Annotated in this window: 49 protein-coding genes, 1 tRNA gene, 2 pseudogenes and 1 CRISPR repeat array (1 of these 53 running past the window's edge); of the genes and pseudogenes, 22 read left to right on the top strand and 30 right to left on the bottom strand. The window is 41.2% G+C overall.

The genetic code is table 11. The features are described from left to right. The 4 genes from G3T18_RS08715 to ggt form a co-directional block, all read right to left on the bottom strand. On the bottom strand, positions 1-150 hold the start of the coding sequence (locus tag G3T18_RS08715) for a molybdopterin-dependent oxidoreductase (protein ID WP_224410158.1). The gene continues 846 nt to the left of window position 1, outside the view; the window shows 150 of its 996 coding nt (coding positions 1-150); the start codon lies at positions 148-150; its stop codon lies off the left edge, out of view. Positions 151-181: 31 nt separating this feature from the next. Beyond that, positions 182-760, bottom strand: coding sequence for a thioredoxin family protein (locus G3T18_RS08710; protein ID WP_224410157.1), 579 nt, complete (start codon positions 758-760; stop codon positions 182-184). Between the two features lie 50 nt (positions 761-810). Beyond that, positions 811-1866 carry a tRNA 2-selenouridine(34) synthase MnmH gene (gene mnmH, locus G3T18_RS08705; protein ID WP_224410156.1) on the bottom strand — a complete coding sequence of 352 codons (1056 nt, stop codon included), beginning with the start codon at positions 1864-1866 and terminating at the stop codon, positions 811-813. Between the two features lie 231 nt (positions 1867-2097). Beyond that, positions 2098-3894, bottom strand: a complete 1797-nt coding sequence (ggt, locus tag G3T18_RS08700) for a gamma-glutamyltransferase (RefSeq protein ID WP_224410155.1) — start codon at positions 3892-3894, stop codon at positions 2098-2100. Between the two features lie 519 nt (positions 3895-4413). On the opposite strand from ggt, the gene G3T18_RS08695 reads away from it, so the two are divergent. From G3T18_RS08695 to G3T18_RS08665, 7 genes are all read left to right on the top strand, one after another. Then, on the top strand, positions 4414-4962 hold the full coding sequence (locus G3T18_RS08695; RefSeq protein ID WP_224410154.1) for a pentapeptide repeat-containing protein: 549 nt from the start codon (positions 4414-4416) through the stop codon (positions 4960-4962). A 777-nt stretch (positions 4963-5739) separates the two neighbouring features. Then, positions 5740-7542, top strand: coding sequence for an N-acetylmuramoyl-L-alanine amidase (locus G3T18_RS08690; protein ID WP_224410153.1), 1803 nt, complete (start codon positions 5740-5742; stop codon positions 7540-7542). Between the two features lie 121 nt (positions 7543-7663). Continuing rightward, positions 7664-8038: a DUF1823 family protein gene (locus tag G3T18_RS08685; protein ID WP_224410152.1), complete on the top strand. Its 375-nt coding sequence runs from the start codon at positions 7664-7666 to the stop codon at positions 8036-8038. A 16-nt stretch (positions 8039-8054) separates the two neighbouring features. Continuing rightward, positions 8055-9209 carry an 8-amino-7-oxononanoate synthase gene (gene bioF / locus G3T18_RS08680; protein WP_224410151.1) on the top strand — a complete coding sequence of 385 codons (1155 nt, stop codon included), beginning with the start codon at positions 8055-8057 and terminating at the stop codon, positions 9207-9209. A gap of 518 nt (positions 9210-9727) precedes the next feature. Further along, positions 9728-9967 (top strand): hypothetical protein, encoded by a 240-nt coding sequence (locus tag G3T18_RS08675; protein ID WP_224410150.1) that lies wholly within the window; start codon positions 9728-9730, stop codon positions 9965-9967. A 331-nt stretch (positions 9968-10298) separates the two neighbouring features. After that, positions 10299-10511, top strand: coding sequence for a hypothetical protein (locus G3T18_RS08670; RefSeq protein ID WP_224410149.1), 213 nt, complete (start codon positions 10299-10301; stop codon positions 10509-10511). Positions 10512-10582: 71 nt separating this feature from the next. After that, entirely contained in the window at positions 10583-12559 is a 1977-nt protein-coding gene (locus G3T18_RS08665; protein WP_224410148.1) for a serine/threonine-protein kinase, read from the top strand. A 250-nt stretch (positions 12560-12809) separates the two neighbouring features. Here the strand turns inward: G3T18_RS08665 and G3T18_RS08660 are convergent. Continuing rightward, positions 12810-12881 (bottom strand) — tRNA-Asn (locus G3T18_RS08660). A gap of 165 nt (positions 12882-13046) precedes the next feature. On the opposite strand from G3T18_RS08660, the gene G3T18_RS08655 reads away from it, so the two are divergent. After that, positions 13047-13514, top strand: a complete 468-nt coding sequence (locus G3T18_RS08655; protein ID WP_224410147.1) for a hypothetical protein — start codon at positions 13047-13049, stop codon at positions 13512-13514. A gap of 236 nt (positions 13515-13750) precedes the next feature. Then, the gene (gene map, locus G3T18_RS08650; protein WP_224410146.1) at positions 13751-14515 is read left to right on the top strand and encodes a type I methionyl aminopeptidase; all 765 of its coding nucleotides are present in this window, start codon (positions 13751-13753) and stop codon (positions 14513-14515) included. A gap of 53 nt (positions 14516-14568) precedes the next feature. Here map and G3T18_RS08645 read toward each other — a convergent pair whose 3' ends face one another. Continuing rightward, positions 14569-15651: a class I fructose-bisphosphate aldolase gene (locus G3T18_RS08645; protein WP_224410145.1), complete on the bottom strand. Its 1083-nt coding sequence runs from the start codon at positions 15649-15651 to the stop codon at positions 14569-14571. A gap of 91 nt (positions 15652-15742) precedes the next feature. Between G3T18_RS08645 and G3T18_RS08640 the strand changes: the two genes are divergently transcribed. Further along, a complete protein-coding gene (locus tag G3T18_RS08640; RefSeq protein ID WP_224410144.1) occupies positions 15743-16114 on the top strand; it encodes a VOC family protein in 372 nt (123 codons plus the stop codon). 363 nt (positions 16115-16477) lie between these two features. Next, positions 16478-18229 carry a PAS domain-containing sensor histidine kinase gene (locus tag G3T18_RS08635; RefSeq protein ID WP_224410143.1) on the top strand — a complete coding sequence of 584 codons (1752 nt, stop codon included), beginning with the start codon at positions 16478-16480 and terminating at the stop codon, positions 18227-18229. 78 nt (positions 18230-18307) lie between these two features. On the opposite strand, the gene G3T18_RS08630 is transcribed toward G3T18_RS08635, so the two are convergent. Both G3T18_RS08630 and G3T18_RS08625 read right to left on the bottom strand, forming a co-directional pair. Next, a complete protein-coding gene (locus G3T18_RS08630) occupies positions 18308-18616 on the bottom strand; it encodes a hypothetical protein (protein ID WP_224410142.1) in 309 nt (102 codons plus the stop codon). A gap of 58 nt (positions 18617-18674) precedes the next feature. Continuing rightward, a complete protein-coding gene (locus tag G3T18_RS08625; protein ID WP_224410141.1) occupies positions 18675-19370 on the bottom strand; it encodes a phosphoribosyltransferase in 696 nt (231 codons plus the stop codon). A 276-nt stretch (positions 19371-19646) separates the two neighbouring features. Here G3T18_RS08625 and G3T18_RS25740 point away from each other — a divergent pair. Together G3T18_RS25740 and G3T18_RS08615 are read left to right on the top strand one after the other, a co-directional pair. Further along, positions 19647-20234, top strand: a pseudogene (locus G3T18_RS25740) (uracil-DNA glycosylase family protein); the annotation flags it as partial. A gap of 69 nt (positions 20235-20303) precedes the next feature. Continuing rightward, on the top strand, positions 20304-20858 hold the full coding sequence (locus G3T18_RS08615) for a uracil-DNA glycosylase (RefSeq protein WP_318013946.1): 555 nt from the start codon (positions 20304-20306) through the stop codon (positions 20856-20858). Positions 20859-21098: 240 nt separating this feature from the next. Here G3T18_RS08615 and arr read toward each other — a convergent pair whose 3' ends face one another. Together arr and G3T18_RS08605 are read right to left on the bottom strand one after the other, a co-directional pair. Continuing rightward, positions 21099-21527 (bottom strand): NAD(+)--rifampin ADP-ribosyltransferase, encoded by a 429-nt coding sequence (arr, locus tag G3T18_RS08610; RefSeq protein ID WP_224410140.1) that lies wholly within the window; start codon positions 21525-21527, stop codon positions 21099-21101. A 78-nt stretch (positions 21528-21605) separates the two neighbouring features. After that, entirely contained in the window at positions 21606-22946 is a 1341-nt protein-coding gene (locus tag G3T18_RS08605; protein WP_224410139.1) for a TldD/PmbA family protein, read from the bottom strand. 250 nt (positions 22947-23196) lie between these two features. Here G3T18_RS08605 and G3T18_RS08600 point away from each other — a divergent pair, with 250 nt between their 5' ends. Beyond that, entirely contained in the window at positions 23197-23823 is a 627-nt protein-coding gene (locus G3T18_RS08600; RefSeq protein ID WP_224410138.1) for a L,D-transpeptidase, read from the top strand. Between the two features lie 29 nt (positions 23824-23852). Here the strand turns inward: G3T18_RS08600 and G3T18_RS08595 are convergent, their stop codons facing one another. The 10 genes and pseudogenes from G3T18_RS08595 to G3T18_RS08555 form a co-directional block, all read right to left on the bottom strand. Beyond that, on the bottom strand, positions 23853-25175 hold the full coding sequence (locus G3T18_RS08595; RefSeq protein ID WP_224410137.1) for a serpin family protein: 1323 nt from the start codon (positions 25173-25175) through the stop codon (positions 23853-23855). A gap of 115 nt (positions 25176-25290) precedes the next feature. Further along, the gene (locus G3T18_RS08590; protein WP_224410136.1) at positions 25291-25734 is read right to left on the bottom strand and encodes a hypothetical protein; all 444 of its coding nucleotides are present in this window, start codon (positions 25732-25734) and stop codon (positions 25291-25293) included. A 254-nt stretch (positions 25735-25988) separates the two neighbouring features. After that, positions 25989-26156 (bottom strand): annotated as a pseudogene (locus G3T18_RS25870) (DUF6887 family protein); the annotation flags it as partial. A gap of 52 nt (positions 26157-26208) precedes the next feature. Next, complete coding sequence (locus tag G3T18_RS08585) at positions 26209-26883, bottom strand: hypothetical protein (protein ID WP_224410135.1); 675 nt, start codon at positions 26881-26883, stop codon at positions 26209-26211. A 51-nt stretch (positions 26884-26934) separates the two neighbouring features. Next, positions 26935-28422, bottom strand: a complete 1488-nt coding sequence (locus G3T18_RS08580; protein ID WP_224410134.1) for a TldD/PmbA family protein — start codon at positions 28420-28422, stop codon at positions 26935-26937. 81 nt (positions 28423-28503) lie between these two features. Then, complete coding sequence (locus G3T18_RS08575; RefSeq protein ID WP_224410133.1) at positions 28504-28716, bottom strand: type II toxin-antitoxin system Phd/YefM family antitoxin; 213 nt, start codon at positions 28714-28716, stop codon at positions 28504-28506. A 37-nt stretch (positions 28717-28753) separates the two neighbouring features. Continuing rightward, on the bottom strand, positions 28754-28978 hold the full coding sequence (locus G3T18_RS08570; RefSeq protein ID WP_224410132.1) for a type II toxin-antitoxin system Phd/YefM family antitoxin: 225 nt from the start codon (positions 28976-28978) through the stop codon (positions 28754-28756). A 63-nt stretch (positions 28979-29041) separates the two neighbouring features. After that, positions 29042-29992 (bottom strand): alpha/beta fold hydrolase, encoded by a 951-nt coding sequence (locus G3T18_RS08565; protein ID WP_224410131.1) that lies wholly within the window; start codon positions 29990-29992, stop codon positions 29042-29044. Between the two features lie 225 nt (positions 29993-30217). After that, a complete protein-coding gene (locus G3T18_RS08560) occupies positions 30218-30721 on the bottom strand; it encodes a DUF4112 domain-containing protein (RefSeq protein WP_224410130.1) in 504 nt (167 codons plus the stop codon). 171 nt (positions 30722-30892) lie between these two features. Further along, the gene (locus G3T18_RS08555; protein WP_224410129.1) at positions 30893-32704 is read right to left on the bottom strand and encodes an aspartate kinase; all 1812 of its coding nucleotides are present in this window, start codon (positions 32702-32704) and stop codon (positions 30893-30895) included. 229 nt (positions 32705-32933) lie between these two features. On the opposite strand from G3T18_RS08555, the gene G3T18_RS08550 reads away from it, so the two are divergent. Together G3T18_RS08550 and G3T18_RS08545 are read left to right on the top strand one after the other, a co-directional pair. Further along, the gene (locus tag G3T18_RS08550) at positions 32934-33239 is read left to right on the top strand and encodes a YkvA family protein (RefSeq protein ID WP_224410128.1); all 306 of its coding nucleotides are present in this window, start codon (positions 32934-32936) and stop codon (positions 33237-33239) included. A 606-nt stretch (positions 33240-33845) separates the two neighbouring features. Beyond that, positions 33846-34553: direct repeats of the CRISPR family, unit length 36 nt; unit sequence GTTTCCATCCCCTTGCGGGGAAGAGGTTAGGGAAAG. Positions 34554-35222: 669 nt separating this feature from the next. Beyond that, positions 35223-35774, top strand: coding sequence for a Uma2 family endonuclease (locus tag G3T18_RS08545; RefSeq protein ID WP_224410127.1), 552 nt, complete (start codon positions 35223-35225; stop codon positions 35772-35774). Positions 35775-35784: 10 nt separating this feature from the next. On the opposite strand, the gene holB is transcribed toward G3T18_RS08545, so the two are convergent. Both holB and tmk read right to left on the bottom strand, forming a co-directional pair. Then, entirely contained in the window at positions 35785-36729 is a 945-nt protein-coding gene (gene holB, locus G3T18_RS08540) for a DNA polymerase III subunit delta' (RefSeq protein WP_224410126.1), read from the bottom strand. A gap of 188 nt (positions 36730-36917) precedes the next feature. Next, positions 36918-37580 carry a dTMP kinase gene (gene tmk / locus G3T18_RS08535; protein ID WP_224410212.1) on the bottom strand — a complete coding sequence of 221 codons (663 nt, stop codon included), beginning with the start codon at positions 37578-37580 and terminating at the stop codon, positions 36918-36920. A 264-nt stretch (positions 37581-37844) separates the two neighbouring features. On the opposite strand from tmk, the gene G3T18_RS08530 reads away from it, so the two are divergent. Beyond that, positions 37845-38192 carry a hypothetical protein gene (locus G3T18_RS08530; RefSeq protein WP_224410125.1) on the top strand — a complete coding sequence of 116 codons (348 nt, stop codon included), beginning with the start codon at positions 37845-37847 and terminating at the stop codon, positions 38190-38192. Positions 38193-38213: 21 nt separating this feature from the next. Here G3T18_RS08530 and G3T18_RS08525 read toward each other — a convergent pair whose 3' ends face one another. The 4 genes from G3T18_RS08525 to G3T18_RS08510 form a co-directional block, all read right to left on the bottom strand. Further along, positions 38214-38651 carry an FHA domain-containing protein gene (locus tag G3T18_RS08525; RefSeq protein WP_224410124.1) on the bottom strand — a complete coding sequence of 146 codons (438 nt, stop codon included), beginning with the start codon at positions 38649-38651 and terminating at the stop codon, positions 38214-38216. Positions 38652-39044: 393 nt separating this feature from the next. Continuing rightward, the gene (locus tag G3T18_RS08520) at positions 39045-41489 is read right to left on the bottom strand and encodes a heavy metal translocating P-type ATPase (RefSeq protein WP_224410123.1); all 2445 of its coding nucleotides are present in this window, start codon (positions 41487-41489) and stop codon (positions 39045-39047) included. Between the two features lie 315 nt (positions 41490-41804). Continuing rightward, a complete protein-coding gene (locus tag G3T18_RS08515; protein ID WP_224410122.1) occupies positions 41805-43385 on the bottom strand; it encodes a type II CAAX endopeptidase family protein in 1581 nt (526 codons plus the stop codon). Between the two features lie 129 nt (positions 43386-43514). Then, positions 43515-44867, bottom strand: coding sequence for a serine/threonine protein kinase (locus G3T18_RS08510; RefSeq protein ID WP_224410121.1), 1353 nt, complete (start codon positions 44865-44867; stop codon positions 43515-43517). Positions 44868-44958: 91 nt separating this feature from the next. Here G3T18_RS08510 and G3T18_RS08505 point away from each other — a divergent pair, with 91 nt between their 5' ends. The 4 genes from G3T18_RS08505 (at position 44959) to G3T18_RS08490 (ending at position 51682) form a co-directional block, all read left to right on the top strand. Next, positions 44959-46311: a histidine phosphatase family protein gene (locus G3T18_RS08505; RefSeq protein ID WP_224410120.1), complete on the top strand. Its 1353-nt coding sequence runs from the start codon at positions 44959-44961 to the stop codon at positions 46309-46311. Positions 46312-46625: 314 nt separating this feature from the next. Next, on the top strand, positions 46626-47897 hold the full coding sequence (locus G3T18_RS08500) for a dihydroorotase (RefSeq protein ID WP_224410119.1): 1272 nt from the start codon (positions 46626-46628) through the stop codon (positions 47895-47897). 49 nt (positions 47898-47946) lie between these two features. Continuing rightward, positions 47947-49371 carry an ABC transporter substrate-binding protein gene (locus tag G3T18_RS08495; RefSeq protein ID WP_224410118.1) on the top strand — a complete coding sequence of 475 codons (1425 nt, stop codon included), beginning with the start codon at positions 47947-47949 and terminating at the stop codon, positions 49369-49371. After that, positions 49283-51682 (top strand): ABC transporter substrate-binding protein, encoded by a 2400-nt coding sequence (locus G3T18_RS08490; RefSeq protein ID WP_224410117.1) that lies wholly within the window; start codon positions 49283-49285, stop codon positions 51680-51682. The genes G3T18_RS08495 and G3T18_RS08490 overlap by 89 nt, the downstream gene beginning before the upstream one ends. A gap of 7 nt (positions 51683-51689) precedes the next feature. On the opposite strand, the gene G3T18_RS08485 is transcribed toward G3T18_RS08490, so the two are convergent. The 4 genes from G3T18_RS08485 to G3T18_RS08470 form a co-directional block, all read right to left on the bottom strand. After that, positions 51690-52475, bottom strand: coding sequence for a DUF4058 family protein (locus tag G3T18_RS08485; RefSeq protein WP_224410116.1), 786 nt, complete (start codon positions 52473-52475; stop codon positions 51690-51692). A gap of 37 nt (positions 52476-52512) precedes the next feature. Beyond that, positions 52513-53298 (bottom strand): DUF4058 family protein, encoded by a 786-nt coding sequence (locus G3T18_RS08480; RefSeq protein ID WP_224410115.1) that lies wholly within the window; start codon positions 53296-53298, stop codon positions 52513-52515. An 85-nt stretch (positions 53299-53383) separates the two neighbouring features. Then, entirely contained in the window at positions 53384-54514 is a 1131-nt protein-coding gene (locus tag G3T18_RS08475) for an ankyrin repeat domain-containing protein (RefSeq protein ID WP_224410114.1), read from the bottom strand. A gap of 78 nt (positions 54515-54592) precedes the next feature. Further along, entirely contained in the window at positions 54593-55843 is a 1251-nt protein-coding gene (locus G3T18_RS08470) for a bifunctional sterol desaturase/short chain dehydrogenase (RefSeq protein ID WP_224410113.1), read from the bottom strand. Positions 55844-56127: 284 nt separating this feature from the next. Here G3T18_RS08470 and G3T18_RS08465 point away from each other — a divergent pair, with 284 nt between their 5' ends. Further along, complete coding sequence (locus G3T18_RS08465; RefSeq protein WP_224410112.1) at positions 56128-57558, top strand: glycosyltransferase; 1431 nt, start codon at positions 56128-56130, stop codon at positions 57556-57558. Positions 57559-57671 lie beyond the last annotated feature (113 nt).

Raw genomic sequence — 57671 nt, 5'->3', positions numbered from 1 at the left:
AAACTGCTGATTTTGGTTAAGATTTTTCATCAAGATAGCGTTAGCCGCGATCGCCTCTTCGTGTAATTGCGTTAATTCAGCCTCGCTATAACCAGAACTACAACTGGTTAACAAAGCTAAAACCGCAAAAACACCAAGATTGTTCTTCATCGTTGATAAATAGGAAAACTCCTAGCTAAATTTAGAAATAAGCTGGTTCATTACCAGATTTCCACTTAATATTACAACCCACACTCGGCTTTTGGTCAGTATCCACCACTTCACCAGCCAACAAAGCATCTAAAGCAGCACGAATATACTTACCATCAACAGGTTGCGACTCATCTAAAATACTATCATCCAACTGACCGCGATAAACCAACTGCAAAGAGCGATCGAAAACAAAAAAATCCGGCGTACAAGCAGCAGTATAAGCCTTAGCCACCTCCTGAGATTCATCGTAACAGAAAGGAAAATTGAAATCCAACTCTTGCGCCATCTCCTGCAATTTTTCCGGAGAATCATCAGGATAATTTTCCACATCATTAGCGCTAATAGCAACAATCCCCACATTTTTGTCAGCGTAATCTTTCCCCAAACGCGCTAACTCTGCTTTCACCCGACGGACAAAAGGACAATGCTGACAAATAAACATTACCAGCAAAGCTTGCTTATCTTGAAACTGCTCAAGAGTAATAGTTTCCCCAGATACCGTATCTAGTAACGCAAAATCCGGTGCTTTCGTTCCCAAAGGTAACATCGTCGATGCGGTTTTTACCATACTTTTTGCTCCTAATTGCTTTTACTGCTTACAAGTTAGCAAAAATTTGCTCAAACTTCCGCTAAAAACTTCAATAAAGCTAGATCTAAACTTTTTGCGGATAGATCGACAACTTGCACAGTTTTTGCCAATCGCGGATAATAAGCTCGACTCAAGGAACGACGATAAGCCGGATCGTAATGAGTAACTAACAAATCTCCGATCAAACTATGCCACTCATTTTGGTCAATTAACTTTTTCCATTGTTTAACTTTGTGACAACCATAACGAGAGTTTAGTTTATCCAACTTATTTTTCAGGAAATCAGCATTCTCGACCAAATGTGGATATTCCTGCAACAACCAATCAATTCTAGCTGCTAGCGGTACTTTTATTTCCAGACAACTCGCTTTTTTCATCATCTCCCAAAGGGCAGAAGGTAAATAAATTTGTCCAATTTTATTACTTTCCGACTCCACCCAAACAGGTTGATTAGCGTCGAACTTTTGCAACCTTTGTAATAATCTCGATTCAAAATCTTTTTGTGACGGTTGTGGTTCAGGTTTGACTTCCCATTCTTGTCCTAACAAAGAACCACGATGATTTGCCAAAGCTTCTAAATCTAATACTTGGATATCTCGTTTCGCGAGTCGCCGCAAAATTTCTGTTTTACCTGTACCAGTCAAGCCAGACAAAATTTTATAAGTGAATTTTAAAGGTAATTGATTCAGTTGTTCGCGGACATAATTACGATAAGTTTTATATCCTCCAGTAACAACAGTCACATACCAACCAATTTGACTTAATATTAACGCCAAACTATGAGATCTGTTACCGCCACGCCAGCAGTAAACGAGTGGAGAATAATCTTTATTTTTAGAGAGAAAATGAGTTTGTAAATAGTGAGAAATATTCGCCGCGACTAAAGATGCGCCAAGTTTCCTTGCTTCAAAAGGAGAAACTTGCTTATAAATTGTGCCAATTTTAGCACGTTCTTGATTATCCAGTACGGGTAGATTAATCGCACCAGGAATGCGATCCTCAGCATATTCGGCTGGCGATCGCACGTCAATAATTTCACTATAAGTTTCCCGCCAAGGGGTGGATGTGTAAGTCGGTTCTCGCATTTCGGGGACTGGGGACTGGGGATTAGGGATTAGGGATTGGGGGACTTGGGAGAGGGGGACTTGGGAGAGGGGGAAGAGGGGGGAGACAAGGAGGAGGGGGGAGACAAGGAGGAGGAGGATAAACTGATAACTGCTAACTGATAACTGGTCACTGATAACTGTTCACTGATAACTGGTCACTGTTAACTGTTCACTGATAACTGTTAACTGATAACTGCTAACTGTTCACTGTTAATAGCCTAACGTTAAAGCATTAGGGCGGCGGGGATCGGAGGCACCAAACAATCTTTTTTCACGATACATTACACTTTGGGTACTTCCCATCGCATTAGTTACTTCTACGGTATGTCCGAATTCCTGCAACAAAGCAATCGTATCTCCATTCAAACCTTTTTCTACTTGTAATACATCCGGCAACCATTGATGATGAAAGCGAAAACTATTCGTTGCCGCCGCGATATTCATTTCGTGGTCAATTACATTCATAATTAGTTGTAATGTCGCCGTAATAATCTGACTTCCCCCAGGACTACCTGTAACTAAAAAAGGTTGCCCATTTTCGATAACAATTGTCGGAGTCATCGAACTCAACATTCGTTTTTCAGGTTCAATGGCATTCAACTCACCACCAACTAAACCATAAGCATTTTGTACACCTGGTTTTGCCGTAAAATCATCCATTTCGTTATTTAAAAGAATGCCCGTCCCCGGAACAGTAATACCACTACCGTAAGAAAAGTTTAAGGTATAGGTATTTGCTACCGCATTTCCATAGCGATCGATTACGGAAAAGTGAGTAGTATCGATACTTTCAATTTTCTCATTAATTGCGGCTGGTAAAATCTTACTACTGGGGGTTGCTTGTTGTAAATTAATCCGCGATCGCAAACGATCGGCATAACTTTTCGAGATTAACTCCCTGACGGGTACGTCCACAAAATCTGGATCTCCTAAATATTGGAAGCGATCGGCATAAGCTAACTTCATTGTTTCTGTCATAATATGAATAGTCTTAGCTTGATTATGTCCGAACAACTTAATCGGAAACCCTTCGAGGATATTTAACATTTGAATTAAATGAACTCCACCGGAACTCGGCGGTGGCATAGAATAAATATCATATCCTCGATAATTACCTCGAACTGGCTGACGAATTACAGGCTGATAACTAGCTAAATCTGCTTTCGTAATTATCCCTCCATTCGCTGACATCTCAGCCACAATTTTATCGGCAATTTCGCCCTGATAAAACGCCTCTACTCCTTCAGATGCAATCAATTTTAAACTCTTCGCTAAATCCGCTTGAATGAGAAGATCTCCCACCTGATAAACCTTTCCTTCTGCCGGAAAAAATATCTCTTGACTGGCTTCATTAGTTGCTAAATAAGGTTGGGCAAAAATCAGCGAACTGCGTAAATCTTCAGTTACAGTTATTCCCTTTTCTGCCAATTCAATCGCTGGTTGTAAAGCTTCTGCTAAAGAAATTGTCCCATATTTTTCCAAAACAAATGCTAACCCAGCCACCGTACCGGGAACGCCCACAGCTAAATGACTAAACCTTGATTTTTGCGGATCTGCTTTGCCATTTTCGTCTAAAAACATATTTCTTGTCGCGGCTAAAGGGGCTTTTTCTCGATAATCAATAGCCACTGTTTCTTGAGTATCAGCTAAGTGAATTAACATAAAGCCACCGCCGCCAATATTACCTGCCCGTGGTAAAGTAACTGCTAAAGTAAAGCCAATCGTAACGGCGGCATCAATTGCATTTCCTCCTGCTTTTAAAACTGATAAACCTGCTTGGGTTGCTAAGGCTTCTTGTGTAGCGACGATGCCATTTTTAGCAATGACGGGATGAAAAACATCTTGAGTGTTATAGATTGGTTTTTCGGCGGCTAAATTTATCGGGCTGAGGAGTTGTAATGCGAGGATAATTGTCCAAAATGATTTAATTTTTATTGTCAAAATTTTTAGCAAATAAATGTTGTTTTTAGGAAAAATTATTTTCCCAAAAATAGAAGTTAATTTCATTTCAGCCTCGAATAAATTTAGCAATTTTAATTATGGCATAAAAACTTTAATTATTTGAATTTTAATAGCTTAAATTTTCTTGTCAATAAAGAGGTTTGATTTTGTTTTGAAATAATTATTTTTTTGCCTAAAGCGAGTCAATTTTTAGTTAAAATGATTTGCTTAAGTGAATATACTTAATACACTTTTGCTTGAGAACGGCAACAAAATTTAACTAAGTTAATTTTAACAAAAAGTAAAAAAAAGTCATGTTCTTTTCAGGAAGATTTAAGTAAGATCGAAGACAACAGAACTCAAAGCCATTGTCTAGATTAACAGCAAGCGTAAATTTTTCGACTTGAAAGTGAAATCTAGCTAATTAGTGCTAATTGTAGTTGAAGAATAATTAATGTAACGCCAAACCAAGAAAGTTAAAATAATTTTTTGTTACACTCAATTGGCATCAAGGCAGTTGTAAATATTTTTTACATTGAGCGCAATTTTAACTCGTGATGAGTTAATTAAATCGGAGGGAAAAAAATGAATAGCCACGAATTATTATCGAGATATGGATCTCGCGAGTCAGATTTTACCGGAGTAAGTTTGCATGAAGCGGGATTAGGTGGCGTAAATTTGAGTAGAATTAATTTGAGTCGAGCTGACTTAAGCGGTGCCGATCTAAGTAAAGCGGATTTGAGTGGGGCTTGTTTGAGTGGCGCTAATTTAACCGATGCGGATTTAAGTAATGCTAATTTGGTTGGGGCTAACTTAGTTGATGTTAATCTGATTGGTGCAGATTTGATTGGGGCGCAACTGGGCAGCGCGGATCTCAGTCAAGGTGACTTACGTTGTGCTAATCTGCATAATGCTGACCTTACTGGTGCTAACTTAGCTTCAGCTAATTTGAGTGGTGCTGACTTAAGTGGTGCGAACCTGACGAATAGTAAACTAGATGGGGCGGATTTGAGCGGAGTCGATTTGGTTGGTGCGAAGTTGACTGGGACTAACCTGAGTGAAAAGGATTTCGATTCGGAGCGTAATTCAAGCGGATTGTCCCATAAGTGGAGAAGTTGGGCAGGTAAACGCTAATTTTTCGCAAAAATTAACCAGGTTGAGGGAGCTAGGATAGTTTTGTAGCTCCCTTTTTGGCTTGCTTGGGTAAGTGGGTTTGGTATCTTTTGTTATAATAACGATTATCATTTTATGGTGCTGACTTTGTTAATTGGGGTTGAAGTGGTAGTTTCACACCAAGTCACCAAGTCGCCAAGATTAAGTTGGTATGTAGTTAAAATTTGCTTTTATAGTGGTAAAATTAAATTTTTATTGAGGAAAAATAGTTAGGTAAAAGGATAATTTCGATGGTGGATTGGGGAAAAGATTGGTTTTAAAAGTTACTAAAGATTGGCAAAAATAGTTTCATTTTTTGCCTAAATGAAGGAGTATTTATAGCAAGAGAAATATTTCTGTTGCTGAGCGAACGATGGAGATAAAAATAAGTTGTTGAGAATGGTAGGCGAACCCAAGTCTTTGTATTGATGCACCTTTGGATGATTTTGACTGGAGAACGATCGCAGAGGTTCCCGAAGAAAGAGGAAAGATGGTAAAAAGTTTGAGTAAGGTGAAACAGAAGAGTTGCCGAAGCAGTAAAATCCGTAAATATGCCCAAATCTGGTAATAATTATTAGCTGGCGTGCTGAAATAAAATGGTGAAAAAAAATCATAAGAATTACCTGATTTCAGAGATAATAGTCTGAAGATCGAAGTGAAAGTTCAACCAGTAACGAAAAATCTCGTCTGCACGGACGATTGGTGCAGTAGCGCCAGCAACCCAAGCGGCGATCGCACAAAAGTTATAACCATTGCTCTATGAAAATTAACTGGCTAGTACCGACAATAGGTATAGGAAGTTTGGTTCTGTGTTCATCTGCTGCGGAAGCAGGAAATTTGGTTTCGTGGAGGTTCGACGCAAACCAGAACCGATTAATATTTACTACAGATGGGGGAGTTCAACCGACAGCGAAATTAATTGCCGATCCGACTCGCTTGGTGATTGATTTACCGGGGACAAGTTTAGGAAGACCAACGGTATATCAAGATTTAGGGGGTGCGGTTGCGTCGCTGCGGGTGGGACAGTTTCAAGCGAATGTGACTCGTTTGGTGGTAGAGTTAGCCCCAGGATACATTATCGATCCGCAGAAAGTAGCCGTTCGGGGGACAAATCCGATTTCTTGGGCTGTAGATTTACCGACTCCGCAAAAGGTGGCTATAGCGCCAATTATCGATCCGAAACCAGATGTAATTTTGCCTCCAGAGGATTCTGCTAGCGGGACGAAGGCTTTAGATTTTGAGGTGACGCAAAATGGGTTGTTCGTGCGTTTGGAGGGTGAAAAACCAGATAAAATCGAAGTGAGGCGGAGTGGCGATCGCCGGACGATCGATATCGACTTGGAAGGTGTGACTTTACCTAATTCCCTCGCAGCGAGAAGTTTATCTGTCAATCGCTACGGTGTCAGCCAAATTCAGTTTAATCAACGCTCATCTTCTCCCGCCGTCGCCCGCGTTACCTTAAATGTTAGTAAAGATAGCCCCAACTGGCGAGCATCTTTTAGTCGTTATGGTGGTTTAGCCCTTGTCCCGGAAGGCGGAATTACGGCGGTGGAAACAGACAATGACTCTACACCCAGTGAACCGATCGCGACTACTTCCCCAGCGACAATTGAAGCAGTAGACGTAACTTTAAATGGTAGCCAACTATTAGTTCGTAGCGATCGCCAAGTGGGTGCAACGGGAAACTGGAATCGGAGAACGGGTTTATACGAGTTGAGAATAGATAATGCTCGACTTTCTAACCGTTTTGTTTCGCCGAGAACCGATACTACCAGTCTCCTCGAAGGTGTGCAAGTAATTCAAGCGGATCGCAATACGGTTTTAATTCGCGTAAAACCTGCCCCTGGGGTCCAAATTGGCGAACTCAATCAACCTAGCGAACAACTAATTTCCTTGCGGTTACAACGCTCTACGGCGGCGTTACCCAGAGAAACTTCAATTCCCGTACCGCCACCAGAAAATCCGCTTCCCGCGACTCCTACACCCACACCGAATACCTCATTACCCAGGATACCTAACGGACGCATTTCTGTTGTCATCGATCCGGGACATGGGGGAAAAGATCCTGGGGCGATCGGAATTGGGGGACTGAGGGAAACTGATATTAATTTACCAGTTTCTCGTCGAGTAGAGCAAATTCTCGAACAACAAGGTGTACGGGTAATTATGACGCGATCGGACGATCGCTTTATCAGCTTACAAGGACGTACTAGTATGGCTAACCGTGCGGGGGCTGATTTATTCGTCAGTATTCACTCGAATGCGATCGGCGGTCGTCCTGATGTGAGCGGTTTGGAAACCTATTATTACAGTAGCGGTAGACAATTAGCCCAAACGATCCATAAAAATATTTTACAGCGACTTAACGTGCGCGATCGCGGTGTGAGAACGGCTCGATTTTACGTCTTGAGAAATTCTTCCATGCCTGCGGTTTTAGTGGAAACTGGTTTTGTGACTGGACGCGAAGACGCAGCCAGATTAGCAACTTCTGCTTATCGCGATCGCATGGCAGAAGCGATCGCTGCGGGCATTTTGGAGTATATTCAACGCAATATGCTGTAAATAGTCACTCAGCCTTCGGTATTTAGTCCTCGGAAGAGGACTTTCACTATTCGCCTTTTTTTTAAATTCCAGGCGGATAATTAAACTAATTAGTAACTTTGTTACCTGCAAACCTTACTTTATGTCTCATCTACCAACACTCAATACCGATACTATTTGGGCGATTCTCAACGAAGAAATTGACGACAAAATAGTTAATCAATTAGTTTGGCATTATCTCGGTTATCGCTATAACGAATCTAAGCAAATCTGGGATACGAGCGCTGTTGCTGAAGAATGGCGCGAAAAATATCCCGAACCACCTGATTTTATCGCCAATCGACCGCCCACAGTACAACTAACTCGTTCGATTCCCAAGGAAAATAAGCAATTATTGAAAGAATATTTAGGTTTTAAAGGTTATAAAATTGGCGAATTTGGTCCGCGACAAACTCGACGGGCGACAATGGCAAATTGGCTGTTAAGTTATTTAAAAGAAAAGCAAATGTTGGCGTAATTTTACTTACTCTGTGATGAAAACTTCTCGCGATCCTTATGCTTGGATCGAGCGATCGCTGGCTACTATCCACCAAGCTAACTGGTATCGCTCGGTAAAATCTCTTCACGGTCGTCCTGGTGCTGTGGTAAACTTAGCAGGACGCTCGGTAATTAACTTTGCTAGTAACGATTATCTCGGATTAGCTGGTGACGATCGCCTTATTCAAGCTGCAATTAACGCCACGCAAAAATACGGTACAGGTAGCACTGGTTCGCGTTTACTTAGCGGTAATCGGGATTTACACGGTGAATTAGAAATGGCGATCGCGCAACTCAAACAAACTGAGGCAGCCTTGGTTTTTAGTTCTGGTTATCTCGCAAACCTAGGTACAATCACCGCTTTAGTCGGCAAACGCGATTTAATCCTCTCCGACCAATACAACCACTCTAGCCTGAAAAACGGCGCTCGCCTCTCCCAAGCCCAAGTAGTCGATTATACCCACAACAACTTAGTAGATTTAACCAGCAAACTCCAACAACATCGCCCCCAATCTCGTCGCTGCCTCATTATCACCGATAGCGTCTTTAGCATGGATGGTGATTTATGTCAACTACCTAAATTATTAAATTTAGCAGCAAAATATAATTCAATGCTCTTAATTGACGAAGCCCACGCCACCGGAGTCTTAGGAGCAACAGGAGCAGGTTGCGTCGAACATTTTCATTGTACCGGAGAGCAACTAATTCAAATCGGAACCTTAAGCAAAGCATTAGGTAGTTTAGGCGGTTACGTCACCGGGTCTACAACCTTAATTAATTATCTCAAAAATCGCGCCCCCAGTTGGATTTATACCACCGGACTTTCCCCGGCTGATACCGCAGCCGCATTAGCCGCAATTAAGATTATCCAACAAGAACCAGAACGAAGATCGCGGCTGTGGAGAAACGTTAATCTTCTCAAACAATTGTTAGCAGAAGTTAACTTATTAGCTTCCGAATCGCCAATTTTGTGCATTGAGTTAGAAAATATCCCACAAGCTTTAAATTTAGCCAACAAACTCATCAATGCCGGGATTTTCGCCCCCGCAATTCGTCCACCCACAGTTCCCACCAGTCGCATTCGCATCTCACTCATGGCGACTCACGAACCAGAACACCTAGAAAAATTAGCAGCAGTAATTAATTCCTAATCCTTTAAGTTTACACCAAGGATAACAGTCGTAGCGATCGCTATTAATGCAGATCGTCTCAGACGAGCCAAATTATATAGCAGAGAATGAGTTAGCTCAAGACATCCTCATTTTCGGAAAACCTTGCTAGGATAGGCTTCGATCGTTGTTCGCTGTTCGCTGTTTACTGTTCGCTGCTATAGCTCAGTCTGGTTTTTACTCGAGCGGATAAGCTATTATTTAACATAATTTAAATTTCCTTCGCTCTTTAGCTTCAGCTTTGGCAATTAACAATTTTTAATCTACCCAGATTTTTCCGACGACTCATTTTGCTCTCAACTTGGCTCGATCTTAGTCTTGGTTCTCAGATGTCGCTTGGGAACTAAATAATATTTAGCATTTGATTTCCAGGAAATTTAAGCAACTGTTGTTAATTTTTGCAACAAATTTGCGAGATTGGCAAAAAAACAAGGTCTTGAGCCGAAAAAAAAGACAAAGGCTATCCTTTGTTTCATCTTAGTTTACTCAAAGTTGCCATTATGAGTTATTTAGCTATTCCCGCAGAGGTAGAAATTTTTCCCGAACCAGTTTTTGGTATTGTCGAACAGACCATAGAAGCACATAAACCAGGAAAAGTCAAGTTTTTAGGTATTTCTTGGCAAGCTTGCTTTTATCGAAACTTTGGCGAGACCAAAGTAGTCAGCGATCGCGCGATCGCGATCGTCGGTGTAGCAGATGCTACCTTGTTAGTAATGCCAATAAGTATATTTTCCGAGTAAAATAAAAAAATGAGCGCATGATATAGACAACTCGATTTTTCTTTAGTAAAGAAATACTTCCAATCAAGTCTCGATTGGCTTTTTTTGATGGGAAACAAAAGTGAAATATTGCGGGGTCACCCAAACAATTAGGAAGAAATTTTAGTTTATCCCAGATAGTAACTTGTCAGCCAACTAATTGACAAAATAGCCACTCAAGTTACCAGAGGGATTAACTTTCTAACTAACTTTTTAGTTGTCTTACCAAACTGGTAGCAAATCAATAAATTTTCACTGGATGAAGTTATCGGAAAATAAAAAAATTAAACTCTAGCGATCGGGAGTGCAAACAATGCCATTAATTCGTGAAATTGTTAACCAAGCAATAACTAAAGGTTGTTTAAGCATCGAAGCCGAAAAGCAACTGATTGAGTTACTAACCAGCAAATACGAGTTAGAAGACTTAAATGCCTTTATGAAATTACAGTTAGAAGTCATGAATGGTACAGTTCGACAAGAATCTCGCGAACTATATTACGCACAATATCATACTCAAAGTGCATAATCGTTCCGGAAACCAAACCTACCCGCCAGAAAATAGAATCAAAGACTCAGCACGGTAGGGTAGGAAGAACCTTGTTGAAGCATAAATTCAATTATCAACTTTTAGGAAAGTCCCTGCACGGGCGTTACCAAATCATTCAAGTGCTAAGTGGTGGAGCATTTGGACAGATTTATATTGCGGAAGAAATTAATCATCCCGAGCGACCCAAGTGCATTGTTAAACATTATCGACCTAGTAGTTATTACCCAAGTTTACTAAAAACCAGTAAACGTATATTTGTTAACGAAGCAGAAAACCTGAAAAAACTAGGAAGCCACCAGCAAATTCCTCGACATTTAGCTTGTTTTGAAGGCAATCAAGAGTTTTTCTTGGTACAAGAATATATTGAAGGAGACTCACTCGACATTTGCTTTCCCCTCTCTCAGCACTCCGATCGAAGTTGGAATGCGGGGCAGGTGTTAGAAATGTTAGAGGATGTACTTTCAGTATTAGAATTCATTCACACTCAAGGAATAATTCACTGCGATCTCAAGCCGAATAACATTATTAAACGAAGCTCAGATGGCAAATACGTGTTGATCGATTTTGGTGCAGCACAATCAATTCGCGAGGAAACGAACGAAGCAGAAATCATTGATAAACAACAGTTACAATCAATGGTGGCAGTCAGTCATTTAGGTTACATTGCACCAGAGCAATTAGTAGGTAAACCTTATCCCAATAGCGACATTTATGCTTTAGGAATAATCGCAATACAAGCTTTAACTGGACTAGATCCAGCGAAACTAGAGCTAAATTTGGAGACAGGCGAAATTAGTTGGGAACATATTTATCAAAAAGCTGGGGCAACTTTTCAGCTTAGTGAAGAATTTGCCCAGATTTTAACGAAAATGGTAAGTTACGATCGCCACCAACGCTATCAATCGGCTCAAGAAGCGATCGAAGCTTTAGCCACAGTGGAAGTAGCAGCAACTTCAGTGGTAGGAATGCCAGAATTAGGTGTAGTTGGAGAAACTAAATCGAAAGCGAGAAATGTAGTTGTGGATGCAGAAGCCATCTTTAAGCCTCTGCAAGAAGAATTAGCTCAAGAAGTCAAAAAAACTGCTCCAGCGAAGAAAAAGCCCAAAGTCGCTGCGGCAACTCCAACAAATTTAGGAGACTTAGCCGAAAATACGATCGGACTGTTAGAGTCGAGTTTCTCCAACTTATCCAAATTACCGCCTTTACTCACAGGTATCGGCGTAGGTATTGCCGCGACTAACGCCCTAGCAATAGGTTTCGGAGTTAATTCACTATTGAATGCTGTAGCTGCCGATCCTGGAGCAGAAAGTTTATGGGAAGCAGAACAAGCCTTCGATCGCGGTAATATTGAGGAAGCGATTCGTCTGGCAGAATCCATATCGCCAGAAAGTAGCGCCTACGAAGAATCGCAAACGGCGGTGAAAAAATGGCAACAAGAATGGAAACTCGCCGAGGCTCAATTTAAAGCCACCGAAACAGCCTTTAAAGAGCAACGCTGGCTAGACGCGATCGCCGCAGGCAGAAAAATTCCCGAAATCGCTTTTTGGCAAGATCGAGCCACACCTTTAGTCGAGCAAGCTTTAGCCCAAGCAGAAACAGAAGCAAAAAACTTACTGCAAAAAGCTTTTACTCGCGCTGCGAAAAAAGACTTTACTACAGCTTTAGCTTATCTCAAACAAATTCCGCCAGACACCTCCGTAGGAGCGAAAGTACAGCAAAAACTGGCTGAATATCAACAAAAACAAGAAGTTAGAGCCAACTATCTTCTCCAACAAGCCTTCGATCGCGCCGCCAAAAGAGACTTTCAAGGTGCAATTAACTACCTCAAACAAATTCCCCCAGACACTCCCGCAGGTGCGATCGCTAAAGGCAAAACTCTCGAATACACCCAAAAACAACGCATTAAAGCCGAAGTCGAGAATAACAGCACTAAACCAAAAACCCAAACCAACGCTTCCCTTAGCCGTAGCGAAATTAACCCCGGAAACGAATTACAAGAAATTAGTGCCGCCATCGCTACTCGTTAAGAAAGACATTTACCCAAAACTAGCCTGCTGATGCAGGCTAATTTTTTGCATAATTTACTTCCTGCGATCGATACCTGGAGAAAAATCCAGCGATTCCTTTATTCATAAAACCGAGATTTTGTCAAGTTTCAGGTTAAGGAATATCCTGATAACGCCTAGCTAAAAAAACGGTACTTATGTCAAGCGACCAAAATCTTTGCCATTCTGAACCAGAAACCAAAGTAGCCGCTCCCAATTCCAATTAATTAAACTCCCCAGGCAAGATTCGAACTTGCGACCAATCGGTTAACAGCCGACCGCTCTACCGCTGAGCTACTGAGGAAAGCTCGGTTGTGTTTTCCACAACAGTTTCTAATTATAGACAAACTAAATAAGTTTTGGCAAGGATTTAGCAAAATTTTTTTTGAGCCGACTATCCCAAAGCGTGAAAGATGCTAAAAACGCCCGTTTCAGGCTATCTTAAAAATAACGCATCATTTTTCCACCTATGCTGACTCATCACCGCAGACCTGTATGTCTCTCTTGGCTCTCGACTGACTTGCCTATTTGCTCTACGATCGAGACTGCTGCTACCCTTTATCAGAAAGATCGAGAACGGTTTCACCTGTTGTTGAAAGACCCGCAATTTTCACCTTCAGTAGCGCAACCAACAAAAACCGATAAACTAGGGTTGCTGTGGCTGGAACTTTCTCCTTATCGAGTAATTATGACCATGCAGGGAAATGCTAACTTGGGTTATCGTCACTTTTGGGAACCAGGTGTTTACGGGATTAGCCGTTATTGGTTACACGGTACGGACACGAAAGAAAATGGTTCATTCCGTTTGCGAAACTATACTCGTAGTTTGCGTTTAGAGGGTCGTCCCTTACCGGAGAGTATGCGGTTGGAATACGAGTTATGGTCGGAAAAAGTTCGCGTAGGGCATTATGTTCTATATTTAGAGATTCATCATTAAGGGGATTGGCGATTGGGGACCCTTGGATTGGGGATTGGCGATTGGGGATTGGCGATTGGGGATTAGGAGACAAGGAGGAGGGGTTTTCAGTTATCAGTTATCAGTTACTAGTAGATATTGGAGACAAGACGCAATGAGCAAATAAACTGTTCACTGTTCACTGTTCACTGATAACTGTTCACTGATAACTGTTCACTGAACCCAGTCCCCAATGACAACTAATAACTTAAATAATTATGGGAAGCGAAAGAATAACTCTTTTATCGAGTAGAGAAATTGAAAAAATGCGTCGCGCTGGACGTTTAGCAGCGCAACTTTTAGATCGCCTTGCGCCAATGATAAAACCAGGAGTAAGTACCTTGGAACTTAATGACGAGGCGGAACGTTGGACGCAAGCACATGGAGCTAAAAGCGCTCCTTTAGGTTATCATGGTTTCCCGAAGTCGATTTGTACGAGCGTGAATGAGGTGATTTGTCACGGTATCCCTCGCGCGGACCAAATTCTTAAAGATGGCGACATTATTAATATTGATGTTACTCCGATCTTAGATGGCTATCACGGCGATACGTCGAGAACTTTTTTTGTGGGTACTCCTTCACCTCAAGCGCAAAAATTAGTTGAGGTGACAGAGGAGTGTTTGCGAAGAGGTATTGCTGAGGTTGCACCAGGAAAAAAAATTGGCGATATTGGTGCGGCTATTCAAGAGTATGCTGAAGCTCATGGCTTTTCGGTGGTACAGGATTTTGTGGGACATGGAATTAGCCATGTTTTTCACACTGCACCGCAGGTTCCTCATTATGGTACGAGAGGTAAAGGTAAGCGTCTGCGTGCTGGGATGGTGTTTACTATTGAACCAATGATTAATGAGGGGACTTGGGAAGCTGAGGTTTTGGATGATGGTTGGACTGCTTTAACAAAGGATCGTAAGCTTTCGGCGCAGTTTGAGCATACGATCGCTGTTACTGATGATGGGGTGGAAATTTTGACTCTGAGTGAGTAAAAATTAATTAATTTACCACGATCAAAGCCCGCTTAGGCGGGCTAATTTGTTGGTTAGGCGATCGCTATTTCTTCGGATAAATAAACGTCTTGGATCGCCTGAAACAATTTAACACCTTCTGCAAACGGTTTTTGAAAGGTTTTCCGACCGGAAATTAAGCCACATCCACCTGCGCGTTTGTTAATGACGGCGGTGCGAACTGCTTGAGCGAAGTCGTTTTTCCCGGAGGAACCACCTGAGTTGATTAAGCCGCTACGACCGCAGTAACAGTTAAGAACTTGATAGCGAGTGAGGTCGATGGGATGGTCGCTGCTCAGTTCGGAATAAACAAGATCGTCGGTTCTACCATATTTATTACCAGTAGCTTTGGCGATCGCGTTGTACCCGTTGTTACATTCGGGCAATTTTTGTTTGATAATATCAGCTTGAATGGTAACTCCAAGGTGATTGGCTTGTCCGGTTAGGTCGGCGGCTAGATGATAATCTCGATCTTGTTTGAAGACATTATTTCGCAGATAACACCATAATATCGTCGCCATGCCTAACTCGTGAGCGCGAGCGAAGGCTTTACTAACTTCTTGGATTTGACGGGCGGATTCTTCTGAGCCAAAATAGATTGTTGCACCCACAGCTACAGCACCGAGGTTCCAGGCTTGTTCGACGGAACCAAACATGATTTGATCGTATTGGTTGGGGTAAGTTAGTAGTTCGTTGTGGTTGAGTTTGACGATAAAAGGGATGCGATGGGCGTATTGACGCGATACCATTCCTAGTACGCCTAATGTCGTCGCAACGGCGTTACAACCTCCTTCAATTGCTAATTTAACGATGTTTTCCGGGTCAAAATACATCGGGTTGGGAGCAAAGGAAGCGGCGGCGGAGTGTTCGATTCCTTGGTCTACGGGTAAAATCGAGAGATAGCCTGTATTTGCCAATCTTCCGGTAGAATATAACTGTTGCAGAGAACGTAAGACTTGAGGAGAGCGATCGCTTTTCGCATACACTCGCTCGATCAAATCAGCACCTGGTAACTGCAACATTTCTGAAGGAATTTTGGCTTTGTAGGTAAGTAAGCTTTCTGCTTCGTCACCTAAGAGGGATTCAATTTTACTGGTTGAGGTGAGAGTTGCAGTCATAATATTTTTCCGAAAATAGCTTATAATCTACTGTTTTATTTTTACAGTATCTACTTGAGATCGTTGTCTATCTGACAACAGAATTTAAAGGATGAATTTTCCCTATCAGGATGTATTTGTAACTTTGGCGGCGGTAGATTTAGAAATCATGGTTGAATTTTATCGCCAATTGCTTAATCAAGATCCGCAAGCTTATTTTCCCCAAATATATGCAGAATTCCAGCTAAAAGGGTTGCGTTTGGGAATTTTTCGCCCCAAGGTTAGCCATCAAAGTGAATTTGCTGACTCCACAGCCAGTGGGATGAGTTTGTGTTTTGAGGTGGAAAACTTAGAAGCGGCGATCGCTTATTTTCACTTCCTTGGATTTCCTCCTGCTAGAGAAATTACCACCGCTTCCCACGGTAGAGAAATTTATGCTTACGATCCCGCAGGCAACCGCTTAATTTTACATCAATCTCATTAAATCGCTAGGTTTTTTTACCTACTAAATTTTCCTAATTCTGGTAATAATTACTTTTTTAATAAAGATTTAATATTTGTCAATGTTAAGAAATGATTAAATTTTAAGTAGTTTAACAACGAAGAATCAAGGTTTGCAAAAACAAGCGGCGGTTTATTCTTTGTCGATTTATCTAGAAAGGTCACAAAATATTAACTCTGTTAAGTTTAGCAAATTCCTGAGTCCCGATACTGATACTCTAAGTTACAGAAGAATTTGTAATGTAAAAGAACTAAAATTTTTCTGTAGTTACAGAAACATTTTCAAAAAACTTTACAAAAAGATAAAAAACTAGAAAAATTAATTTTTTTTGGAGGCGAAAAAAAGATGTATCTCAGTAAACTAGCCGTGAATCCCGTAGATAACAAGCAAGTTACCGAAATTACTTCCCGGAGAGTTGCCGAGAACAAACACCTCCAACGAAGAGAAATCAAGCAAATGCTACGACTATACGATCGCGCCTTAAGTGCTACTAGCAACGGGATTGTTATTGCTGATGCTCAACAACCGGACTATCCCCTAATTTACTGTAATCCTGCCTTCGAGAAACTAACAGGTTATTCCAAAGAAGAAGTCTTAGGATTTAACTGTCGTTTTCTCCAAGGAGTAGACTCCGATCCCGAAGTAATCGAAGAAATTCGGACTTGCTTGGAACAGAAAAAAGACTGTGCTGTTGTCGTCAAGAACTATCGCAAAGACGGAACCCCATTTTGGAACGAATTAACAATTTCGCCAGTACGAGACAGTAAAGGTCGAGTCACTCACTTTATTGGGGTACAAAACGATATTACTCAGCGTAAACTTGCCGAAGAAGCCTTACAAAAAGCAAATCAGGAATTAGAACAGCGAGTAGAAGAACGAACAGCAGCACTTCAGCAAGCCAACGAAATGTTAAAAAAGGAAATTGCCGAAAGGAAACGAGTAGAAGCAGCACTTAGGGAAAGCGAAGCCAGATTTCGAGCAATTTTCGAGCGAGCAGCGATCGGAATTGCTTTAATTGATATGGACGGACGACCTGTAGTCAGTAACCCAGCATTACAAAAAATGTTAGGTTATAGCAGCGCCGAACTCGGCAGCATGACTTTCGCCGAATTCACTCATCCTAACGACGTTAGCAATGATAGTGAAGAATATCAGCAACTTGTTACCGGGAATAGAGAACACTATCAAAAATCAAAACGCTACTATCGCAAAGATCGCAAATTAGTTTGGGGAAACTTAAGCATTTCCTTAGTCCGAGATAGCAAAGGCAAACCTCAATTTGCTGTAGGGATGGTAGAAAATATTACCAAACGCAAGCAAGCCGAAGTCGCCTTGCACAAAGCCTTAGTCAAAGAAAAAGAATTAGGCGAACTCAAGTCAAAAATCATTTCCATTACTTCTCACGAGTTTCGCACTCCCCTAACAACGATTCTTTCTTCTGCGGAATTACTAGAAAATTATAGCCAGGAATGGAATGAAGCAAAAAAGCTCAAACACATTCAGCGTATTAAAATGACAGTCAGTCAAATGACGCGAGTTTTAGACGACGTACTCTTGCTTGGTAAAGCCGAAGCAGGCAAACTAAAATTCACGCCTCAACCGCTAGATTTAGTTTCTTTTTGCTACCAAGCGATCGAAGAACTGCGCTTGGGAATTGGTTCGAGACACTTGTTAAATTTTTCCTTTGACCAGAAGTGCGAACCAGCTTTAATTGATGAAAAGTTGTTACGTTATATTCTTAGTAACTTGTTCTCCAATGCAGTTAAGTATTCCCCGGAAGGTAGTACGATTAATTTTGAGCTAGCTTGCAACGATCGTTGGGTAGTTTTGCGAGTTCAAGATCGAGGTATAGGCATTCCTCAAGAAGACCTCGATCGCTTGTTTGAATCATTCCATCGCGCCCGGAACGTGGGTAATATTCAAGGTAGCGGATTGGGACTAGCGATCGCCAAAAACTGTGTGGATTTGCACGAAGGAAAGATCGCTTTAGAAAGCCAAGTTGGTGTTGGTACGACCGTTACAGTTAGCTTACCTTTAAATCCAAACAAAGTAAGTAAAGAGGATTTTCCTCCAAATGAGTCTTTAACTTCAGATTAACCCTCTTGGCAGAGAAGGGAAAAGACGTGTTGAAAGCCAAACTAGACTAGGTAAATTTCCACCACTTGGCGATCGCTGTCAAAGCGAGTAAGCTAAATCGGCTAAACCATAGAGGCTAATAATCAACAATAGTATTGCCATTAATTGAGTAATGCGCGGTTGAGACGAAGGTAAGAAAGCTTCGCGAACCAGCATCGAACTAGATGCACCAATAACATAGCTTAAACCTAAGACCAAGAAAGGCCAATGGTTGATATTTCTGGAAAATATTAACCAAATTACCACCAAAGCCATTGCTAGCATCAACATTACCAATTCCACAAAGCGAGGAGGGTTTTGTTGACTAGAGATCGCTATCGTGTGCCACCAAAATTGCCAAAGTCTCATAAACAACGATTGATGTTAAAGGATCGGATTTAGGATAATCTACAGCAATATCTGTTGGCTAGTTATTCTCAGACAAATAACCTAGTTGCTGATTGTGTTGGTATAAATAGGCAACTGCCTCTTCGGTACTGGTTTGAGGAAAGTCAACGTAAAAGCGACTGACGCTAAAGAAGGGATCGGGAGTTTCCAACACGATCGCCCGATTTCCCCATTTCTCGATGCGGGGAATTAACTCTTTGGGTGCGACTGGAGTACAAATCCAAACTTGTGCGGGTTCCTTGGCTTTTACGGCTTGGGCTGCAACTGCTACAGTCATTCCAGTGGCTATACCATCATCAACGATAATCGCGATCGCTCCTTTGGCATCTACTTGGGGAAGATACTTGGAAAATAACTTGAGTTGAGATTGGGCTTTCTTTTCCGCTTGCTGTTGGGCTATTTCCAGTTCCTTGCTACTTTTTTGGCGATATAATCCCGAATGAGACCATAATACGTTTCCCTCGCTAGAAACCGCCCCAATTGCCAATTCTGGATTACGTGGTAGAGTAATCTTTTTTGCCACAATTATATCTAGCGGACAACCCAACTGCTGCGCTACGGGAATTGCTACAGGAATTCCTCCCCTAGGAAGGGCGTAAACAATTGGTTGTGCTTCAACACTTTCTAAGCTGAGTTTGTTAATTTCCTGTAAAATAACCTCGCCTAGCTGTTTGCCAGCATTAAGTCGATTTCTAAATATGGTGATTGTAGACATAAGTTTTTTTCCTCTTGACAGTACCTTGTTTTTATGATAATTGCAAATTACTAATAGATTGACACATTTTGAGAATTTTTTAATCAGTAAGAGGTAGGAAATGGTAAAACAGAGCAGATAGTCTCAGAAAATAGGTAAGAGGCGATCGCCTTCGCAACTCTTTTCCTTCTCAAATTCATCTAAAATTGTTAAGTCTCGATAAAGGACTTCAACTACAGTTGAATTTTCCATTAATAGGAAAATTCTGCTCGCTGCTTGTAAATTTCAATTTGAGTAATGACTAACGACGAAAAACAACTAAATCTTTTTGACAACTTAGGAAAATCTGCTAATTTTCAACCAGATTTGATTCCTACTGATGTCAAAGTTCCTATTCCACCAGGTACTTACCAAACAATTGACTTATTGGCAAAACATTGTAATGAATGTTATCGTTGCGAACTGGGAGAAACTCGCACTCATGCTGTTGTTGAACGCGGCGATCGCGAAGCTGATATTATGATTATTGGCGAAGCTCCCGGTCAAAATGAAGACGAAACTGGTTTACCTTTTGTGGGTAAATCTGGACAACTTTTAGATAAAATTTTAGCTTCGGTTAAACTCGATCCTGAAGAAGATGTTTATGTTGCTAATATTGTTAAATGTTTGACTGGCGACACTTTAATTTTCACAACGGAAGGTTATTTGCGTCTGGATTGGATTGTGAAAAATCGCTGGTTGGGAAAAGTTTTAAGTGTCAATAATGGGGGCGAATTAGTCTGGCAAAAAATTACTAATTGGTATCAATCTCCTTTGGCTGGAAGAAAGCTATATCAAGTTACTTTTCCCGGTCAAGAAATTGGTTATACTGCTACTGCTGACCATCCTATTTTGACGCACAGGGGTTGGATTTCGGTTGCTGAATTACAAGCAAATGATTTAGTTGCTACGGGAATGCCTAAATCTGGTTTAGAAGCTTTAATGGCAACTGCTTTTGCTGATTTTTGTGTAATTTCAAAGAGAAAACCTAACAATTTCAAATATCACGAAGAAAGTTTTGTAACTGAATGGCAACCAGCAATAAAAAGAGAGATTTCTAATGATTTAGAATCTCCTTTTGTTTATTGTCTTGATGTGGAAGAAACGGCTAATTTCGTTACTCCTGCTGGTGTAGTTCATAATTGTCGTCCTCCGGGAAATCGAACTCCGACAGCAAAAGAAATTTCTGCTTGTAAACCTTATCTTTTGGAACAAATTCGCTTAGTAAATCCGAAGATTATTCTTTTTACTGGTGCAACATCTCTCAAAGGTTTGACTGGTGAAAAAAAAGGTATTTCTAAAGTGCGGGGTGAATGGATAGAATGGGAAGGAAGACTTTGTATGGCAATTTTCCATCCTGCTTATTTGCTGCGTAATCCTTCTAAAGAAAAAGGTAAGCCCAAGTGGTTAATGTGGCAAGATATTCAAAAGGTGCGGGCGAAATTAGATGAGTTAAATTCGGAGTTATAACTAATATAAAATCTTGATAATTAGTTATCTAGAATCTAGTTAACTATTTATCTAGAATTCGGTTAACTAGCAAGCTAGCGGGCATCCTGCCCGCACTACAAAAATGGTTAACGTTTAGTTCAGCCGCAGTTCGTAAGACGAAATTTTGTGGAAAACTTTTGCGAAGCAAAACCATAAAAAGGCGGTTTACAAACTGTCGAGCGTAAGCACGAAGCGCTGGAGCGGTGCTGCAACGCTTTGTTAGTCATTTAATGAATCAATTCCTTGTTCTTTAAGTTTAGCTAATCCGTCTTTCATTGTTTTGACTTGCTCTGATGAATGTCCTTGCCAAACTGTAACCTCACCGACAACCTTAAATGGATGTAATGAACGGTAAGATTTTGTTGGATTACCTTGGAATTTTCTGTCAGTCAAATCAGGATCGTCTTCAATGGGTCCTGTTGGTTCTACTAAATAAATTCTTTCACTCCCTTCGCCAAAGGAAAGTTCAGCACCCCAAATAGCGGCATCCAAGGTTGCTGTCAAGAAAATATATTTAGATTTTTTTCTTTGTCCAAAATTTGAATTAAAACCAACTTCGATTAAGTCCCCAATCTTTAGATCTGCCTTTGTTCCATGGAAGAACGTCTGAGAAAAAGGAGTTGCTTTAGGTTCATTTGATTTGTTCATGCTTTCTTTCCTCATTGCGCAAGTTATCTATCCCACATTCCGCACGACAAAATGTAAGATGTTGTGCGGAATGTGGGTTCAAACGCTATCGGTAACACTACTAAAATTAAAGGCTTTTACTCTTACTCCAGGGACTACACCGCTACTAATACGTTTAACTGTACTAAGTGCGTCGATATCGCGTAACATTTCTGGTAAAATTTGATTGAAACGGAGATTTTTGATTGGGTAAGCAATCTGACCATCTTCAATCAAGAATGTACCATCTCTAGTCATTCCGGTTACTTCTAAAGTTTTGGGATTGACGTAGCGGACATACCAAGCTCGATTAACTAAGATTCCTCGTTCGGTTTGGGCGATTAAATCGTTTATACTAGCGTTGGAGCCATTCATGACGATGGGAGAAAAAGCACCTGTAGGTTGTTTAGCTTTTTCTTGCGCCCAGTAGCGATTGTAGGATAAAGTTTGGGGAATTCCGTCTTTGATGATTTCGAGATAGTTGTTAGGAATACCGTCGTTGAAAAAGGTGCTAGATTGTAAAAGAGGATGAGCAGGATCGCGCTGTACTTGAATCAAAGGACTAAAGATTTGTTCGCCAACTAAGTTACCATTTTCTGTAGACATGAAACTTCGTCCTTCGTCAGCAGAGCGAGCATCTAGATTCCAGATTAGCCAAGGTAGTAAACTAGCAAAAGCGGCAGGATCGAAGATGACAGAGTAAATACCCGGTTTAACTTCACGAGGATTGCGCGAGAGCATTGCAGTTTCGATGACTTTTTCTGTAGTAGCAGTAATGGGTAAATCTTCAACAGCGATCGCCGTATTCCGACTCCAACTTGAACCATTATCTTTGCGCGCAGTATAACTAAAATCAGCTTCCGTCACCATCTCGCAGGCTCTTAAACCGAGAGAGCTACCAATCGCTTGTAAAGAAGCCGTTGTACTTAGCGTACCAGAGCCGTTAACCCCTGCCTTTTGACTTATTTTACAAATTTGGTGTATTTTTTCACCTCGTTGCAGAGGCGAAATATTAGCAGTTACAGCATCAAAACCGGGAGTACGATCTGGATAAGATTGCGGTGCGAGTAGCGGTACCCATTCAGGATCTTCCGGTGCAAAACGAGCTAATTCCTCAGAGCGACGGATTGCTGCTTTCAGAGCATCAGGAGCTAATTCCGTGGTAGCCACCGAAGCACTTTGTTTGCCAAAATAGCTAGTAATCGTAACTTGACAGCGATCGCGATTAATATTTTGACTAATTTGATTTTCCGAAAAGCGACTGAGTGCAGACTCGCTAGCAGTAAGATTAACAAAGACTCCTTCAGCAAGAGATTCTTTAATTACCGATTCGACAATAGATAAAGCTTCTGCTTCGTTGAGAAGGTTGGGTGCAACTGCTAAACGTGGTTGATTGTTCATTGATTAGAGGCTTCACACTGGTAATTGACAGTTTATCGAAAATACAGAAATCTGTGCGACAGACATTTGGGGGAAGCGAGTTAGATTTTAAGTGCGATCGCGTCAAGCTTCATTTTTCCCAGCCAGGTTAGGAACAAATGGCGGCGAGCTCGACTCTAAAATTGAGAAGAAGAATAGCGATCGCCAACGAACGAGTTAAAATATGTTTGTTTTAAGCTAAATCTGTTTTCTGCTAGGTGAGGAGTCAAGGATGAGTGCGAGGTTAAGAGAGAGAAAACTATCTCGAAGCTTGATATTATTACTCAGTGCAGGAATTTTTCTGCTTGCACCTGTAAAACAAGCTCATGCGTCGGAATTAGTTGCACAAAGGGAAGAAACTGAGGTAAATGTTGCTACCGAAATTGGTACATCCTCTCCCCAGTTACCACCAGGAGAAAACACTAGACAATCTTTACCTGATTCCCAGACAAGTCTAAATCTAACTTCCGAACCAACCAGATTACTCCTAAAATTAAGCGAACGTCGGCTATATGTATTCGTTGGGGAAGATTTGCTAGTAACCTATCCGGTAGCCATTGGTAAAAATACCACTCCCACTCCTACAGGAGAGTATGAAGTTTTCCAAATGATTAGCGATCCAATTTGGCAAAATCCTTGGACGGGAGAAGTTACTGCACCAGGACCCGATAGTGCTTTAGGATTGAGGTGGATTGGCTTCTGGACAGATGGAACAGATTATATTGGCTTTCACGGTACTCCGACAGTAAATTCAATTGGTAACGCTGCTTCTAATGGTTGCGTGCGGATGTTTAATGAAGATGTCGTGGCTTTATTTCAGCAAGTGAAAATGGGAACGACTGTCGTTGTGGAAAATTAGTAGTTATCGAGACGTAGCTTACTGCGTCTCTATTCCAAGGGGTTAACGACGCGACCGAGGAATAAAATAGTCTTAGAGACATTATCTCGAATTAAGAAAATAAACGGGCGATCGCCACGAAAACTACCTTGTAATCCACCTCGGGTTGCTCCGATCGCTCCAGTTGCTACACCTGCTTGGGTACCCATTTCGTCAATATTGACATAGGCTTTGTGAACTGCATGAGATAGATAAAGGTCTTGCTTACCATTAAAACCGGAAAAGTCTGCTTGTTCGTTAAATGCTTGCTCCATTCCCATCGCACTCAAGATTCTTTTCAGGTTTAATTCGGAGCTAATGTTTAATTTCGGCAACCAAACTGCTATTTTTGCGTCAGGTGGAAACTCAGCCAGAGCAGATAACCACTGATTCAGGTTTTCTGGAGTTAATTGCGCTTCTAGTTGAGCTAACCCATTTGCTTGTTTGGGTAACAAAACGATCGCTGATAAGCGAGAGCCAACATAAGGTAATTCTAAGATTTTTAGTTCGGGTAAATCTGCGTAAGAGACAAAAGATAACTCCGGATGGTGCATCATCGGTACAGATACCTGTTCTCCGGAAGCGATGGTAAAAGGCTCTTCTTTAGTAAGATTCTCATCGAAGGGAAATTCCCAACTACCTTGAAACGAAACCGCATTGGTAAGCACTAAGCGGGTTTCGGAATTTAACGCACCTTCAGAAATAAAGTCAGTAATTTGATTTTGGGTTTCTTGAGCGATCCAAGCGTTAATTTGTTGCCGCACATCCTCAGATTTACTGGTAAAATCCACTTCAGCGATCGGCGCTTTATAGTTATTTTTAATCAATTCTATACACTGAGCCAAAAAGCCATATCCTTCTTGTCCCCAAAGTCCATTAGCGATATTAAGCTGGGAACCGAGTTCTGTTTGGAAATTAGCTAACATCATCCCGAAAGTAGGATGCAAGCGTTCTTGCTTGAGACTAAAGTGCATCACATTAGCAATTTCGGTAGCAGTTTCGTTTCTCGCACCTGCATAAGTCATAGCTACTGCTGTAGAGATACTGTAGGGGGAGAAAAACAAGTTTCCTTCTTGGGTTCGCACTCGGTTGTAGAGATCTAACGCGAAGCTACTGTTATCTTTAACTTGAGCGATCAAGTCGTCGTTAAGGGCAAAAAATGACTCTTGGGATTGAGTCTGACTAACGACAAAGCCTTGGTTTAAACCAACTGTCACGAGGAAAAAGCCGATTATAAACCAACTCGGGAAGCGATAAGTAAATAGGAAATTTTTGACGAGAGTCAAAATTCCGCGTCGTGTTTTTTTAGTGTATTTTTTGGCAAGTAGTTGCATTGCTTTTTAATATTTTTTACTCTGAGCTACCAAATAGTCCCCCTAAATTCCGGATTTTCTCCTGGATTTTTAGCAAAGTTGAAATATGCTTCTAAAAATTAGATTAGAATAGTCTTCAAGTTTTTTGAAGGATGAATTCTTTCACAATTGGGAAAGGTTGGAAAACTATTTCGTTGTTTTGTGAGTTGAATTCTATCAAAGCTCGTCTTAGCAAAGACTGTATCCCATCACTCATGTCTGAAGCTGGGATGTGGTTTGTCGCTAACAATCGAGCCATTGACACTGATGTTGGGTAGTTTGCAAGTAACTCAAATATCTGTTTTTCTACATCTGAGCAGCGATCGCACTGCTTTACCAGTCTAATCTTCAAGTTCCAACTTAGTAACAAGGGAGATAGATTGAGATACTCGGATATTTTCCCAGCAAATAATTCTTTAATTATTGTTACTACTATTTTTAACCAAGATGGATTTTCTTGGTCAATCTTTATCAAATCTTCATATTTTTCGGTTTTCGCTAAATCTTTTTTTGCTACTGAATGAATGTTGGGCTGCGTCATCCAAACTCTGAGATTGTGGCGATCGCGTAAGTAATTTTTCGCTTAACAAAAAATAATTTGTCAATTTTTCGTAAGTCAGTAATATTACGGAAGCTCGCTCGGTAAATGTTGCTATTTCTCTAACTAAGTATAAGTTGGGAAGTAGTAATTACAGTATAAACCAGTTGAGGAATTAATTGCTGAAATTGGCTTTTATTGACAAAAAAGAATTATTTGCGGAGTTGATTAATTTGGCGATCGCCAATAATTAGTAGCTAAAAAAAATATGATTCCAGCTTATTTATTTGCTCTTGAATTAAGGCTGTCATTTTCGCAAATTCGGCTGGAGTTCTGGGTGCAGGATGCCATAATTGTTCTTGAGAATCAGCTTGATAAAGATCGACTGATTTATAACAAGTTTCCGTATCGTCACGATGAGTTAATACATAATTTTTTGATTTTTATTTGCTAATTGTATTAAAGTTTGGTTTCATCCTAAAAATCTCCTCTTTCTAATTTTCCCAAAATAATTAAACTCTCTAAATCTTCTCCCGCTTCTGGTAGATAAGTATTGATTACTTCCCTAACTTGTGCTAAAGTTTCTTCACTAGCACCACCCAACATTCTACTAACATCGGCGATGTCTTGAACTCGGCTAGCTTGTAACTTCATTAAAACTAAATAAGGTAGTGCTATAATCGGTAATTTATCTCCACCTAAATTACTATTTTGAAGAGCTTTTTTTACCCAAGCTTCGTTAGATTCAATAACATCTAAAGATGTACCATCTGGTAGTTCCCAAATGCTACCACCAATGCTTAGTGTACCTGTTTGTCTGCTACCAACTTGCTCTAACTCTTGTTTGGCTGTAGTTGCATCTGATGCTAAGATGAGAATATCTAAATCGTCGGTCATTCTTTCTGGCATATAAAGTCTGGTTGCAATTCCTCCAACGACGACAAAAGGAGTTTGCTGGAGAATATTATTGAGATTAGTCACGGGGTGTTTCCAGGTTCGTTGGTTTAAAAAATTTATACTGCTACCGCTACCAGGTTTAACTCGTTTTAGTGCGAGGAAAATTAAGAGTTTACGTTTTGTTGTTACTGTGTCTGTCATGACTTGAAAAATTATTTTCTTAGAAAAAGTGGGTTGCTGAGTTTTGTTAACCAAGCCTAATTTTTCTGAGTTTGATTACTAGCTAACCCACCCCAGAAAATTAGCTCACGATCCTCTACCAATTTGAATATTTTGCACTCGAACTGGGACGCAAGCGTGAGTCATTTGTGCGATTTGAAGCGGTTCACCTTTACCACAAAGATTTGTTCCACATTGCTCTAATTCGGAAGCGTTACCAATCGCATCGACGCTATTCCAAAAGTCGGTAGTCATGGAATGATAGGTAACATTTTTCAGCATTCCCACAATTTTACCTTGTTTTACTTGCCAGAAAGCATCGCCACCAAATTGAAAATTACGCCGTTGTTGATCGATGGAAAAACTACCGATACCATCGATTAAAATGCCATCTTCAGTATCAGCAATCATCTCTGCTAAAGTAGCAGTATGGCTGTCTCCTGGTTTACCTGGTTCTAATCCTAAATTAGGAATGCGTACCATAGGAACGTTAGACCAACTATCAGCAAAAGCACAACCGTTACTACGATTTCTTCCTAGTCTGTAGGCGGTTTCTCGGTCAGTGAGATAATCAACTAAGATACCATCCTGGACAACGTACCACTGTTGCGATCGCACTCCTTCGTCGTCGTAACCCATTGTACTGCGTCCGTGGGGTTGGGTGCGATCGCCGATAAAATTAATCCAGGGTGCGCCGTATTGTAGTTTACCTAATTTGTCGGTGGTGGCGAAAGATGTCCCCGCAAAGTTGGCTTCGTAACCGTAGACGCGATCTAATTCGGTGGGATGTCCCACAGATTCATGGATAGTTAAAAAGAGGTTGCTAGGTTTGAGAATTAAGCTAGTATGAATACCGGAAGGGCTTTCGGGAGCGTGAATTTTCTCGATCGCTTCTTCGGCAACTCGCTCCACGTTGCCTAAAAGATCGTTTTTGTCAATATGTTCGTAACCTTTATTTAAAGGTGGAAGTTCATAGGTGCGATTCTGTGCGTCACCATTCGCGATCGCGGTACACCAATAACCAGGATAGCTGCGATAAATCGTTTGCTGAATCAGCGATCCTTCGGTAGATGCGAAAGTTTTCTCTTCTCGGTTGAAGTGGAGAAAGGAAAAGGCTTTTTTCACACCACGAGCATTGTAGCTCAAAAGGCGATCGCTAATTGTTAAGAGTAATTCGGCTTTTTCCGCGATCGGAATTTCAAAGGGATCGATTTCAATTGGTGTAATGTAGGTATCTTGATATGCTTCTTGGGGTACTAAACGCACCGGTGTTTGCTGCGACAGACGACTACCTTTTGCTGTCTCCACCGCTAGTGCAACAATACGCGTAATTTCTGCGGGAGTTTGACGGTGAGAAGCTGCGAAACCCCACGCACCATTATGCAATACCCGCACCCCAAAACCCGAACTTACATCATCAGAAAGGTTGGAAAGGGAGCGATCGCGTGTCATCAAACTTTGATTACGATAGGAACAAATGCGGATATCTCCGTATTCACAACCCGATTTGCGGATTAAAGCGATCGCTAGTTGCGCTAATTCTGTGCTAGCAATCCGGACAGGAGCTTGTACCATAAATCTTAATTCTACATTGGACAACTTTCTCTATTGTGGCGCTATTTCAGTTATCAGTGAGCACGTACCCGCATTAACCAGTTACCAGTTTTCCTCTAGCGGTTCATCAAAATCATCAGCTATCCATACCAATCCTTTTGCACTACCTGCTTTTCGATTATTTTTAGCATAAATTGGAACCAATTTAGCAATAGGTTGATTATTCTTCGTAATTACAACTTCTTCGCCGTTAGTTGCTGCTTCTACTAATTTTAATAACTGCTGTTCTGCTTGAGCTAGATCGATTTGATACATGATTTTTCTCAAAATTAAAATTATCTTATGACTGCTTTCACACCTTTAATTTTTCGATAGGTTCATCAAAATTATCAGCTATCCATACCAATCCTTTTGCACTACCTGCTTTAGCTGGATAGCTTTTCTTTGTTTTTGTTATTGGAACCAATTTAGCAATAGGCTGATTATTTTTCGTAATTACAACTTCTTCACCCTTAGTTGCTGCTTCTATTAATTCGGATAACTGTTGTTCTGCTTGAGCTAGATCGATTTGATACATGATTTTTCTTTCAACTCAATATTCTCCTTGATTTTTTTGATCGTAGCATTTTTTTAAAGCAAATCACCTTCTTTTTAAATTATCTTCAAAGTCTGTTTCTGCGAGAAAAGAAACAATTGCTTGGTAAATTAATTCTGGACAACTTCCAGCAGCATCATGTCCGCAATTAGGAATTATTTCTAAGCGAGAATTTGGCAGCAAACTGTGTAATTTTTCTCCATGAGAAACAGGAAACCAGCGATCGCCGTCACCCCAAATAATTAAACTAGGAATAGTTAGATTCGGCAAATTATCTTGTACTTTAGTTAGTAGATTTGGTTGTTTGCGCTGTAAATAACTAATTTCGCGCAAACTGATTTGTAACTCCTCTACATATTTCGCGATCGCGCCTTCAAATTCAAGATAAGGATAGCTAATCCAATATATTTCTTCGTCAGTAATTTTCTCCGGATTTGCTACTACTTCCCGACGCGCAAATTTGATTATTTCTCTAGCTAAAGGTGCAACAGGTTGAATTAACCGCCAGCGATCTAAAGTTTGAATTAATTCTAAGGGAATATTTGCTAAAATTCGCATCGCGACGCTGGGTAAATCATCGGGAAAAATTGCCGGATTAATTACTACTAAACGAGCAAACAAATCGGGATTTTCTCCTGCGGATGCTAAAGCTATTAATCCACCTAAAGATTGACCAATAACTACCGCAGGTTCGCTACATAATTTGGCGATTATTTGCTGTAATTCTGTTACTTGATGTCCTGGTTTTTCTAATTTATTTGACTTATGAGAAAAGCCGTATCCTTTCGCATCAAAACAAATTACGCGGAAGTTTTTAGCTAAAGGTTCGACGAGATAACGCCAACCGTAACTCCAGCTACCAATTCCATGTACTAAAATGATTGGTTTTCCTGTACCTTTTTCGCCGTAAGCAATTTTAATTAAGTCTCCATTAGCGTCAGTTATTTCTAAAGTTTGTCGTCCTTTTGGGAAGGTTATTTGCCACCAATCTTGCATAAGTTAATTTTAATTGTAATTTAGTTATTTTTATGGTACTTTAATTATTGAGGCAGAACCTCTTTTTAGGCATTTCCCGACGGAGCCAGGAAACGAGTTTTTGTGGTAATTTAGATATCGAGGCAGAGCCTCTTTTTGGCATTTCCCGGCGGAGCCAGGAAACGAGAGATAGAAGTTGTTTTTGTGGTAATTTAGATATTGAGACAGACTCTATTTTTGGCATTTCTAGGCAGAACCGAGAAACGAGAATAATAAACTTAAAAGATATAAGCTTAATACTGTAGTTCCAATTACTACCAATAATAAGACAGCGAAAAGTAAACCGAGAAACAACCAATCTGTTTTTCTTCTCTGTTGAGTTTGCGGGGAACCGAGATATTCTTCTAATAAAGCGATATTTTTAGCGTTAGCTTTCCAAGCAGCATCAAACAAGTCACCTAGCATGGGTACAGTACCAACTAAAGTCTCAAAAATGATATTTCCTGCCATTTGAAGTAAAATATTTCTGGGTACACCTAAACGGGCTGATTCGAGGACAATATAAGCAGAAATTGCCGAACCGAGATAATCTCCCGCAGCCGGAAATAGCCCCAACAAAGGATCTAAACCAATGCGATAAGGTGTTCCAGGAATAGCAATAGCATTATCTAAAAGATAACTTAGCGATCGCACTCGCGCTAATCTTTGTTGCTGTTTCTCGTTAATTAACGGTGGTTCGTTGTTGGTCATTTTTTCCCAGGTAGTTTGGTTCCCATTTCTGTTAATGCTGAGAAAATCAAGTAAACTACGAGGAAACCAACTCCAATTAAAAAGGGAATGAGATCGTCAGGCATCTAGATTTCGTCCTTTCGTAGTAGTATTAGCTATATTTTATCGATGTTTTGTCCTCAGATTGGCGTTCTACGCAGGAACTTCGATCTTTTCTTTTCCAGCTAACTCAAAAGCTTCGTGAATAACTTGTAAGGCAGTAACGCCCTCACTTTCAGCGACGACACAACTAATCTTAATTTCCGAAGTAGTAATCATCTGAATATTAATTGCTTTTGCAGACAAAGCAGCAAACATTTTTGCAGCAACTCCAGGTTGCCCCATCATTCCGGCGCCAACTACACTAACTTTAGCAATTTCTGTATCTAAAAGTACTTCGCCGCAGTGAATTTCTTTTGCTAATTGTTGTAAGACTGTTTGGGCAATTTTAGCATCTGCTTGGGCGACGGTAAAGGCGATATCTCGACTGGCAATGTTGTTAATAATTCGACAGCGTTGGGATTGAATAATCATGTCTACGCTGATATTATTTTCAGCTAAGACAGAAAAGATTTTTGCTGCCATGCCAGGAAGATCCCGGACGTGGCGAATTGCTAAACGGGCTTGGTTAAGATCGAGGGCGACTCCTCTCACTGGTGGTAAAGGTTGAGAATTAGGTAAAGCTGAGGGTTGTTTGACAGGGGAACTATCGATTTCAAAAGCTTGACAAAGGGCAGCGATCGCCTTTTTACCATCTGCTGCATCGATGACGCAACTAACTTTCACTTCTGAGGTGGAAATCATCTCGATGTTTACACCTGCTTCTGCCAGGGTTGCGAACATTTTAGCAGCAATTCCGGGACGACCGATCATTCCCGCACCCGCGATCGCGATTTTGGCAATTTTCCTTTCGATCGCCACTTCCGCTTCTTCTGTCTTCGCTGGATGAGAGCGTAACACAGGCGCGATCGCTTCAGCCACAGCTTCAGCTTTATTTAATACTTTCTCAATCACAGTAAAGGCGATATCGTTACTATTACCTTCATGAATTGACTGAATAATCAAGTCTACATCAACATTTTGTAACGCAATTTCGCCAAACAAACGGGCAGCGATCCCGGGGCGATCGGGTACGCGCAACAAAGCTACTTTTGCTTGGTCGGTATCGAATTCTACCGCATCTACCGCGCGGACGATTTCCAAACCCGCGATCGCCCGTGGTTGCGGTAGAGGTGAAATTACCAGCGTTCCCGGTTCCTCGCTCCAACTCGATAATACCAGCAACGGGACACCGTAATTCCGCGCAATTTCCACCGCACGCGGATGCAAGACTTTTGCACCCAAAGAAGCTAACTCCAGCATCTCATCACAAGTCACTTCCGACATCAGCCGCGCTTCTGGTACAATGCGAGGGTCAGTGGTGAGAATACCCGGTACATCAGTGTAAATTTCGCAACGTGCTGCTTTTAAAGCTGCGGCTAATGCTACCGCCGAAGTATCCGAACCACCGCGTCCTAATGTGGTAATCTCGAAATCGTCAAAATTAGTAATTCCTTGGAAACCAGCCACAACCACCACCTTACCTTGACTGAGATGGCGTTCGATGCGTTCTGTCTTAATATTGAGAATACGAGCACGACTGTGATGAGCTTCAGTTACAATACCAACTTGAGCGCCTGTCAGGGAAATCGCCGCTTGTCCCGATTCTTGCAAAGCCATACTCAAAAGCGCGATCGAAACTTGTTCTCCAGTCGAGAGTAGCATATCCATCTCCCGACGACTGGGATTAGAGGAAATTTCTTGAGCTAATTTTACCAAACCATCAGTAGTTTTACCCATTGCGGAAACTACAACCACCACCTGGTTTTCACCAGCCAACGTTTTCTTGATTCGTTGAGCAACAGCTTTTATTCTTGCCGTTGAACCTACCGATGTACCGCCGTATTTTTGGACAATTAGCGCCATTTACTATCCTACCCTTTTTTTCGCAGTTTTCGCTCCACCGGGAGACATTTGCTACCAACTTATTAAGTTAACAAACTTCGGCGAGCCAAAACTGCCTAAAGTTATATTTTATTTACAATTTGCGCGCCGATGTGTATTTCCTAACAAATTTGCAGTGTAATCCCTACTACCAGCTTGGGGGAGAGTTTGTCAAGATCAAGGTAACAACTCTGGGAGGCTAATCGCAGCAATGAAATTATCTGTACAAGAAATTTATAATTGGTATCGCAACACGCTTCGTAATCCGAAGTATCGCTGGTGGATTATTTTAGGTACGATCGCATATCTGGTTAGTCCGATCGATCTTGCTCCTGATTTTATCCCGATCGCGGGACAATTGGATGATATTGCTTTGTTAACGTTACTGATTTCGGAGTTGTCTCAGATCGTTATTGAATTTGCTAAGTCTCGTCAAGTGAATTCGGGGACGACTGCTACTGCTACGGAAGAGTCTGGTAAGGAAACTGTTGATGTGAATGCGATTCCTGTTGAGTAATTTTACCAAAAAAAATGGGTTTAAAGCCTCGCTGTTCTACGGCGACTTTGATTGAAAAGAAACTAGAAAGTTAGTACAATAGTTGATAGCGAGTAAAACGAAAATCTACGTGATTCTTCGCTCTAGTAGGTCGAAAACCCGGTAAGTAAGAAACAACGGTTAGATTGGCTCTAACGGCAGTATGACTAAACCACTGCAAGCTTTCTTCAGAGCGAGGAGCGTACTAAACTAGCTGAGTGATGGATGTTTGAAAGCATAAAACTAAAAAAAGTAAGCGCAATATATGCGGCTATATCTCAACATATTGAGCGTCTAGAGGCAACTTGACTGTGCCTGCAAGAGGAAAGAGAACTACTTGTGAATCCCCTCCCTTTAGCAACGCGGAGGGAGGGGAGTAGTCAAAATTAAATTAGTTTGATAATTTAAACCCTTGGTTCGCGAAATCAAGGGTTTTTGGTTATTATATCTCGCGCATTCGGCGTTAGCCTTTCTCGTTTCGAGTAGGCGCAAAGGCGCAAAGGAAGAACGCTAAGTTATTTTTCTTACTGCTAAAGTTTGGCGCTATTTTTGTTTATTTTCTTATTTCTATTTATTAGTAAATTTATCGTTTCCATCCCCTTGCGGGGAAGAGGTTAGGGAAAGCCAATTAGGCTAGCCCTCAGTAGTGGTTTTCTCAGAAGTTTCCATCCCCTTGCGGGGAAGAGGTTAGGGAAAGGTTCAATGGTTACTAACAAGTAACATGAGCCGCTTCTTATGGTTTCCATCCCCTTGCGGGGAAGAGGTTAGGGAAAGTCTTTTTTTGACTAGTCTTTTACTAGTCATTTCCATTTCCGTTTCCATCCCCTTGCGGGGAAGAGGTTAGGGAAAGCGTAACCATAAACGGTAACGACGGGTTTGCCCTGTACGTTTCCATCCCCTTGCGGGGAAGAGGTTAGGGAAAGGTATCCTGTCGCAGGATTTTGCTACGACCTTCATCCTTTCCGTTTCCATCCCCTTGCGGGGAAGAGGTTAGGGAAAGCCTCCACTAGCTGGCTGGGTTGTCAGTAACCCAGGAAGTTTCCATCCCCTTGCGGGGAAGAGGTTAGGGAAAGCGTGGTGATGGTAGTGTTGGCTATTATGATTGGACTTTGGTTTCCATCCCCTTGCGGGGAAGAGGTTAGGGAAAGTTGACTACGACTAGTTAATCTCCAAGGCAGTTAAGTGTTTCCATCCCCTTGCGGGGAAGAGGTTAGGGAAAGAACAAGGAAACAGGAAAGCAGGAAGAAGAAACTCCGGCGCGTTTCCATCCCCTTGCGGGGAAGAGGTTAGGGAAAGAGTTCGCTGTAGAACCCTTGCTGTGAGAGGGTTTCAGAGGTCAAATCGACGCACCTCCGAATTTTCACTCCCAACTTACTGAAATTAGGAAACTTTTGTCGCCTGAAACCCTTACTGGGTAAAGCATCGACGCAGGTCAACGAAGTTATGCGGTTTTCGAGGTTCTGTGGGAGGTGCGTCGATTTCGATTTCGCACCAGATGGATTTATGCTATTAAAACAGTAGTTATTTTGTCAAGTACAAGTAATAATTGTTTACTTTTATTACTAATTTATTGAGGTTGAGAAATCTTCAGTTAAAGATTAACTAATGCTGAGTTTAACTCTTAATCTAGTTAGATGCTTCGCTTCACTATGTTCTACTCAGGATGACAAGTCTCTTCCACAAATAACTACAAAATTCTTGTTTGACTCAGATGCTTCGTTTCACTAAATTCAACTCAGCATGACAAGTCAATTTCACAACTAACTACGAAATTCTTGTTTGACTCAGAGGCTTCGCTTGACTAAATTCAACTCAGCATGACAAGTCACTTCCACAACTAACTACAAAATTCTTGTTTGACTCAGAGGCTTCGCTTGACTAAATTCAACTCAGTATGACAAAGCACTTCTGCTTCGCGAAATTCAAGTTAAAATAGCCATAGTCCGGTCTTTCACTGGTTAATTTATGACATTAACTGTTCAAGATATCAAACAAGTACAAGAAATTCTCCAAAAAAACCATCTCGACTACCAATTGGAACTGAAAGATGGCAAAATTATCCTTATGGGTCCTTCTGATATTCAATCTAGCGAAATTGGTAGCCGTTTGATTTGGTTGCTGATGAATTGGGTTGCACCCCGCAATCTCGGTCGGGTGTTAGACTCTAGTGGTGGCTTTATTTTGTCGAATAGCGAATTGAAAGCGCCTGATGTTTCTTTTATTTCCGCAGCAAGGTTGAAACAAAGTCCTCGCTATTTTGCTCAAATGATGCCAGATTTGATGGTGGAAATCAAGTCACAAAGCGATCGCGTTCCGCCCCTAGAAGAAAAAATTCAGCTATTCTTAAGTTTAGGGACTCAAGTGGGCATTCTTATCGACCCTGACGAAGAAACTGTGACGGTTTATCGTTCTACTGAGGAACCAATTGTCTTAACTAATGCCGATACTCTCACGATACCAGAACTTTTTCCGGGTTGGGAATTGGCGATCGCGCAAATTTGGCCGCCTCAATTTTAATTACTAGAAATTATTGACACATTGCTAGAAATGTGCATTCCCAAACGAGTCGCGGTTGAGCATAACAAAGTAAGGATTTTCGAGTTTGTTCGAGTTGAGCAAGATAGCGTTGTTGGCTAAACTTGTTCCAGTAATAATATTGCAGATAATTAATTAGCCAAAGTTGGGTTTCAGTGTTTAATTCGTTGTTAATTTCTTGGGCGAAAATAAAAGCATCGAGGGGCTTTTTTGGTAGTTGTTTGAGTTTAGTTAATAATTCTGGTGGAATTTGTTTTAATTGTTCCCAAGCGAGAATGGCTTCACCGGGACTACCTTGGGCGATCGCCAAAACTGCTTCATCGGCTAAAATCTCTTCATGTCCCAAATTTTGCAATACCTGAATCAAATCTGTTTGGGAAAGAGAAGTAAAGGGAATACGCTGACAACGAGAAACTAAAGTCGCCAGCAAACTTTCAGCCGAGGGCGCAATTAAAATAATTGTCGCACGTCCTGGTTCTTCTAATGTTTTTAACAAGGCATTGGCTGCACCTTCTGCCATTGTTTCGGCTGCTGACAAGACTACCACTGCGCGAGAAGTTTCCAAAGGCGGACGACTGAGAAATCTAGTAATTTCGCGAATTTGTTCGATGCGAATTTGAGGTGGGGCTTTGCGATTTAATCCTGCTTCTGCAGCTTCTTTGGCTGTTAAAAGTTTACCTTGATGCAGATAAGTCGGTTCTACCCAATATAAATCGGGATGATTGCCATCTTGTAACTTTTTCTGGATTTTTTGTTGTTTTTCTGTGGGTAAACCTTGACAAAATAACAATTGCGTGAAACATTGCGCGGCTAAACGTCGCCCTACGCCATTAGGACCCGCAAACAGATAAGCTGGTGCAATGCGGTTTTTGGCTACTGCTTGATTAAGTAAATCAACGGCTTGAGGTTGACCGATTAGTTTTGCAAATGAGTCCATAGTGAGGGGATTGGGGATTGGGGATTGGTGATTGGGGATTGGGGATTAGGGATTGGTGATTGGGGATTGGGGATTGGTGATTGGGGAATTGGGGATTGGTGATTGGGGATTGGTGATTGGGGATTGGGGATTGGTGATTGGGGAATTGGTGATTGGGAAATAATGGCTGGTGGTGGTCAATTTTTTGGTCACGAGATCGCGGAAATTTCGCTGTAGCCATGAGTAAAAAGAAATTCTTGCAAAAATAGCTGAATCTGCTGTTGTACCTGGTTTACAGGCAAATTAGCATCAACACGGACGAAACGAGATTTGCTGGTTGCGGCTAATTCAGCAAAACCTTGTTGGACCCGACGGTGAAAAGCAATCTCTGTTTGTTCAATTCGGTCACTTGCGCCGCGTTTTTTCGCCCTAGACAGCCCGATTTCCACTTCTACATCAAACCAGATGGTCAGGTCGCTTTTTAAGCCTCCCGTGGCAATTTCGTTGAGTTGACGAATTAAATTTAAGTCAATACCACGTCCATAACCTTGATAAGCGATCGTCGAATCGGTGTAGCGATCGCACAAAACCAGGGCATTTTTGTCTAACCAAGGCTGAAGAAAATCGCTAACGTGCTGGGCGCGATCGGCAGCATACAATAATAACTCAGCGCGATCGCCAATGCGTTCTTCTTCTTCCTCCAGCAACAATTGACGAATTTTCTTACCCAAACCAGTTCCCCCCGGTTCGCGAGTCACCACCACCGGGACTTTTTCCCCCAAGCGAGAACACAGCCAAGCTTTTGCTAATTCTATTTGGGTAGTCTTACCACCACCCTCAACACCCTCAAAAACAATCAATTTTCCGCCCATTAGTTCTAAATTTAGCAAATTCACCACAAGTCAATAACTGATTCTACAAACTGTCCAAGGGTTTTTTACCAGTGATAACTGATAACTGGTAACTGCTAACTGACTTCCCCCCTCGCAATTATTCCGGAGAAAAGGTAAAGTAACGAGAAACAGGGTAAAACCACATCAGGTTTGCTCTTGAAAAAAAAAGCCCTTTCATGACCCTCAACCAAGGTTCGATATTATAAGAGGGTCTAGCTATCTGACGTTTGGGGTCAGTCGAATATGGCTCGCTATACTTGTACATTTACCGTTGCAGTTCCTCTGGAGCGTCTTCAAGGGTTGCTGATTGAAGTGTTACAGTCGTGCAATTTTGATGTTATTTACAAAACTGCCGATTACTTAATGGCTCGTGAGAGTCCAGGTCAGGTCGCTTTTTCCAAGTTGGTAACTGCGGAAATCTTGATTGATAGAACAACAGCAACCGCTAGTGAAGTACGCATGAACGTAGTTGTCAAAAATGAAGAATTGCCACTTCAGTTTGACAACCACTGTCGCCAAATCTTTGATTTGATTCAACAAGCGATCGCCGATAACGATCGCTGGCAACTTTTGGAAATAGTAGCTGGATAGTGTTCTAGCGCTGATGTTGTGTTAATCTTCGGGATCGCCGATCATCATTGCCGGATCGATCAAAGTAATGTCAAAGGGATCGTCTGGAGGTGTTGTCGGGAAAGCGTCACGCTGCCGCAGTTGGTAGATCGCAAACACTTGGGGACCGAAAACAATTTCGTCCCCATGTTTGAGGTCATGTTCGGACATTTTCCGACCATTAATCATTAGTCCATTAACACTTTGTTTACCTTTGGCATCGCCATCAACTATTTGATAATAGGCGCTGCCATCTTCCCGTAACTTTCTAAATAATGTGGCATGGCGACGGGAGACAAACTGCGATCGCAGGCAAATTTCGCATTTTTGATCTCTACCTACGGAATAAGCAGGATCTTTTAAAATAACTTCATTTCTTCCCTTACCATCTTCGATAATTAATAGATGTTCTTGATGCGGTTTTGCAGGTTTGGCAGTCATTGGCGATCGTGAGTGCAGTAAATAGAAATAAAGGGGGAATTATTTTTTTCAGAACCTAGTCTTTTAACTAGGAGCAGGCTGGCTTTAATTTATGTCTGAAGCCAAGTTTCAACAGTAGTCTCAATTTAGGATTGACTATTTTGGTTTGGGCTTATTTGGCAAGTAGCGATCGCGCCTTTGACTTTATTGGTCTGTTTGCTTTCGCACTGCTTAACAACCCGAGCGAAAATCATTAACTACTATTGAGTTTTACTTTGGCATTCAATGCCTGCTATTATTGTGCCACAATCACTTAATTAATTGGCTCAGATTAACAATAATTTGGGTTGCTTTCTTGGCAATAATCCAGAAAACTACCCCTCATACAAGATTGACTTCCCCTGAATCTCAAGCTTAAAAGCGACGGCGTAAAAGTAGTGAATTTGTCACTACCATTACTGAACTAAACGCCATCATAGCACCAGCAGCAGCAGGACTGAGTACCAACCCAAATTTAGGCAGTAATGCTCCCGCAGCAATGGGAATCGCCAAAATATTGTACCCTAATGCCCAAAATAGATTTTGACGAATTTTTTTGAATGTAGCATTGCCGAGTCGGATTGATTCGACGACATCAATTAACCGCGTTTCCATTAGCACTATGGCTGCGGTTTCGATCGCGACTTCGGTTCCTCCATAGAGGGATATACCTACGTCTGCTTGGGCTAAAGCGGGTGCGTCGTTAATTCCGTCTCCTACCATTGCAATTGTTTGGGGATTGGGGATTGGGGATTTCAGTGAACAGTTATCAATTATCAGCTTATCCTCCCCCTCCTCTTTGTCTCCCTTGTCTCCCTTGTCTTCCCAATCCCTAATTCCTAATCCCCAGTCCCCAGTTTGGAGTGATTGAATAATTGTTGCTTTGCGATCGGGATGAACTTCTGCAAAGATTTGTTCTATTCCGACTTGTTTAGCGATCGCTCTAGCAACTTTTTCTGAGTCTCCGGTTAGCAAGATGACGTTTAAGCCCATTTTCTGTAAGCGATCTACGGTTTCTTTGGCATCTCTACGCAAGGTGTCTTTAAGCGCAATTATGCCAACTAATTCTCGATCGCTTGCAAGATATACTACAGTTTTGCCACTTTCGGCTAGGGTTGCTACTTGAGTTTTTACTGTGTCGCTGAAATCAATTCCTTGTTTTCTTAGCCATTCAGCATTTCCTAACCATACTCGTTCAGTTTCGACTGTTGCGGCTACACCTAATCCGGGTTCGGTATGAAAATCTTCTGCTGGTAATAAGGTTAATTCGCGTTGTTCTGCTTCTGTCACTATAGCTACGGCTAAAGGATGATTTGTTCCTTTTTCCGTGGCTGCGGCGAGTTGTAAAAGCCGATCTGAGCTAATTTCGTTTAAGGGTATACAGTCGGTAACTGTGGGACGACCTTCAGTTAGCGTACCAGTTTTGTCAAAAACTACTGTATCCAAGTGGTGAACTTGTTCGAGGATATCGCCACCTTTAATTAAAATACCTTTTTCTGCACCGATACCCGTTCCTACCAGAATAGCTGTTGGTGTAGCTAAACCGAGAGCGCAAGGACAAGCGATAACCAAAGTGGCGATCGCTAATTTTAAGCTTAATAATAACGGCGAGGTGGTCATTTCCATGTGGTGTGCGTGAGTTACTAACACCTCTGACCAAATTTTCGTGCCGATAAAATACCAAAATAAGAAAGTTACACTGGCGATCGCCATTACCCCATAAGCAAAGTATCCCGCGACGGTATCGGCGAATTGCTGTACTGGTGCTTTCCGAGTTTGCGCTGCTTCTACGAGTTTGATAATCTGGGCTAATGTGGTATTTTTGCCAATCCGAGTCGTTTCAATGGCGATCGCGCCGGATTGCACGATTGTTCCTGCGGTTACTTCATCTCCGGTTTCTTTGGCTACGGGTACTGGTTCCCCAGTTAACATTGACTCATCAACAGAGGTTTTTCCCGCGACAATTTTGCCATCTACAGGAATTTTTTCTCCCGGTAATACTCGCACCAACTCACCAACTCGTACTTGTTCGACGGGAATTTCAATTCCTTCTCCATCATGAAGATTATTTTTACCAATTAAACGAGCAACTGGCGGCTGAAGGCTTAATAATTTCTCCAACGCAGCCGAAGCGCGACCTCTCGCCCTTCCTTCTAGAGTACGCCCTAAGAGGATAAAACCCAACAACATCACAGGTTCATCAAAAAAACACTCCCAACCCAGTTGAGGGAACGCCAAGGCGACACAAGAGGCAGCATAGGCGCTAAACGTTCCCAACCCTACCAGGCTATTCATGTTCGGGTTGCCGTGACGCAAACTTCGCCAACCATCAATGAGAAGTTCTCGTCCCGGTAGCAACAAAGCAAGAGTTGCTAAACCAGCGTGAACCCAGATATTCCCAACTACAGGAATCACCGGACCACCGATATGTTGCAAATGTCCGAGAGTCGAGAAAAATAGCAATATCCCCGCAATAATTAGCTGTTGGAGTTGATGCTGTCTTTCTTGCTGTTGTTTCGTTACCCAATTCGGTGTTTCGTCCTCAGAGGAAGTAGATTCTGTACCGCGTACTTGAGAGGGAAAGCCGCGTTTGGTAAGAGTTTCCGCCAGATTTGCCGGTTCTACTTTTCCTGGTTCATAGGCGATCGCGGCGATTCCCGTGATTAAATTAACTTGGGCAGAGATTACACCCTCATTTTGGGTCAGTTGACGTTCTACTGAACTGACACAACCAGCACATTTCATTCCCCCAACATCGAGGGTGGCTGTTTCTAATTTCGGTTTGACGGTAGTTTGAGTAGGTTTGTCAGCAACTTGCATAAAGTTGTTTGTTGTTTGTCTGGTGGTTCCTTGTTAATCGTAGCTCTGTTTGGATATTGGGGATTAGGGTTATCAGTGACCAGTTATCAGTTATCAGTTATCAGTCATGATTGGAGAAAAGGGAGAGGGGGGAGACAAGGAGGAGGGGGGAGACAAGGGAGATAAGTAGGAATTAGAGGATAAACTGATAACTTTTAACTGTTCCCTAATCACTGGTCAATGTTAACTGATAACTGTTCACTGCTAACTGCTAACTGATAACTGTTCACTGCTAACTGTTAACTGATAACTGTTCACTGCTAACTGTTAACTGACCTAACCGCTCCCTAAAACGAATAAACTGAGTAAAGTCCCGCCATTCCAAAGACTGTGAAGTAACATTGGTGCGAGAAGATTGCGCGATCGCGTGTAGACAAATCCTAAGACGATGCCTAACATTGTTAGCGGTAGCACTTCTGATAAACTCAAATGAGCGATGGAAAATATTAAACTGCTACCCAGAATTGCTCCCCAAACTGGCACGTAACGAGTTAAGGAAGGTAATAAAAATCCTCGGAACATTATTTCCTCAAATACTGGTGCTGCTACACTAGCGGTGATAAAAAAGATTGCTAATACTACGCTATCTTTCGCTTCTAAAGCTAAAAGTAAAATCGGGTTACTTCCGCCTTGTCCCTGCCAAATTTGTTGGTTAACGAGCGAGACAATTACTACTAAAGGAACGGCTACTAAATATCCACCTATTCCCCAGAAAATCCAGTTACCTGTAGGTTTAATCCGGAACCAACTTTTAGGTAAGGGTAAAAATTCTTTAATCGAAAGAAACAGCACCAGTAACCCGGCAAAAGCCATTAATAAGTAACTAATTAACACGTAAATTGCTTTCGCTCGCAAACCTAAATTTGTCGGATTAAATCCAGATAAACCTAACAATAATGGCAGGATAATTTGCCCGATTGTAAAAAAGCCGACAATCAAAACTTGCCAAGTAATTTCCCAATTCCAAGGTGTTTTCCAGGGTACGCCGCTATGCGTTGCGAGAATTGATTCTTTGCCTTTTAAGGCTACTTGTGCTAAGAGAGAAACCAATAAAATAATACCGAGAAAACCAGCGATCGCCGGAATTCCTCCGATTAATGCTAACTTAACCATTGCTGTTTGAGCAACGGTTTCTTCTTGACTTTCTAAAGCTGCTAATTTCGCTGATTGTCCTTGGATTTCGTACAATTGATGCAAAGCTCGGTAGCGAAACCAACCTTCGAGATTTGCTTGAATTGTCTCTTCCGCACCAGGGATAACTACCGGAATTTCCGACCACAAACCCTTGACAATTTCTGCAATCTGTGCATTAGTCGCATCAGCCAGATTATCAGGAGAAGACTCAATGATTTGATTCCAAGTAGCGATCGCCTCTTCAGTGCGATCCTGCCTTGCTTGTATAATACCAATCTTAAGCTGAAGTTCATCAATAAAGCGATCCACTTGCGCGATCGCATTTACTAACTGTTGATTTTGCTTATTTTCTCCCGGTGGTTTCCCTAAAGGTGGAACTTCAACGGTAGAATCATTAATTCCTGTTGGTTGTTGTTGTTCCAATTTACGGCGTAAATTTTCCCTAGACTTTTCCGCAACTTCTAGAGATTTTTCATACTGTTTTTGTGCAGAGGAATAAGCTTTTTCCCCAATCAAAGCTTGACGAGCAAAATCAAAATTCTCCTGAGCTGATTCGCGATTATTATCAACTTGATATTCACTCGCGTGTAAAATCAAATTAGTCTGATACAATTGCAAGCGACTTTGTACTTGTGGTTGACTAAAACTACCTACCAAATCGAGGAGCAATTTACCCACAGCAAAAATGGTCAGCAACGTTAAAATAAATCGTTTAATGGTCATAGACGGCAAAAGTAAACTGTAACTAACCTGAGAATTAGCTTGTCAAAGCCTAAATCATTTTTCATTGACATCTTACCTTAATTTCAGCTAAATTAGTTTTCTAACCAACAAATTCAACTAAAAACTATTTTAGGAACCTCGCAGCCAATCTTGAATTTCTTGCGCCAACCAAGCACTTTCATGTTCTCCTAAAGCACCACCAAGTCGATAATTTTTAGCCGCCGAGCGAATCATTACTTCATAAACCTCTCCTTGCTTATAAACTAAAACATTAAAAATTTCGCCAATATAGCCCGTCTGTTGTCCGTAACGAAACCACAAAGTTTGTCGTTCCAAACCAAAGCGAGAACCCTGAAAAGAAATTCGAGTTCGTTCGCCCATAAATTTAGCAAAAAAACCTACCAAAATGATTGTAAACAGCAAGCCAAAAGTGGGAGCAGTTAAAAGTAAAGTAATCGATAAAAAGAAAAAACTCGAACCTAGGTACAGCAAAAAAAATGCCCCAAGCGCACCATAAATCGTTAATTTACGGAAGCCACCAGCCGGAATGTCAATTTGTAAACTTTGAGGCGACTTTTCTAATTTGATATAAGTACCAACAGGTCGATGTAATTTTCTCAGCGCCGAAATTCTGCGAGTATTATGAGTAGGTTCAACCAAACCTGACTGTAATATTTCTAAAGCTCGACGAGCAGTAGGATAACGTTTTTCAATAGCCGACTCAGTAACCTTTTCAATCCAAACGAGAAAACTAGAGTCAATACTAACTAAATGACGAAACTGAATCCGAGAATCTTGATGAGGTAACTCAGCCGGAGCAATACCCGTAAGTAAGTGTATCAGAGTTGCGCCCAAAGCATACAAATCCGACGCAGCCACAGCTCGACCCCAAAATTGTTCCAAAGGTGCATAACCACTCGTTCCCACCACCGTAAAAGTAACCCCAGTCACAGCAGCTTGAGCCTGTACTGCCCCAAAATCTACCAAATAAACGCTCTCATCTTCGCCCCAAATCAAATTACTCGGCTTAATATCCCGATGCAGTACAGGCGGAGACAATTCGTGTAAATAAATCAAAATTTCCAGCACTTGCACAGCCACCGAACGCACCTGGGCTTCCGTAAAGCGCTGACCTTGCGTTAATAATTCTTGCACAGAAACACCAGGAATATAATCCTGTACCAAGCCAAACCAACACAAACCCGCACCTGCTTCTTTACCCAGAGAAAAATAATCTCGATAGCGAGGAATACGAGGATGACTTAAAGCTTGTAACACTTGCGCTTCCCGCTCAAACAACTTTAACTCTTCCCACTGCATTTGGGGACTAAACGCCAGCAATTTCAGCGTCACTTGTTCCCCAGACTGATTATCCAATGCTAACCAAGTTTGACGACCAGCAGCCGTATGTCCTAACTGTTTTTCTAACTGGTATCTGGTTTGTAATATCTGGTTTGATGCAAACACAGTCGTACCCCACATGAGTGCTTTATTTGCATCTTATCTTTTCTAGCATGGCTCGCTGCAAGTTAAAATGACGCTGTTTAAAGGCTGTAACCTGGGGAGAAAAAAATTGACTACTCGCGTTGTTATCGTTCGTCACGGTCAAAGCAGCTATAATGCTTTGAAAATGATTCAAGGTCGCTGCGATGAATCTGTACTTACCGAACAAGGTCGTGCTGATGCGCTGAAAGTAGGACAAGCACTTAGTAAACTTAACTTTAACGCATTTTATGCTAGTCCCTTACAACGAGCAAAGCTAACGGCGGAAACTATTCAAAATTGCTTAAATAATCCTCCCACTTTGGTACCTCACGATTTATTGATGGAAATTGATTTACCTTTGTGGGAAAAGTTGAAAAAAGAGGATGTCCAAACAAAATTTGCTGAGGACTATCGCTGTTGGAAAGATACTCCTCATCAGTTTAAAATGTTGCTCTCAACTACCGAAGGAGACAAAGAACATTTTCCGGTGCTGGCTCTTTATCAACAAGCACAGCAATTCTGGCAAGAAATCATTACCAAACACCAAGGCGGGACAATTTTAATTGTCGCTCACAATGGCATCAATCGCTGTTTAATTATGAGCGCGTTAGGCATTCCTCCGGAACGTTATCATTCTATTCAACAGACAAATTGCAACATTAATGTTTTAAATTTTACTGGTGGTTTCGGAGAAGCAGTACAACTAGAATCACTCAACCAAACCACTCATCTAGGAATTCCTTTACCACTACCTCGTTCCGCAAAAAATATGGTACGAGTTTTATTAGTGCGTCATGGAGAAACGGAATGGAATCGAGTTTCCCGCTTCCAAGGTTCTCGCGACGTTCCTCTGAACGAAAATGGCAAAGAACAAGGAAGAAAAGCAGCAGAATTTCTCAAGAATACCGAGTTAACTTTTGCTGTCTCCAGTCCCATGTTGCGCCCCAAAGAAACCGCCGAAATCATTTTAGAAAATCACCCAGAAATCTTTCTAGAATTACAACCAGATTTGTGTGAAATCGGTCACGGATTATGGGAAGGTAAACTAGAGCCAGAAATTGAAGAAGAATTTCCCGATTTATTACGTCAATGGCGAGAACAACCAGAAGCAGTCCAAATGCCCGAAGGCGAGAATTTACAACAAGTGTGGGATCGCGCGATCGCCTGTTGGAATGATATCATTCAAGTACAGTCAGAAGAAGCTGCTAAACAACCACAAACTGGGATTATTGTCGCTCACGATGCCATCAACAAAGTAATCCTTTGCTACCTCCTTGGTTTACAACCAAAAAACTTTTGGAACATCAAACAAGGTAATGGCGCAGTAAGCGTTATTGACTATCCCAAAGGTACAGCAGGCTACCCAGTTTTACAAGCAATTAACCTGACTACTCACCTCAGTGGTGGAGTCATCGATCGAACTGCGGCTGGAGCCTTATAACAGTTATCAGTTGACAGTTATCAGTTAACAGTTATCAGTTATCAGTTAACAGTTATCAGTTAACAGTTATCAGTTATCACGTACCCGCAGTTACCAGTTATCAGTTATAAATTACCAACAAACAGTCACTCTCATTCATTAACTAATTCTTGACAAATCTAATTGTAAATAAAAAACCAAACCCAATCTAAATTCCACCAACTCTTCGCGATCTTTCTTTGCGCCTACTCGTTCGCGTAGCGTCTCCGTAGGAGAAGCGAGAACGGCTCCGCCGAATGCGCGAGAAAAAAACTAAAAATAAACTGACTTAACAAATGAATAATAAACTCCTCGAACAAGTAAAAATTATCGACCCAGTTGCCAATAAAGAACAAACTACCGATGTGTTAATTATTGACGGTAAAATTGAAGCAATTGCAACCGAATTAAAAGAGGTACCAGAAACTATTTCCAGACGAGATTGTCGCGGCTTAATTTTAGCACCAGGATTAGTAGATTTATACAGTCACAGTGGCGAACCCGGACACGAAGATCGCGAAACTTTATCGAGTTTAGCGGCTGCGGCGATCGCCGGAGGTTTTACTCGCTTGACAATTTTACCAGATACTGTTCCACCCCTCGATAATCCAAGTAGCTTGGCTTGGCTAAAAAAGGGGGGTAATGACTCAAAATCTGCTCCCACATTGCCTCATTTTTCCTTCTGGGGGGCGCTAACTCAAGCGATGCAATCCGAACAAATGACCGAGTTAGCCGACCTTGCTGCCGCAGGTGCGATCGGCTTTACAGATGGGCATCCAGTGGCGAATTTAGGGCTTTTAAGGCGCTTGTTAGAGTACCTACAACCAATGGATAAGCCTGTGGCTTTAATGGCGGCTGACAGCCATTTAAAGGGCAATGGCGTGATGCGCGAGGGAACGCTTTCTATCCGGGCGGGTTTACCAGGAGATCCGGAAATCTCCGAGGCTGCGGCGTTAGCGGCGATTTTGGAGGTTGTTGCGGCGACAGGTACAGCAGTGCATTTGATGCGAATTTCGACGGCTCGTGGGGTAGAATTGATAGCTGAGGCGAAACAGCGAGGTTTGCCTGTAACTGCGAGTACGACTTGGATGCACTTGCTGTTAGATAGCAAAGTTGTCGCTAGTTATGACCCTAATTTAAGATTAGAGCCACCTTTGGGCAATCTCAAGGATCGAGAGACTTTGGTTAGGGGAGTGAAAGCAGGAATTGTGGACGCGATCGCGATCGACCATACGCCTTATACTTATGAAGAGAAAACTGTCGCTTTTGCTTGTGCACCACCGGGCGCGATCGGTTTAGAATTAGCTTTACCCTTACTTTGGCAAGAATTTGTCGCGACAAAAGAATGGTCGGCGTTAGAATTGTGGCAAGCTTTAACTGTTGCACCTTGTCGCTGTTTACAACAACAACCTGCTAGTTTTCAGGTAGGAGAAAAGGCAGAATTAATCTTATTCGACCCCGAACAAACTTGGACGGTAAATCAAAGTAATCTAAAATCGAAAAGTGCCAATACTTTTTGGTTAGGTAAACAGGTAACGGGAAAAGTTCTTCAGGTTTGGAATGAATAATCCTATTCACTCAGAACGCTTCGCCAACAAGATTTCCCAAAATTAAGCTATGTACTTGAAAAAGCTAAATGTTAAAAAATTCTCTCTCTCAATATTCTTACTGATTATTTTAATAGCGACGATAGTATTTGGTTGTCAAAACTCATCGGAGCAAGTAGACAAATCTTATTTTGATAGTGCCGAAACGATAGAAAGACTTTCCTTAGACACAGGGGTACTTACCATCTGGTGGGACAAAGGTTTTATCGAGGAAGAAAAGACGTTTTTCCAAAAAATTGTTAACGACTGGGAAAAACAACAAAACAAAAAAGTTCAGCTAGTCTTTTTCGACGAAAATCAATTAGTTGAACAAATCGAAGCAGCAGTAGCAGCAGGAAATCCTCCCGATCTCACTATCGATCGCACTCAATTAGCACTTTTGTATGCCTGGGAAGATAAACTTGTAGATGTGAGTTCGACCATCGCACCAGTTGCAGATTTTATTTCCGACTCAGCATTAGAAAATGCCCAGCTTTTTAATCAAGTTGAGCAGAAAAAAAGCTATTACGCCGTACCTCTTTATCAAGAAGCTGTTTATCTTCATTACTGGCGAGACTGGCTCGAAGAATTAGGATATAGTCCACAAGATATTCCTCAAGATTGGGATGGTTTTTGGGAATTTTGGACTCAATTACAAGAGCGCTTGCGTTCGGAACAACAGCAAGAAATCTTCAGTTTAGGGTTTCCTAGTTCCCCATATTCTACAGAGACTTTCTTCCTTTTTGAATATATTTTAGAAGCCTACAACGTTCAAGTTGTGGACGAAGCAGGGCAGCTAGTAATCGAACAGCAGGAAAACCGTCAAGGACTTGTGGAAGCTTTAAAATGGTGGTCAGAGTTATACCAGGAAGGATATATTCCACCTTCAGCTTTAGTCTGGAGAAATGAAGACAACAATTCTAGCTTCTATAATCGAATTATGGCGATAACAGCTAATCCCAGTCTTTCAATTCCGGCTGCTCGCTTTCACGAAAAGGATCTTTATTTAAACAAGCTAGCTACAATAGAATTTCCCCGTAAACCTGATGGTCAGCCAATGCGCTACTTAATTGAGGTTAGGCAAGCTTTGATCTTTAAAGATTCTCCGAACCAAAAAGATGCAAAAAGCTTTTTATCCTATCTAATTGAGCCAACAGTCTTAGACAGCTATATCGAAGCAGCAGATGGTCGTTTTTTTCCTGTAAATACATCTGGTTGGAATGACCCTTTTTGGACGAATGCTGACGATCCTCATATTACTGAAGTGAAGAAAATTATGACTCAATCTCCTACTCGTCCTTATTCTTTCAGCACCAACCCAGGCTATGTAGAGGCGCTAGAAGAAAATGTTTGGGGTGAAGCTCTTTATGGGATCTTGGTTGAGGGGATATCTCCAGAAAAAGCAGCCAAAAACGCGATCGCCCAATTTCAAGAATTTTTTGCGGATTGGCAATAATGTCAAACTAATTGATATGGACAGAATCAGTAAAAAGAACATTGTTATCTGGTTATCTTTAGCGCTTTTGACCCTGAGTGTCATCATTGGCTGGAATGTTTTTAACTTTTCTCAAGAGAAAATTGCGATCGCCATTGTCGCTCCTTTGACCTCAGAAGATCAAACAACAGCAGCAGCAGGTGAATCTTTGTTGAAAGGAGCGCAACTTTACATCGACGAGATTAATGAAAATGGTGGCATTGAAGGCAAAAAGCTAGAGTTACGAGTTTATGACGATAAGGGAGAGGTAGACGAAGCAATCGAGGTTGCTAAAGACATTGTTAGTTCCTCAGCTTTAGCTGTAATTGGTCATTTCTCGATCCCAACCTCCGTAGCAGCAGGAAAAATTTATCAAGCTTATGGTATTCCTGCAATCACAGGGTCGGCTACGGCTGACGAAGTAACTAAATGGAATAACTGGTATTTCCGCACAATTTTTAGTAATAAGCTTCAAGGGACTTTTATTGCTAACTACATCAACAAAATTCTTGAATATCCGCGAATTAGTCTTGTTTATAGCTCTGACATTTACGGGGTTAAGTTAACCGAAGATATAGAAGTAGCTTTTGAGGAATTAGGAGGAGAGATTTTTAGAAAGTGGGAAATCCAAGAAAATTCTTATAATTTAACCAAAGATAAAATCGTCGAAGACTTAGTTGCCCTTAAGGAAGAAGGTGAAGATCCTGGGATGATTGTCATGGCAACCGACAGCGAAGACAGTAGTAGTTTGCTTGCCAAAATTAGGCTTCACGAGCTAGAATTTCCAATTTTTGGTGGCAATTCTTTAGGGGAAGTTTCGTTAGCTCACAAATTTGCTAACTCTCCTCAAGAGCAAAACGAGCCGGGTTTTTTTACCAATGGTGTTTATGCTTTAGCACCGATTATTTATGACATTTCTGGTGAAAGGGGACAGCAATTTAGAAATCGATTTGAAGAACGTTACGGATATATACCCGGTTGGTTTGCTGCTGGTTACTATGATGCAGCCCATGCAGTTGTAGCAGCAATTGAACAATCTTTCAGCGACGAAAAACAGTTACTTCGAGACGCGATCGCGCAACAAGATTTTCGAGAAAGTCGTTATCTAATCAAAGAAGCATTAGCAAAGCTTAAATCGATCGAAACAACGATCGAAGCCCAAGCACAAGAGACTCAGTTTAACAGCCAAGGAGATCCCTTAGTTCCCTATCATGTAGGAGTTTTCGATCGAGGAAAATTTATTTCTGCTTTTACACAATTAGAACTTATTTCTGATGTAGAAAAAGTTAGCGATTTCAATGAACAGCTAGAAAGTGGTCAGATTATTCAAGTAGGAAACCAGTATCTAGAAAAAACCGATATTGTCTATGTTGGAATTGATATTAATGAAGTCAGTAAAATTGATGAAAAAACTTCTTCTTATTTGCTAGATTTTTATCTCTGGTTCCGCTATCAAGGTGATGTTAATGCCGAAAACATTGAATTTACTAACTATAGTACGGAAAGACTCGATTCTGGTGAAAAATTTACCTTAGATGAGCCAATTATCGAAGAACAACAAGGAGAACTTAATTATAAAGTTTATCGCATTAAAGCAGATTTTAACGAACTATTTGATTTTCGTAATTATCCTTTGGATAGCCAAACCTTAGCTGTGCGCTTCCGCCATGCCAATTTAACTAGAGATAAACTAATTTATGTAGTAGATTATGTCGGTATAAAAGACACAACCACTAAGGCGATTCTTGAAAAGTGGGCAAGAGGCAAAGTTTTTGACAAAATTACTGACTGGAATGTAGAAAAAATATCCTTTTATCCAGACATTATGATTAATACGTCAACATTAGGCGATCGCCGCTTTATTGATGCTGACTCAGAGATGCAATATTCTCGTTTTAATGCTGTTATCGAGATCGAACGAGATTTTATTAGTTTCAGCGACAAAAATTTATTACCTTTATTCTTTTTCGTTGTTGTCGCTTATCTCATCCTCTTCCTTCCTTTTGAGGATATTTCTATTGAAGCTGTGAGTGGACTACTTCTAGCAGTTGTTTTTTATCACCTTAGTTTAATTGATGCACTACCAGAAGGAGTAGGTTATGTAGTTGCCCTTGACTATGCTTTCTACATTGTTTATAGTTTATTGGCTTTAGAATTGCTAATCTTGACGATTGGTCGTAGCAATCGGTTTCACGAACAAAAACAGAGCGTAGCATTAATGAAGTTTTCTCGCATTGCTTTTCCGATAATTTTATTAGTCAGTTCGCTTTTGTTCTACTGGAAATATGTTTAAATTGTCGTTATTTTAGTCCTAATTGTTGTAGCAAATCATCAGCCCAAGTTCGCTCTGTTTCCGTAAGTTTGGGTATCGGTGGTTGAGAATAATCGATTTGTAAATCAAAGCTAGCTTGGTCGTAAATTTGATTAATTAATGCTTGTAAATTAATTACTGGTTCGCTATCTTCTCGACGTAAGGGAAGGGGAAATTCTGGAATAGTTTCACGCAAGTTAAAAGCATATAAATCAGCTTGGGGACGACGATTTTCTTTACTAACTAAAATCCGATAATCGCTTTTAATTCCATTAGTATCCATCGGCATTGCTTCTCCCCCACGTAATAAATCTATTTCGACTAAATGAGTGGAACTTCCTAAGATTCGCTGGCGTTTTTGCAAGTATTTTTCTCGACCTTTTCCGGCGCGTTTGTTGGTGGGAGATAATAGTTCAATTGCGGTAATTACTTGCTTAGTTTTTACGTCTCTAATTTCTAAATATCCTTCTTTGATGGTTTCTGGAATTGGTAAATTTACAGTTAAAGGTTTAGTTGCTGGTGTGGCGACAGCGACATTAGTTTTTGTTGATTTGCTTGCGGTTTGAGCAGCTTTAATGGTAACATCAGGAAGTCCGACTAATAAACTATCTTCGCCGCTAGTTTCGTAGGTACGAACTTCTACTGCTACTAGATATTTTGGTCGTAGTTGTGGAGAGAGAGAAAAAGCAATTGTGCTAATTAAAAGGTGATGAAATCCTGACCAAAATAAAGGACTTTCTAAGTAGGGGTTCATTCCAGGAAAAGGAGAAGGCATAGTTTATGTTTGTCACTATTTATTCTTTAGTTTAACATTATTTTAGTCCTAATTGTTGTAGCAAATCATCAGCCCAAGTTCGCTCTGTTTCCGTAAGTTTGGGTATCGGTGGCTGAGAATAATCGATTTGTAAATCAAAGCTAGCTTGGTCGTAAATTTGATTAATTAATGCTTGTAAATTAATTACTGGTTCGCTATCTTCTCGACGTAAGGGAAGGGGAAATTCTGGAATAGTTTCACGCAAGTTAAAAGCATATAAATCAGCTTGGGGACGACGATTTTCTTTACTAACTAAAATCCGATAATCGCTTTTAATTCCCTTAGTATCCATCGGCATTGTTTGTCCCCCACGTAATAAATCTATTTCGACTAAATGAGTGGAACTTCCTAAGATTCTCTGGCGTTTTTGCAAGTATTTTTCTCGACCTTTTCCGCTACGTTTGTTTGTAGGTGATAATAGTTCAATTGCGGTAATTACTTGCTTAGTTTTTACGTCTCTAATTTCTAAATATCCTTCTTTAATTGTTTCTGGAATTGGTAAATTTACAGTTAAAGGTTTAGTTGCTGGTGTGGCGACAGCGACATTAGTTTTTGTTGATTTGCTTGCGGTTTGAGCAGCTTTAATGGTAACATCAGGAAGTCCGACTAATAAACTATCTTCGCCGCTAGTTTCGTAGGTACGAACTTCTACTGCTACTAGATATTTTGGTCGTAGTTGGGGTGAGAGTAATCTAGCAATATCGATAATTAACCAATGGTGAAATCCTGACCAAAATAAAGGACTTTCTAAGTAGGGGTTCATTCCAGGGAAAGGAGAGGGCATAGTTTATCTTTGTCACTATTTATTCTTTAGTTTAACATTATTATTTCAGTCCTGATTAAAGAAAGACACTACTCATATTCATCAGTTATTCCGTTATTCCAGCATCAATTCCACCGTGGCGTTCTAATAGCCTCATCATTGCCCATTTTCCGTTGATTTTCGCCAGATGCAGAGGTGTATCGCCATCAAGGAGATTGTCTATACTATTTACATCAGCACCATGCTCTAGCAATAGTCTCGCTATGTCTAAATGACCTTCCCAAGCTGCTTTATGTAATGGTGTTTCTCCACAAAAAGCCTCGCGAGCATTAACATTTGCTCCATGTGCAATTAATAATTCTGCAATGTGTGTGTAACCTTGTCTGACTGCCAAATGTAATGGTAAACTAGTCCTTGATGAAACTTGCATATTGACATCTAATCCCTTATTAATTAGCAACTCAACCATTTCTAAATTATTGAGAAATATGGCTAAATTAAGTGGATTTCCTACTAGTCCATCGCAATCAGTCTTTGCACCCCGATCTATTAACAATTCTACTATATCTCGACAATCGTATCTAACTGCTTGATGCAAAGGAGCGTCACTTACCTCGGCACCAAAGTTAATGTCTGCACCATTGTTTAATAATAATTCAACTACATCTCCATGACCGCCCATTGCTGCTAAGTGCAATGGTGTCATCCCACGATTACGCTTAGAATTGAGCGGTTGTTCTTGCTGAATGAAACTTATAACTTTTTCCACATCTCCCCGTAAAGCTGCATAGTGAATGCCAATTTTTGCATCCAATTCAAGATACATTGCCTCTAATTCCGAGTGTTGTTCAATTGCTGCTGCAAGTAAAGGATTTACTCCATCTTCTTCATCTAAGCCTTGATTAATGTCTGCTCCATGTTCAATTAATAGTTCTACTATTTCCTGATAACCACGATTAGTAGCAATACAAATTGGTGCTATATATTGACCAGCACGAATATCAGGGTCTACGCCTTTTTCAAGACAATTTCTTACAGTTTCTATATCTCCTTTCAAGGCAGCGCTTTGAATTTTTCTAATGGGATTGGTCAAGATTTTCCAGAAGATGAAAATTAAAGCTCCAATAGCCCAAAGGTAAATAAATAAAACATTTGTATTCAAGACGTAAATACTCCCAATAGATATTATTTCTGATAATTGCCGACCGCCCACTGCTTGACCTGTAAATTGAAGCACTTTCGCGTCATATTGCAGCGATATACTACATCTTACCCTCTCCTCAAGGAAAGGAGAGAGTAGTCTTAGAAAGAGATGTTATGACAATGAATTGACTTCGGGTAAGTTGTCGCTGCTGGTTTCTGGGCTTTGATTGGTAAACAATTTAAAGTAGGTGGAAACGCAAATTTCTTTGATAGGAAAGGCGAGAAAAGTCAGAGGATTGATGGTGACAATAATGTCCCGAAAATCGCGAACTGCTAAGTTAATTATTTGCTTGGCTACCCAGTCGCTAGACATCACCCCAATGGGGTTGAGGTTACTTTTGAAAGGACCTAAAATTAGTTTGCGGACGACACAAGGTGCATCTAAACGTTTGAGGGTAACAATGTCTCCTAATGAACGTTTAGTTAGTTCGTAAAGGGGACTAAAAGCGGGTCCAACTTCTGCTTCAGAGGTGTTTACCCAAACTTCTTTGGTAACTTTATCTGCATCGGTTTTGACAGTTGTAAAAAATAATTCGATTAAGCGCCAAGCGGAAAAAGTGTTAACTTCGTAGGAAAGAGCAATATCTTCTTTTTTCCTGTCGCCATGTACATTGATACCATGATTAATAATCAGGATATCAACTTTTTCCAATTCGCTTGCGAGTTCTGCTTCTTGACCAACTTGCCAGATAATAGTTTTAACTGGGTCATTGGGTGTCAAAGCAACAGTTTTTCCGCTAGAAGTAAGGGCGATAACTTTTGCTTGCCGCGATCGCAACTCTTGGATTAAACTTTTACCTAACGTTCCCGATGCTCCAGTGATAGCTACGGTTTTACCTTTGAGCGAAACTGCTGTACCCATGATTTTATCGATGAAGGTGAATGTACCGCAATAATAGGCGTTTTGATTGTCGAAGTGGTGTCGCCAGTGATAGGATCGATTAACTAACCATTTTCCAGGTAAGCTGGTAAAGCTGCCGGGACGATGGGTAAGGTCAGTTAATTCGTCTGCGTAGGCTATTCCCAATCCTCGCGCGATCGCACTCAACAAAAAGAAGATTGTATAAAGAGTACCAGCCCATGCTGTCCATTGCTGCTCAATTCCCCAAATCAACATGATTCCTGGCGGTAATAAACTGAACAGCAGCATCACTAAAGCTTCTGGTACGTCATTATACCAGTGGGCTTTCCGGTAAATCGTATCGCTGACTACTGATAAGTCTGGGCGAAAAACTCGATGATGCCAAACGTGCAGTCGATACAATGAAGGTAGGACGTGACCGAGAACATGATAAGAGTCTCTTACCAGTTCCACCCAGAAAACAGAACTTAAACCAGTCGTAATTGCTATCAAAATTTCCATTATAATCAAATCAAAACGTAAGGATCGCTTTTCTTTTAAAAATTTAACAGAAGGTGGAGGTAGTGGCGCCACTTTGATAAAAGTAAAGAGTCTGATTTACTAGCAACAATAGGAAAATCAAATCAGCTATTAGGTAGCGAAAAGAGACGAATCAGGACAGAAAGTGGCTAAAATAAAATAAAATAACCAAAAAAAGCTGTAAAACCGAAAAAAGCAGCCAAAACAAAAACGACGCTCAATAGCATATTATTAGCAAAAAGAAAATTTACGCAAAGAAATCACATATGCCGCATAATTCCTGGCAAGAAGATAACTCTAACAACGAACTCGATCCGATTAGCTCTTTTTTCTCGGAGTGGTCAGATCCTGAAGACGAAGAAGAAGAATTTAGAAGCGATTTTTTCCAAGGTTTAGCAGGACGGCGACAGAAAGCTGCTCTGGTATTAATGACTATTTGGGGTGGGATTATTGCCCTACATTATGTTTGGTGGGGGTACTATGTAATTCTCAGTTTGACAGGATTTGTCGTTATTCAATCATCCAGGCTAGTTTTCGGCAAACCTAAGCCAGACCCCGAACCGTTAACTGACGCACAATTAGCAAATGCGCCGACTGTTTCGATTTTAGTGTCGGCAAAAAATGAAGAAGCGGTGGTGGGGAAGTTGGTAAAAATGCTGTGTAACTTAGATTATCCTGCCGATAAATACGAATTGTGGGTAATTGACGACCATAGCACCGATAAAACGCCCGAATTGTTAGATAAATTGGCTGAAGAATACCCACAACTAAAAGTGTTGCATCGTTCGGCGAATGCTACTGGTGGCAAATGTGGGGCGCTAAATCAGGCTTTGGCTTTGAGTAAGGGAGAGATAATTGCTGTATTTGATGCTGATGCGAAAGTATCTGCTGATTTACTGCGCCGGGTAGTACCCTTGTTTGCTGCGAAGCAGATGGGTGCAGTCCAAGTAAGAAAAGCGATCGCCAATTCCAGTGTTAATTTTTGGACGCGAGGACAAGATGCAGAAATGGCGCTGGATAGCTATTTTCAGCAGCAACGCATTGCTGTAAGCGGAATTGGCGAATTGCGCGGGAACGGGCAATTTGTCCGTCGTACTGCTTTAGCCCGTTGTGGTGGTTGGAACGAACAAACAATTACCGATGACTTAGATTTAACCATTCGCTTACATTTGGATGGTTGGGAAATCGGCTTTTTACAATTTCCCGCCGTCGAAGAAGAAGGAGTCGAAACAGCGATCGCCCTTTGGCATCAACGCAATCGTTGGGCAGAAGGCGGTTATCAGCGTTATCTCGACTATTGGCGTTGGTTGGGCAGCAAACGCCTTAGTTTGAAGAAAAAAATGGATATGTTTACATTTTTGCTGCTTCAGTACCTCGTGCCCACAGCGATCGTACCAGATACCTTGATTTGGGTGGCGCGCGATCGCCTGCCCATCGTCAGTCCGCTAACTGGTGTACTCTTCTCGATGTCTTTGTGGGGAATGTTTGCAGGTTTACGCCGCATCCGCAAAAATGAGCAACTAAGCTTCGCCCAATTGTTAGTTCTCTTCGCTCAAGCTGTGCGCGGTATGATTTATATGCTGCATTGGACATTAGTCATGTCGAGTACCACAGCGAGGATGTCCGTGCGTCCGAAGCGACTAAAATGGGTGAAAACCGTCCATCAAGGTAGTGGCGAAGAAAGTTTCGAGTTTTAATTAGGGTTTGCCAGTTGCGGAATTGAATAGTTGAAAATAGTGCGATCGCTGATTGAATTTGTTGCAGCGATCGCCTTTCTCTTTCTGGAAAAAAGCCAATTTGGAAGAAAAGA

This window comes from Oscillatoria salina IIICB1, from assembly GCF_020144665.1.
Taxonomy (GTDB): Bacteria; Cyanobacteriota; Cyanobacteriia; order Cyanobacteriales; family SIO1D9; genus IIICB1.
Note: the sequence above shows the minus strand (reverse complement) of the source record. Positions and strands in the feature narration are given on the sequence as shown.

Coding starts and splice junctions, on each gene's coding strand:
- G3T18_RS08485 (WP_224410116.1), bottom strand. CDS start 52,475: ATGCCTTCTCCTTTTCCTGGAATGAACCCCTACTTAGAAAGTCCTTTA.
- G3T18_RS08685 (WP_224410152.1), top strand. CDS start 7,664: ATGTCTCATCTACCAACACTCAATACCGATACTATTTGGGCGATTCTC.
- tmk (WP_224410212.1), bottom strand. CDS start 37,580: ATGGGCGGAAAATTGATTGTTTTTGAGGGTGTTGAGGGTGGTGGTAAG.
- G3T18_RS08520 (WP_224410123.1), bottom strand. CDS start 41,489: ATGCAAGTTGCTGACAAACCTACTCAAACTACCGTCAAACCGAAATTA.
- G3T18_RS08605 (WP_224410139.1), bottom strand. CDS start 22,946: ATGAACAATCAACCACGTTTAGCAGTTGCACCCAACCTTCTCAACGAA.
- G3T18_RS08495 (WP_224410118.1), top strand. CDS start 47,947: ATGTACTTGAAAAAGCTAAATGTTAAAAAATTCTCTCTCTCAATATTC.
- G3T18_RS08670 (WP_224410149.1), top strand. CDS start 10,299: ATGCCATTAATTCGTGAAATTGTTAACCAAGCAATAACTAAAGGTTGT.
- G3T18_RS08630 (WP_224410142.1), bottom strand. CDS start 18,616: ATGAGACTTTGGCAATTTTGGTGGCACACGATAGCGATCTCTAGTCAA.
- G3T18_RS08690 (WP_224410153.1), top strand. CDS start 5,740: ATGAAAATTAACTGGCTAGTACCGACAATAGGTATAGGAAGTTTGGTT.
- G3T18_RS08615 (WP_318013946.1), top strand. CDS start 20,304: ATGCCTAAATCTGGTTTAGAAGCTTTAATGGCAACTGCTTTTGCTGAT.
- G3T18_RS08550 (WP_224410128.1), top strand. CDS start 32,934: ATGAAATTATCTGTACAAGAAATTTATAATTGGTATCGCAACACGCTT.
- G3T18_RS08555 (WP_224410129.1), bottom strand. CDS start 32,704: ATGGCGCTAATTGTCCAAAAATACGGCGGTACATCGGTAGGTTCAACG.
- G3T18_RS08600 (WP_224410138.1), top strand. CDS start 23,197: ATGAGTGCGAGGTTAAGAGAGAGAAAACTATCTCGAAGCTTGATATTA.
- G3T18_RS08530 (WP_224410125.1), top strand. CDS start 37,845: ATGGCTCGCTATACTTGTACATTTACCGTTGCAGTTCCTCTGGAGCGT.
- arr (WP_224410140.1), bottom strand. CDS start 21,527: ATGAACAAATCAAATGAACCTAAAGCAACTCCTTTTTCTCAGACGTTC.
- G3T18_RS08635 (WP_224410143.1), top strand. CDS start 16,478: ATGTATCTCAGTAAACTAGCCGTGAATCCCGTAGATAACAAGCAAGTT.
- ggt (WP_224410155.1), bottom strand. CDS start 3,894: ATGAAATTAACTTCTATTTTTGGGAAAATAATTTTTCCTAAAAACAAC.
- G3T18_RS08590 (WP_224410136.1), bottom strand. CDS start 25,734: ATGACGCAGCCCAACATTCATTCAGTAGCAAAAAAAGATTTAGCGAAA.
- G3T18_RS08480 (WP_224410115.1), bottom strand. CDS start 53,298: ATGCCCTCTCCTTTCCCTGGAATGAACCCCTACTTAGAAAGTCCTTTA.
- G3T18_RS08525 (WP_224410124.1), bottom strand. CDS start 38,651: ATGACTGCCAAACCTGCAAAACCGCATCAAGAACATCTATTAATTATC.
- G3T18_RS08645 (WP_224410145.1), bottom strand. CDS start 15,651: ATGACTGCAACTCTCACCTCAACCAGTAAAATTGAATCCCTCTTAGGT.
- G3T18_RS08595 (WP_224410137.1), bottom strand. CDS start 25,175: ATGCAACTACTTGCCAAAAAATACACTAAAAAAACACGACGCGGAATT.
- G3T18_RS08465 (WP_224410112.1), top strand. CDS start 56,128: ATGCCGCATAATTCCTGGCAAGAAGATAACTCTAACAACGAACTCGAT.
- G3T18_RS08675 (WP_224410150.1), top strand. CDS start 9,728: ATGAGTTATTTAGCTATTCCCGCAGAGGTAGAAATTTTTCCCGAACCA.
- G3T18_RS08695 (WP_224410154.1), top strand. CDS start 4,414: ATGAATAGCCACGAATTATTATCGAGATATGGATCTCGCGAGTCAGAT.
- bioF (WP_224410151.1), top strand. CDS start 8,055: ATGAAAACTTCTCGCGATCCTTATGCTTGGATCGAGCGATCGCTGGCT.
- holB (WP_224410126.1), bottom strand. CDS start 36,729: ATGGACTCATTTGCAAAACTAATCGGTCAACCTCAAGCCGTTGATTTA.
- G3T18_RS08655 (WP_224410147.1), top strand. CDS start 13,047: ATGCTGACTCATCACCGCAGACCTGTATGTCTCTCTTGGCTCTCGACT.
- G3T18_RS08640 (WP_224410144.1), top strand. CDS start 15,743: ATGAATTTTCCCTATCAGGATGTATTTGTAACTTTGGCGGCGGTAGAT.
- G3T18_RS08565 (WP_224410131.1), bottom strand. CDS start 29,992: ATGCAAGATTGGTGGCAAATAACCTTCCCAAAAGGACGACAAACTTTA.
- G3T18_RS08710 (WP_224410157.1), bottom strand. CDS start 760: ATGGTAAAAACCGCATCGACGATGTTACCTTTGGGAACGAAAGCACCG.
- G3T18_RS08510 (WP_224410121.1), bottom strand. CDS start 44,867: ATGTGGGGTACGACTGTGTTTGCATCAAACCAGATATTACAAACCAGA.
- G3T18_RS08545 (WP_224410127.1), top strand. CDS start 35,223: ATGACATTAACTGTTCAAGATATCAAACAAGTACAAGAAATTCTCCAA.
- G3T18_RS08580 (WP_224410134.1), bottom strand. CDS start 28,422: ATGGTACAAGCTCCTGTCCGGATTGCTAGCACAGAATTAGCGCAACTA.
- G3T18_RS08500 (WP_224410119.1), top strand. CDS start 46,626: ATGAATAATAAACTCCTCGAACAAGTAAAAATTATCGACCCAGTTGCC.
- mnmH (WP_224410156.1), bottom strand. CDS start 1,866: ATGCGAGAACCGACTTACACATCCACCCCTTGGCGGGAAACTTATAGT.
- G3T18_RS08570 (WP_224410132.1), bottom strand. CDS start 28,978: ATGTATCAAATCGATCTAGCTCAAGCAGAACAACAGTTATCCGAATTA.
- G3T18_RS08470 (WP_224410113.1), bottom strand. CDS start 55,843: ATGGAAATTTTGATAGCAATTACGACTGGTTTAAGTTCTGTTTTCTGG.
- G3T18_RS08490 (WP_224410117.1), top strand. CDS start 49,283: ATGGGATCTTGGTTGAGGGGATATCTCCAGAAAAAGCAGCCAAAAACG.
- G3T18_RS08560 (WP_224410130.1), bottom strand. CDS start 30,721: ATGACCAACAACGAACCACCGTTAATTAACGAGAAACAGCAACAAAGA.
- map (WP_224410146.1), top strand. CDS start 13,751: ATGGGAAGCGAAAGAATAACTCTTTTATCGAGTAGAGAAATTGAAAAA.
- G3T18_RS08625 (WP_224410141.1), bottom strand. CDS start 19,370: ATGTCTACAATCACCATATTTAGAAATCGACTTAATGCTGGCAAACAG.
- G3T18_RS08515 (WP_224410122.1), bottom strand. CDS start 43,385: ATGACCATTAAACGATTTATTTTAACGTTGCTGACCATTTTTGCTGTG.
- G3T18_RS08575 (WP_224410133.1), bottom strand. CDS start 28,716: ATGTATCAAATCGATCTAGCTCAAGCAGAACAGCAGTTATTAAAATTA.